Source organism: Albibacterium sp., from assembly GCF_035514885.1.
GTDB lineage: Bacteria > Bacteroidota > Bacteroidia > Sphingobacteriales > Sphingobacteriaceae > Albibacterium.
In genome coordinates, this window is record NZ_DATJCH010000005.1 from 114,033 (window position 1) to 171,703 (window position 57,671).

Genomic DNA, 57,671 nt, shown 5'->3' on the forward strand with positions numbered 1-57,671 from the left:
TTAGAGCGTCAATTCGCCAACTTATTTACTAAGGCAGCTTCGAAAGAAGGAATTACTGGTGAAGAGTTACTTAAATTGTTAGAGGCTCGTTTAGATAATACAGTTTACCGTTTAGGAATTGCACCTACACGTTCAGCAGCTCGCCAATTAGTTGGTCACAAGCATGTAACTGTAAACGGTGAAGTAGTGAATATTCCTTCATATAGCCTTCGTCCTGGTGATGTTGTTGCTGTGAGAGAACGTTCAAAATCACTAGAGGCTATCACGAATTCTGTTGCTGGAAAGCAAATCAATAAGTTTTCATGGTTAGAGTGGGAGTCGAAAGAACTTACTGGTAAGTTTTTGAATTTCCCTAGCCGTGATGAGATTCCTGAGAATATCAAGGAAAACTTAATCGTCGAGTTATACTCTAAATAATCTTTTTAGCGAAAAAAGCATATACTTTAGGTATTATGCTTTTTCGTTTGATATAATCATTTCAACAACATTAAATAGAAATAAATGGCAATCTTAGCATTTCAAAAACCGGATAAAGTTATCATGCAGAAATCGACTGATTTTGATGGTCAATTTGAATTTCGTCCGTTAGAACCAGGATTTGGTATAACCATAGGTAATGCTTTACGTCGTATTTTGCTTTCTTCATTAGAAGGGTATGCAATTACTGCCACACGGTTTTCCGGAGTTTCCCACGAGTTTTCTACCATTAAAGGTGTTGTAGAGGATGTAACGGAAATTATTCTTAATTTGAAACAAGTACGTTTCAAGAAAACCGGTGAATTAGGTGATACAGAGAAGATTTTTATCGTTATTAATGGACAAGAACAATTTAAAGCAGGTGATATCACTAAGTTCTCATCTAACTTTACAGTTTTGAATCCAGATTTAGTAATCTGTAATCTTGATAATAATATTCCTTTAGAAGTTGAAATAACAGTGAGTAAAGGAAGAGGATATGTTAATGCTGAAGAAAACAAGGTTGCAGATTCTGCACTTGGTGTAATCGCCATTGACTCAATCTTTACACCTATTATTAATGTAAAGTATACAATTGAAAATTTCCGGGTTGAGCAAAAAACTGACTACGAGAAATTGCTTTTAGATATTTCTACCGATGGATCTATTCATCCTGAAGATGCATTGAAAGAAGCCGCTAAGATTTTGATTCATCACTTTATGCTTTTCTCTGATGAGAACATCTTATTAGAATCTCAAGCTAAGGAAGAGACAAAAGAAGTAGATGAAGAAATTCTGCATATGCGTAAAGTATTAAAAACTGAATTGGTAGATCTTGATCTTTCAGTTCGTGCGTTGAATTGTCTTAAGGCTGCTGATATACGTACATTAGCTGAATTGATTTCTTACGATGTTGCTGACATGTTAAAATTCAGAAACTTCGGTAAAAAATCATTGACTGAAATTCAAGAATTAGTAAAATCAAAAGGCTTGTCTTTCGGGATGAATCTAAATAAATTTAAATTAGACGAAGACTAGTTCTTCAATTAGTAAGCGACCTGCTGCATAATTCCCTCCTAATAATTAGTCGAGACGGTATGCACAAATTATAATAAAAATGAGACACGGAAAAAAAATTAATCACTTAGGCCGCACCAACAGCCACCGCCACGCAATGTTGTCAAACATGGCTACTTCGCTTTTAAAACATAAGCGTATTACCACAACTTTAGCAAAAGCAAAAGCTTTGCGTCAGTATGTTGAACCTCTTATTACTAAATCAAAGACTGACTCAACTCATTCTCGTCGTACTGTTTTTTCTTACTTAAAAGATAAAGACGCTGTTACTATTTTGTTCCGCGAAATATCGGAGAAAGTTGCTAACAGACCAGGAGGATATACTCGTATTATAAAGCTCGCTAATCGTTTGGGTGATAACTCTGAAATGGCAATTATTGAACTTGTTGATTACAATGAGGTTTACAATAAAGGAGAAGCTAAAGTTGAGAAGAAAACCACACGACGTCGTGGTGCTTCTAAGAAGAAATCAGATGCTCCTGAAAAAGCAGAAGCTATTGAAGAAGCTACAATTGTAGAAGATTCTTCAAGTGAAAAAGTAGAAGAAGTTGAGAAAGCAGACGATGCAAACCCAACTGAAGATAAAAAAGAAGATTAAACATTACGTTTAATTCATTAGAAACACCCAAACCTATTAGGTTTGGGTGTTTTCTTTTAAAACAGTTTTTAAGGAATTATTCATAATCCAAGATCGCAATTGGAATTGCCTGCACCGATATTCCGATTGTTTTCATGATATTTAAAATGCAGATTTGATTACACCACCATCGGCACGAAGTGCAGCACCATTGGTGGCTGCTGAAAGTGGACTGGAGATGTAAGTTACCAAACTGGCAATCTCTTCCGGTTTGATAAAGCGCTTCAAGAGTGACGTGCCTCGCATACTGGTAAAGAACATTTCTTCCATCTGCGCATTGCTGATTCCTTGTTGTTCTGCAGTTGCTTTCATAAAACTGGTGATCGCCTCTGTCGATGTCGGTCCTGGTAAAACAGTATTTACAGTTACTGCCGTACCAACAGTCATTTCAGCAAGTCCTCGAGACAAACCAATTTGGGCCGTTTTGGAAACACCGTACTGAATCATCTCAGCGGGTACTTGTACACCTGATTCGCTGGAGATAAAAATAATTCTACCCCAGTTGGCCTTCAGCATTTGATTTATATAAGCACGGGAAAGACGAACACCGCTTAAAACATTTATTTGATAGATATCCAACCATTCTTCATCAGAAATATCATTGAATGCTTTTGACTGGGCAACTCCGGCGTTATTGACAAGAATATTTACTTCCGGGTATTGCTCAATTAGAGCATTCACCTGAGCAATATCTCCAAGATCCGCTATAGCTCCAAAAATATTTTGGTTACCAGTTTTTAACTTGATTTTTTCCACTGCTGTATTCACGCGTTCCGGAGTACGTCCGTTAACAATAACTTTAGCGCCTTCCGTTGCCAGAGAACTTGCTATTGCATAACCTATTCCGGTAGTTGATCCGGTAACAAGGGCGATTTTTTCTTTTAATTGAAGATCCATGATTTTAAATTTAATAGTATAGTATTTTTAATAATTAATAACGACTTACAAAGAAGCCACTGTCAGCATCAACAGGAGTTTCCAACCATTGCTGTCAAAGCCATGATATCAGTATCATTTAATGAGTATATTGTAGATAATTTAGGCTTTGATGGGCAACCAAATTATTTTATTATACATTGTGTTTTTTTATTTTTATCAAAGTTCTTGGAATTTGCTTCAAGTAACGAGGACATTTGACAGAATTTATATGTGATAAATGTCACGTTCAGCTGCTTGTAAGTCCTTACAATTTTACATACAGTAATGCCCTAAGTTTTGTGATCACATTAATCAAATATTTCGATCTACTGGAATCCTTCCTTAATTTTTAATAGTTTTGTTCTAAAGCGTGGCTATGTTTGAAGTCTTTTCATCTTATTTAAAAGAAAATGCAGGTCTCAATGACGAAGAGTTGGATCGGATTCGTGCAGTAACAGTTAACAAGAAACTTCGAAAAAGGCAATATTTGTTACAGGAGGGCGATGTTTGTCATTACAACTGCTTTGTTGTCAAAGGCTGTCTGCGAAATTACCGTGTAAGTGAAGATGGCAATGAGCATATCTTAAGATTTGGAGTCGAAAACTGGTGGGTGAGCGACCCCGAAAGCTATAATAACGGCACACCTTCCAAAAATAATATCGACGCATTAGAAGATAGTGAACTGCTGTTGATTGAAAAGCAAGATTTCAATAACTTACTTAATAATATACCTGATTTTAAGGATTTTATTTATATTTTGAAGGCAAAGAGTTTTGATGCCAGTCAAAATCGTATTATGAGTAATATCAGCGATACAGCCGAAGAAAAATATTCAAATTTTATAAAAGCTTATCCAGACATCTTTAATCGAGTACCACTTCATATGATCGCTTCTTATCTGGGGCTGTCCCGTGAGACCTTGAGCCGCATTAGAAATCAGTATAAAACTCATTAATTTAGGCAATTTTACAACAGTTTTAAGTAATCCGACATCATCTGTTATGTCTCTTTCTTAACACATTTCTGAAATGTCCCTATTGTCGTAAGTTTGGTGTTACACTGTGCGTGCATTAGTCCTGCTTTCTTGTTTACGCGAGATATTTTAGCTGATGACATTTCAAATATTATGGCAAAATTGTGACATCGTGCCATTTTGACACCAGTGTGAATTAAAAAATATGTTTTTATACATTAAATAGATCAAAGTACTTGCTTGGTATAAGGTTTGATAAGTACTAAGTGTTATTCTTATTAAAAATTGAAAAAATAAAACATATGTCAAAAATTATTGGAATCGACTTAGGAACTACAAATTCCTGTGTTGCAGTAATGGAAGGTAATGAGCCTGTTGTTATCTCTAACAATGAGGGTAAAAGAACAACACCGTCTATTGTTGCTTTTGTAGAAAATGGTGAGCGGAAAGTTGGTGATCCTGCTAAGCGTCAAGCTATTACAAATCCAACTAAAACTATATCATCCATTAAGCGTTTTATCGGGCAAACTTTTAATGAAGTTACGTCTGAAATACAACGTGTTCCTTATACAGTCGTTAAAGGTGATAACAATACCCCTCGTATTGCTATCGATGACAGGAAATATACTCCTCAGGAGATATCTGCGATGATTTTGCAGAAAATGAAAAAGACTGCTGAAGATTTCTTAGGTCAAGAAGTAACGGAAGCTGTTATTACTGTTCCAGCGTACTTTAATGATGCACAGCGTCAAGCAACAAAAGAGGCTGGTGAAATTGCTGGCTTAGTTGTTAAGCGTATCATTAACGAACCTACTGCTGCTGCCCTTGCTTACGGTTTAGATAAAGCCCACAAGGACATGAAAATTGCTGTGTTCGACTGTGGTGGTGGTACACATGACGTTTCAATCTTGGATTTAGGTGATGGAGTATTTGAAGTAAAATCTACCGATGGTGATGTACACTTAGGTGGCGATGACTTTGATCAAGTAATCATTGATTGGTTAGTAGAAGAGTTTAAAAATGAAAATAGCGGCTTTGATTTAACAAAGGATGCTATGGCTTTACAACGTTTGAAAGAAGCTTCTGAAAAAGCTAAAGTTGAATTGTCAAGTGCTACAACAACAGAGATTAACTTACCTTATATCACTGCAGATCAAACCGGTCCAAAGCATTTGGTTCGTAATCTTTCTCGTGCAAAGTTTGAGCAATTAGCAGATAGCCTAATTAAACGTACAATCGATCCTTGTCGTTCTGCATTGAAAAATGCTGGTTATGATAAGTCTGATATTGATGAGATTATCTTGGTTGGAGGTTCAACTCGTATTCCTGCTATCCAAGAAGCTGTTAAGAGTTTCTTTGGAAAGGAACCTTCTAAGGGTGTAAATCCAGATGAAGTTGTAGCTTTAGGTGCTGCTATTCAAGGTGGTGTATTAACTGGAGAAGTAAAAGACGTTCTATTACTTGACGTTACTCCTCTTTCTCTTGGTATTGAAACCATGGGTGGTGTTATGACCAAATTAATAGAGTCTAATACTACTATACCAAGTAAGAAATCTGAAATTTTCTCAACGGCTTCTGATAACCAACCTTCGGTAGAAATTCATATTCTGCAAGGAGAGCGACCAATGGCTGCTCAGAACCGTACAATTGGACGTTTCCATTTAGATGGTCTTCCACCTGCACCAAGAGGTATTCCACAAATTGAGGTTACTTTTGATATTGATGCAAACGGTATTCTGCATGTTTCTGCTAAGGATAAAGCAACTGGTAAAGAACAAAAAATCCGTATTGAGGCATCGTCTGGCTTAACTGACGAGGAGATCAAGAAAATGAAAGAAGAAGCGGAAGCAAATGCTGAAGTTGATAAAAAAGCAAAAGAAGAAGTTGATAAAATCAATGCTGCTGATGCACTCATATTCTCTACTGAAAAACAACTAAAAGAATATGGCGATAAGATTTCAGCTGATAAGAAAGCTCCGATCGAAGAAGGCCTTAAGAAGGTGAAAGATGCTCACGCAGCTCGTGATTTCGATGCTTTAGATTCTGCTCAAACGGAATTGCAAGAAGCTTGGAATGCAGCATCTGAAGAGATGTACAAAGCTTCACAAGAAGCTGGCGCTCAACAACCAGAAGGAGGCCCGGCCGCAGATGCTTCTGCAGGTCAAGGGGGAGATGATGTAACTGATGTTGACTTTGAGGAAGTAAAAGAAGACGATCAGAAATAAAACACATTAATAATCAATTAAAAAGAGAAAGGGTTCCAATTATTGGAACCCTTTCTCTTTTTAATTGATTTATGCAATTACTTCCATAAATTCTCAGGATATACTCCTTCTTGAATTAACTTAGAGATACTTTCTTGTACAATAGGTTTATCTTCCTTATACGTAACACCAAACCATTTTTCAGACGTTGGAATAGTTTTAAAGGTAGCTTTATTTTCTTTAATTAGTTCATCGGCTACCAAAGGGATAAAGAATTCTGCCTTCGGATTTGTATGTTTTTCTTCCACAAACCTTTTAAATAGATCCAATGTCTCGTTGAATATTGCTGGGTTGAATCCCCAGAAGTTCATGGATACACGTGCGTCTAAAGGTAATTCAACATCTTGTCCATCTTCTTCAAAAAAGATATGTTTTTCACCATCTACATCTTTAAAGTAAACCTTAGTTCGTTCAACGATTTCAGTCATATTTCCCTGATCGTCTACTTTACATACACCTCTAGATACAGATCCATAGTCTGATAAAGTTTTGTCAGCTCGAAAGCCCATCAGGGCGAAAGAATTGTCGTTTACTTCGTTTGTTAGAAAATCTGCCATCTTTTTAAAGGAATCATAACCATAGTAGTCATCCGCATTAATAACGCAGAAAGGCTCATTGATAACATCTTTTGCTGCTAATACAGCGTGGGCGGTACCCCATGGTTTCTCTCTTACAACCTCTCTCTCTATGCCATATTTTTTAAGATCAAAGTCCTGAAAAACGTAGTCGGTCTCAATCTTACCCTTCAATTTGGGTTCAAATATAGATCTGAAGTTATCCTCGAATTCTTTTTTTATGATAAAAATTACTTTTCCGAAACCGGCACGAATTGCATCATATATTGAATAGTCTATTATTGTTTCTCCATTTGGGCCAAATGCGTCAATCTGTTTCATACTGCCATAACGGCTCGCCATGCCTGCAGCCAGAATTAAAAGGGTTGGTTTTTTCATATTTAATTTAAAGTTTGTTCATTTAATAAATGTTTTAACGCTTTTTTCCTATCAAGAAAGCAGAAATTGCTGTCCAACAATTTTTCGTAAAATAGCCCCAGCAGTACTGCTACTAATCTTACCATTATCGTTCTTGATTTCTTCTGCACCTTTACCTTGTGATAGGTAACTTAAGAGGGTCTTTCACATTCAACAAAAATAGTAACAGTTTCATCTGATAATTGTTCTGCAATAAGTTGAGGAGTTCTCGTTTTGCCAGTATCTGTCGCACTTGCAATTAAATCATGACGGTTCATTCTTTTCAGTGCTAAATTTACCTGCGCCAGAGCAATGATTTCTTTACCTAAGATACCTGATCCTAAATTGATAAATGCTCCTTTCGGGCGATACGAAGAGGTGATTCTTTCGATAAAAAGCTCATTATTCTTCATGTGTCTCAATTTACGAATAAATAAATGATCTCTCTGTTATTCTTTGATTAATAAAGTTAAACTTATTTAGCAAAAGAGCGATAATCTTTATCCGCTTCTAATGAATTTACTACTTCATATAGTAAGCGGATTGCATTTTCAACATCATCGATATGAGCCATTTCAACCGTAGTATGCATATAACGCAGAGGAAGTGAAATTAAAGCTGATGCCACGCCCATATTAGAATAAGCAAAGGCATCTGTATCAGTTCCTGTTGTTCTTGAAGATGCTTGTCGTTGGAATGGAATATTCTTATCCTTTGCAGTTTCCACAATCAGCCTGTTCAGGTTAATTTGAACTGCCGGAGCGTAAGAAACCACCGGACCCAGTCCGCATGCTAAATCACCTTGTACATTCTTCTCAATCATTGGGGTCGATGTGTCATGTGTTACATCTGTAACAATCGCCACATCGGGTTGTATGCGTTCAGCAATCATCTCAGCACCTTTTAATCCAATCTCTTCCTGAACCGAGTTAACAATATATAAGCCGAAGGGCAACTTCTTCTTGTTTTCTTTTAGAAGTCTGGCAACCTCAGCAATCATAAACCCTCCAATGCGGTTATCCAATGCTCTTCCAACATAATAACGATCATTTAAGATCATAAATTCGTCTTCGTAAGTTATTACAGAACCAACATGGATTCCTAAAGCTTCCACCTCTTCTTTAGATGTACAACCACAATCCAAAAAGATATTCTTCAAATTAGGATTTTCTTCCTTTTCTTTTCCTGATCTTGTATGAATTGCCGGCCAGCCAAATACAGCTTTTCGAATTCCATGATCCGTATGAATATTAACTCTCTTTGAAGGTGCAATTTGATGGTCAGAACCACCATTTCTAATTACATAAATCAGTCCTTCATTATTGATATAATTTACAAACCACGAAATCTCATCTGCATGTGCTTCCAATACTACTTTATACTTGGCCTTTGGGTTTATTACCCCTACCGCAGTGCCGTAAGTATCTGTAAAAGATTCGTCTACATATTGATTGATATAATCTAACCAAATTCTTTGTCCGTCCCACTCAAAGCCGGTAGGAGAGGGATTATTAAGATAGTTCTCTAAAAAGTCAATAGATTTTTGATTAGCAATTTTGCCTTGTATTGTTTTGTTCTTACTCATAAAAAATTAAAAATTATAGTGGAATGTTACCATGCTTCTTTTTGGGAAGATTAACTACTTTGTTCTCTAACATTTTGAAAGCATGGATTAATTTTTGACGGGTTTGAGCAGGCTCAATAACCTCATCAACGAAACCTCTTTCAGCAGCCCTATACGGGTTAGCAAATTTATCTGAATACTCTTTTTCTTTTTCTAACCATTTTGTCTGTTTGTCTTCAGCCGTATTGATTTCTTTCTTAAAGATAATCTCTGCTGCACCCTTAGCACCCATAACTGCAATTTCAGCTGTCGGCCAGGCGTAATTCATATCAGCACCAATATGTTTACTATTCATTACACAATAAGCACCTCCGTAGGCCTTTCGTGTAATCACCGTAATTCTTGGAACGGTAGCCTCGCTAAAAGCAAATAATAACTTAGCACCGTGGGTAATAATGCCATTCCATTCCTGATCCGTACCAGGTAAGAAGCCGGGCACATCTTCAAGCACCAATAATGGGATGTTAAAGCAATCGCAGAAACGCACAAATCGTGCACCCTTAATTGAAGCCTTAATATCTAAAACACCGGCTAATGATGCCGGCTGATTGGCAACAATACCAATGCTTCTACCAGCGATTCTTGCAAAGCCAACAACAATGTTTTCTGCAAAATCTTTATGAATCTCTAAAAACGATTCTTCATCAGCCAATTCTTGAATAACCTCCCGGATGTCGTAAGGTTGTGAAGTGTTTTCAGGAATAATGCTGTTTAGTTTTATACGCGACTCGTCCTTAGCCTGATATTCCTTTCTTGCAGGTTCATCTTCACAATTTTGAGGCATATAGCTGAGCAGATCTTTTATTCTATTAATTGCTTCCAGTTCGTTTTCACAAGCAAAATGAGTTACCCCTGATTTGCTGGCGTGCGTATCTGCACCTCCTAACTCCTCTGCTGTCACAGTTTCATGAGTAACCGTCTTTACCACATTCGGACCGGTGACAAACATATAGGACGTGTTTTTTACCATGAGGGTGAAGTCCGTAATGGCAGGAGAATATACTGCACCACCGGCACCAGGGCCCATAATGGCTGAAATTTGAGGAATAACTCCTGAAGCAAGCGTGTTCCTGTAAAAGATATCTGCATAACCACCCAATGACACCACGCCTTCCTGAATCCGGGCACCTCCAGAATCATTTAATCCAATAATAGGCGCTCCGTTCTGGAGAGCAAGGTCCATTATCTTGCAAATTTTTTCTGCGTAAGTTTCCGATAGAGAACCGCCAAACACAGTAAAATCTTGTGAGAATACATATACAGCTCGACCGTTAATAGTTCCATAACCTGTTACTACACCATCACCGAGATATTTTTCTTTCTCCATACCAAAGTCTGTGCTTCGATGGGAGACAAACATCCCGATCTCCTGAAATGATCCTTCATCCAATAGGAAAAGGAGCCTTTCGCGTGCCGTAAGCTTTCCTTTTTTGTGTTGGCTTTCAATGCGTGCAGCGCCTCCACCAAGCATAGCAAGAGCCGTTCTATCTTTTAATAGTTGAAATTTATCTTTCAATTTAATCGATTTTGAGTTACAGGAATGTTTTATTGATAACCTCTGCTAAAGGTAAGAAATTTGTTTGTTTAAGACCGAATGATGAGGGGAAATCAAAATTAGATTATTTTTTTTTGATATTTCTTTTACAAAAGCGATCATAAATTCTTAATATTGCAATAATTTTATATTTCTTCTGAAATTTTAACACCTCCCAACATGTGTACTAAAAAATTTGATAATGAAAAACTCACTCAGAGTTTTGAAAAAATTATGGCTGGAAACAGACAATGGTCGCAAGAAGTACAAAACGATGAGACCGGCTTATTTCACGAACTTGCTAAAGGGCAGCATCCAGATTTATTATGGATCGGTTGTTCAGATAGTCGGGTTCCGGCAAATCAAATAACGGGCACTCGCCCAGGCGACGTATTTGTCCATCGAAATGTTGCCAATGTATGTGTCCATTCAGATATGAACATGTTAAGCGTACTTGATTTCGCAGTTAATATCTTAAAAGTAAAGCACATTATTGTTGCCGGTCATTACGGTTGTGGTGGAATAACGGCTGCCATGAGTAAAAAACAATACGGGTTATTAGATAATTGGCTAATACATTTAAAGGATGTATATGAAATGCATGCTAACGAGTTAAACGCTATCGCGGATACGCATAAAAGAGAAGATCGTTTTGTAGAACTGAATGTAGTTGAGCAAGTTGCCAGTCTATGCAAAACAACCATCGTGCAAAATGCCTGGAAAGAGCGAGATGACCTTGCAGTTCATGGTATGGTTATCCAATTAGAAACTGGCGAGCTGGTTGATTTAAATGTAACTGCTACGAAATCAGATAATCGGTTAAAAGAATTCTACGCCTTCGAATAATATAATTTTGAATTGCCAAAATAAATAAAGGGGTGCCATCATTCAAGACATCCCTTTATTCTTTATTTTTCTTCCATAAATGGATATCGATAATCTGTTGGAGAATCAAAAACCTCTTTAATTGTTCTCGGAGATACCCAGCGCAACAGGTTAATCATTGATCCCGCTTTATCATTAGTTCCCGAGCCTCGGGCACCACCAAAAGGCTGCTGACCAACTACTGCCCCGGTACATTTATCATTAATGTAAAAATTACCGGCCGCATTTTTTAAACCTTCAGTAGCTTGAGCAATAGCATATCGATCTTGTGCAATTACTGCTCCAGTCAAAGCATAAATAGAAGTTTCATCAACCAATTTCAAGGTTTCTTCAAACTTATCATCTTCATAAATGAATAGAGTAAGTACCGGTCCGAAAAGCTCATCACATAAAGTAACGTAAGTTGGCTTTGAAGCTACAAGAACTGTAGGCTCTATAAAATAACCTTTACTCTTATCGTAATTTCCTCCAATTAGAATCGCAACGTCCGGATCATTCTTGGCAGCATCTATATATCCGGTTAATTTATCGAATGATTTTTCATCAATAACCGCATTAATGAAATTGCTGAAATCTTCAACACCTCCCATTTTGAAAGAGGCAATATCCCGAATCATCAATTCTTTAATTTCTGGCCATAAGCTGGCAGGAATATAAACACGTGAGGCGGCAGAACATTTCTGTCCCTGGTATTCAAAAGCTCCACGTACAATTGCAGTATTTGCAACCTCAACATTGGCAGAAGGATGAACTAAAATAAAATCCTTTCCACCGGTTTCTCCTACTATTCGCGGATAGCTCTTATAGAGGTGGATATTCTCACCAATAGTTTTCCAGATATTTTGGAAAACAGCGGTTGATCCTGTAAAATGTATACCTGCAAAATCTGGATGTTTAAAGATAATATCTCCAGCTTCCGGCCCATCTACATAGATCAAATTAATCACTCCCGCTGGTAATCCTGCCTCTTTAAATACCTGCATAATTACATTGGCAGCATAAATCTGTGTGTCAGCCGGCTTCCATACAACCACATTTCCCATCATCGCAACGCTACTCGGTAGATTGCCGGCAATGGCTGTAAAGTTAAAAGGCGTTAATGCAAACACGAATCCTTCTAACGGTCTGTGCTCAACTTTATTCCAAACACCACGCGGAGATACCGGCGGTTGCTGAGCATAAATCTCACTCATATACTCTACATTAAAACGAAGAAAATCAATTAATTCACAAGCAGAATCAATTTCTGCCTGATAAGCATTTTTTGATTGTCCCAGCATCGTAGCAGCATTTATTTTACTTCTATACGGTCCAGCGATTAGATCGGCAGCTTTTAAAAAAATAGCAGCTCTTTCTTGCCATGCTAATTTCTCCCAATCTTTTTTAGCATCCAATGCTGTTTGAATAGCATCATGTATATGGCTTTTATCGCCTTGATGGTAATAGCCTAAGATATGCTGATGATCATGCGGAGGCCGTAAAGCCTTCTTATTATCTGTCCGTACCTCTTTAGCTCCAATATACATTGGAATATCTGCTTCATAAGAACGCGCGACTTCAATAGCTTCTTTTAATAATTTACGCTCTGTACTGCCTGGTGCATAAGAGAGAACCGTTTCATTAATAGGTGTGGGTACCTTGAAAAATCCCTTTGACATAGTAAAAACTTTAGATACAAAGATACTGTTTAAAATAAAAACGCGCCGTTTGTAATTAGTTATATCATTGTAAACTTAAATTATTGTTTATTTTTGATCTGAAATGATCCAAACACTTCGATTACTTTTATGGCCGTTTTCTCTACTTTATGGATTGGTGATTGCCATTCGCAATTTCCTGTATGACAAGAACATTTTTAAATCTCAAAAGTTTGATATCCCTATTATTGTTATTGGAAACCTGGCCGTTGGAGGTACCGGTAAAAGTCCCCTTACTGAATACCTGATTCGTTTATTAAAAGATTCCTTTAAGGTAGCAAGTTTAAGCAGAGGTTATGGAAGAGAAACAAACGGATTTATATATGTCGAAAAAACGGATAGCTTTAAAAAGGTAGGAGATGAACCCTTACAGTTTAAAACAAAATATCCTGAAATCACCGTTGCTGTTTGTGAAGATCGGGTAGAAGGTGTAAGGAGATTAAAAGATTATCACGATGTTATCGTTTTAGATGATGCCTTTCAGCATCGTTCATTAACACCGGGTTTAAGTATCTTATTGTTTGATTATGAAAGTTTATTCAAGCCACGCTTATTTTTACCTGCCGGTAATTTACGAGATTCATTCACTCAGCGTAAAAGAGCAGATCTTATTATCATAACAAAAACACCTTCTTTACTCTCTGAAGAAAAGAAAAAAGTAGCAATTAGTAGATTGGATGTAGATACCAATCAGCAGGTTCTGTTTTCTTATTTAGAGTATGACAGGCCTTATCATATATTTGAAACACCGGAAACTAAAAACAGTATCCTTGATCAAGACAGCGAAATCTTGTTAGTTACGGGCATTGCAAATCCAAGACCTTTGTTGAGCTATTTAGAAAGCAAGTGCCGTAAAATTGAATTACTTTCTTTTTCCGATCATCACAGTTATGCGGAGAAAGATATTGAGTCCATTGTTAAAAAATATACAGCTTTACCCTCTAAGAACAAATTCATTGTTAGCACAGAGAAAGATTTTCAGCGTTTAAAGAGGTTTTTAAGCAACCCTCTTTTAATCGGATTGCCGATCTTGATTATACCGGTCAAAGCGTGTTTCGATGAAAAGGAAACTCGTCAATTTAACTCTCTTGTCTTAAACTATTGCCGCAAAAAGGTAAAGTGAAGAGATAATAGTATTTTCGTAAAAAATAAAGATTATGTATAGAGAGTTAGAAGAAACCTTAAAATATATCAATCAGCACGTAGGTACTTTTAAACCAGAGGTTGGAATCATATTGGGTACCGGCCTTGGTAAGCTTGCCGGTGAAATCGAAATAGAAAAGCAATTGATGTATGCTCATATTCCTAATTTCCCTGTCTCAACAGTTGAGTTTCATTCCGGTAAATTAATATTTGGTACACTCAATGGAAAAAGAGTAGTTGCAATGCAAGGCCGTCTACATTATTACGAAGGCTATTCTATGCAGCAAATAACATTTCCAGTACGTGTATTAAAGATGCTTGGCATTCAAAAACTATTTGTTTCCAATGCGAGTGGCTCATTAAATCCCGATATAAAGAAGGGTGACCTTGTATGTATCGAAGATCATATTAATCTTCTTCCTGATAATCCACTTCGCGGTAGCAATTTAGATAATTTGGGCCCTCGTTTTCCAGATATGAGTAAACCATATTGTAGGAAACTGCAGAAAGAGGCCATACGAATTGCTGCCGAAAAAAACATAAAAATGCATCAGGGTGTTTATGTTTCAATCATGGGACCCAATCTTGAAACGCGTGCAGAATACCGTTATATGCGTATTATTGGCGGTGATATCGTAGGCATGAGTACCGTGCCAGAAGTGATTGTTGCCAACCACATGGATCTAAAAGTATTTGCCATATCAGTTGTTACAGACGAAGGATTCCACGAAGATCTGCAGCCGGTGTCATTTGAAGAAATCGTTGAAGTTGCTTCACAAACAGAACCGTATATGACGGAGATTTTAAAAGAATTAATAGCTTTGTAAAGAATGATGAACTTCCGCTTTTTTATAATTGGAGTCCTTTTATGTCTCAGCACGCAAACTCTTTTTGCACAGGTTCCAGTAGGAAGAGGAGAGCAATGGGGTGCTGATCTTGATTCTATGAGAAATGCTGAGGAATTAAAGGAAGATTCTATTATTTATAATGCCAGTTACATTCGATACACTACATTAGACCGCATGAGGCTGGGCACTTACACAGTACAGATAGATACCGGTCTGCGAGGTTTTCAATACTTTAACCCCCAGAATAACCCATATAATCCAAGTATTAATAACGGAAGCTATGGATTAGCAACACGTGATTTGCTTTTTAGCCCTTCTAAAACTATCGGATTTCAAACCGGTTTCCACAGTCTTGAGCGTTATTTGCTTGATCCCGATTCTATTCGATATTACCGCGCCCGTTCACCCTTTTCAGAGCTGGGTTTTGTAACCGGCGATCAGGTATTTCATGCAACGATAGCTCAGAACGTTACCCCTAACTGGAGTATTGGTGGAGAAATAAACTTCGCTCTTGCAAAGGGTCTCTATCAAAATCAACGATACAATGATTCAAAAGCAGCTGTTTTTTCATGGTATGAATCAGATAATAATCGATATAACCTTTTAACCAATATGGTGTTTAATACCTTGGTCGCATCAGAAAATGGATCGGTATTGAATGATACACTTTTTGATGTTAAAGGAAGGCAGCCCAGTGAAGCTGAAATTGTACGGCTAACCGGACAAAGGGAAGAGCGACCGCGACAAACCTGGAAAGATTATAGTTTTTTTCTCCGGCAAAGCTTCTTTATTGGTAGAATAGACTCCATTAGTCCTGGTACACAAGAACTACAAATTTTACCAACTCAGCGTGTTTCCCATACTTTACGATTAAGCAGTAAAAAGTTCAAGTTCTATAAAAATGAAGACGATGCAAATGGAGCTTTTCCATTTACGCAAGATCCGGCTATTCTAACAAAAGACTCAACTCGGTTAAAATCAATCAGCAATGAATTTGGGTATAGCTTTTATTTGCGTGGTAAATCTACCTCCTTTATAAAGAATGAGGTCAAGCTTGATCTGCGTCTTCAAAATGAAATATCATGGTTTAATGCCAAAGATGACAAGTTTAGCTTTCAGAATACAACTTTAAAAGCAGGGATCGGATATCGATTTAGCGATCGTGTGAACATTGTAGGAGATTTAAATCAGATTGTTGCAGGTAGAAACTTTGGCGACTATCTCTATGAGGCGAATGCAAACTTCTTGCTTAGTAATACGGTAGGCCGTATAATTTTGGGAGGCTATATACAAAATAAATCGCCTGAATATCTTTTCGAGCATGTTAATTATCAATATCATCAATGGCCCGAAAATCCCGACGAAGCAATTAAATTTGATAAAACAAAGATTAATAACCTTTCTTTTACCTATGAAAATACAAAGCTAGGCTTTACCGGAAGGGCAGAATATTTCCTCATGAATAATTATCACTATTATAAGGAAGTTGATAATCCGAGTCAGGCTGAAATATTAATGAGAAAAATAGAGCCCACTCAGATAACTGCTAATATAAATATGTTAAAGATTTCGGTGGGAGAGAAGCTTACATTCGGCAGATTCCACTTTGATAATTATGCTGTATATCAGAAATCTGATTATATGGATGTATTGCAAACCCCGGAATTATATACATGGCATAGTTTCTATTATAATAATATCCTCGTAAAGGTTGTAAACTTTAACATTGGTTTTGATGTTCGCTTCAATACTCCTTTTGTGGCTCCTTCTTATGCCATTAATGTTAGCCAGTTTTACAATGATAACGCCGATATAGAATTCTCAACCTATCCAATTGTAGATCTTTGGTTAACTGCTACTCTTAAGCGCACTAACTTCTTCCTTCGATACAACTATGCCAATCAAGGACTTTTATCGAATGGCTATTATACAGTCAGACGGTACCCAATGGCTGATACAAATCTCCGATTTGGATTAACATGGAAGTTTTATGATTAAGTTATTTGAAATATTATCTTTGTGAATTAAAATTGAAAAATATGAGTAAAGCAATAATAAAAACTGAAAAGGGAGATATGACTGTCGAGTTTTACGATAAGGATGCCCCCAATACTGTAGCGAATTTCCTAAAGTTAGCGAAGTCTGGTTACTACGATGGAGTAACTTTTCACCGTGTGATCTCTGATTTTGTAATTCAAGGAGGAGACCCAACCGGTACTGGAGCAGGTGGCCCAGGTTATTCGATTGATTGCGAACTTGATGGTGAAAATCAGTACCATGATAGAGGTGTTTTATCAATGGCACATGCAGGTAGAAATACAGGTGGGTCTCAATTCTTTATTTGCCATAGCCGTACCAATACTGCCCATCTTGACAGAAATCATACTTGTTTTGGTAAAGTAGTAGAAAATGTAGATGTTGTTGATGCTATCCGTCAGGGAGATAAAATCAATAGCATTGAAGTCATAGAAGAATAAATTTCAGTTCTGAATCGTTAGAACCGAATCCATAAATAACATAGATGAATTTAAGAGGAATTGTTGCAGTATCGGGAAAACCCGGTCTCTTTAAGTTAATAGGGCAGAATAAAGCAGGTTATGTACTTGAAAGTCTGGATGCTCAAAAGATTAAATCAGTAGTAAGCGTATCTACCAGTAAAATGGCTTCTCTTGAAGACATTACTATTTTCGGTGAAGATGACGATATACGTCTGCCTGATGTTTTTGAAGAAATGAAGACATCAGAGAATCTGCCAGATGTTAAAGCTGCATCAGGGAGTGATTTACGTGATTTCTTTCGGGCTGTAGCTCCCAATCATGATGAAGACCGTGTGTACAGTTCCGATATCAAAAAGATTGTATCTTGGTTTAAGATATTAAAAGAGCTGCCTCTTTTTAATGAAGAAGCACCAGAACCATTAGATGCAGGGATAGAGAAGCCTGCAACTGAAGAATAATATACAAGCTATTAATAAAAAAGGTGTCTGAAAAGACACCTTTTTTATTTTAACCAAAATAGATTAACAAGGCAATAATTGCAATGCCTATAATAATGGCGATGGTCATAGACCTGCTTTCGCTTACCTGGTTTCCACCCTTATAGCGATAGTTTCTTTTCCCAAAGTTATTCATAGTTCAATATCCTTTCCTTCTTTTAATGCTTCTTACTCATTAGATGAATCTGAGCGTGCTTTTCCATAAATAATTGCTTTAACCTATTCATGATGATAAGGCTCTCCTTTTAAAATGCTAAAAGCACGATACAGCTGTTCACTGAAAAACAATCGAACCATCTGGTGCGAAAATGTCATTTTTGAGAGAGAAAGTTTAGCGTCAGAACGAGTTTCGATGCTTGCATCAAAACCATATGGGCCGCCAATAACAAAAATAAGATGCTGAGTACTCGATAGCATTTTCTTACTTAAGAAATTAGCGAACTCCACCGATCGATATTCCTTGCCTCGTTCATCTAATAGCATAACGTAATCTCCATTACTGATATGTTTTAATATTTGTTCAGCTTCTTTCGTCTTTTGCTGTTCCTTACTTAAGTTCTTACTGTTCTTTATATCCGGAATAACAATCATTTTGAAATTAATATAAAACTTTAAGCGCTTTTGGAAGCTCTCAATACCTTCAATTAAGTAGGAATCGTCGGTTTTACCAATACAAATGAGACTTATCTTCATGGAGGCTGCTTTTTATAAGCTAAAATAACTGTAAAGTTAATTTTTCAAAGCCGTTCCTAAAGATTAAATTCGGAATTTATTATAAATATGAGGTTTCAGAAAGAAGATTATTACCAGAATAATATTACGGATACAGCTGCACAGATCAAGCAATTGAATAGTAAAATCAATCGTTTTTCATTTTTACGCCTTGCCCTGATCCTGATAGGTGGTTTTACCCTGTTTCAGGTAATACAATCGGAGCAAATTGCACTCACCTTAATTACCTTCATTGGAATTCTAATCTTGTTTTTCTGGTTGGTTTTCATTCAAAGTAAATTGGTAAAAAGTAAAGAAGCATTTGAACGCTTTTTGAAAATTAATGAGAATGAGTTGGCAGTCTATAACAATCGCAGTAACAACTTTTACAGCGATGGCGAGAATTATGTGGACGATAAGCATTTATATAGCTCCGATTTGGACATATACGGCGATTCTTCGTTGTTTCAATTAGTTAACCGATGTTCTACTGTCGGAGGCATTAAGACGCTGGTAGAGTGGCTGAATAAGCCTTCTGAGAAGCAAGATATTGAAGCAAGGCAAGAGTTTGTTAGAGAGTTATCTACCAGTTTTGATTTTTGGCAACATATTCAGGCTCAATTAATTTTTACACTTAATAAACCTGTCGATTATAAAAAGAAACTAGAAACCTATCTCTCAAAGACTATTCCCATTACGTCAAGCAGGTTTCTCAGAAACTATGTAAAGATTACGCCATTTTTAATGCTTGCTTTATTAGCCGGAAGTTTCTTTTCCTCCAAATTACTGGCACTTTTCATAATTGTTGGTATTGTTCATTTATTATTGAGTGTTTTCTTTGGCGGAAAAGTAAATCAAATCATTGTCGATGTAAACATCGCCGGGAGTGCATTGTTATCTTTTTCCTCTGTGTTTCAGTCTATTGAACAAAGACAATGGAAAAGCGAATTAGCCAATTCGCTGCTTAATAATATTCAGGCTAAAACGAATCATCCGGTTTCGCAATCCATTAAAAATCTATCCAAAATCTGTGAACGCCTGGATGTACGCCTAAATGCTTTTGTAGGAACTCTATTGAACATCTTTTTATTGTGGGATTTGAAACAAGTTTTTGCTCTGGAAGAATGGCGTAAAACACAGTCATTGGGTATTCCGGAAGCATTTGATTTACTATCAGAATTTGAAGCGATTGGCAGCATTGCAACCCTTCACTTTAATCGCCCTGACTGGAGTTTTCCTCTGATCAATAGCAGTCAAACTCATGTATTGGAGACAACTAGAATTGCACATCCTTTTATTAGCGATCAGGAGGTTGTAGCCAATAATTATTCATTAAAAGATCATCGGCTTGCACTTATAACAGGTTCGAATATGGCTGGTAAAAGCACCTTTCTGCGAACAGTGGGTATCAATGCTGTACTTGCCTATGCCGGAGCTCCTGTCAATGCTTCCTTTATGGAAATATCTGTTATGCAAATGGTTACCTATATGCGCATTCGCGATTCTATTAATGAAAGTACTTCTACTTTTAAGGCAGAGCTGAACCGTATTAAACAAGTGTTAGAAGAAGTAGAAATCAATAAAAACACCTTCTTTTTATTGGATGAAATGTTGCGTGGAACCAATTCTGTAGATAAGTATCTGGGATCAAAAGCCATTATCGAAAAACTGATCGCTAATAAGGGGGTAGGAATGGTAGCAACTCATGATTTAAAGCTTGCCGACCTGTCAGATGTTTATCCAGACTATGTGCGAAATTTCCATTTTGATATTCAAGTGAAGGGGGAAGATATGTTGTTTGATTATTTACTGAAAGATGGTGCCTGCACAATCTTTAATGCATCGTTACTTTTGAAAAAAATAGGTATCCACATTTAAATTAGCTTTCATTTTGTATGCAGCATTATGCAATGGTAACCTTGCGGGGTGTCGGACAAGTTATGTTCCAGAACAATGCATTGTCAGGATTTTTACTCCTCGCCGGTATCTTTTATAATTCATGGCTATTGAGTTTGGCTGTCATTCTGGGTACGGTTATCAGCTCAGCTACAGCGCAGGTTTTAAAATACCCAAAAAGTGATATCGAAAATGGTATTTACGGTTTTAACGGTGCTTTAGTTGGTGTTGTCATTGGGTTTTTCTTTGGTTTTAGTGTAGTTACCACGGCTGTTATGCTAGTTGGTGCCGCGCTTTCTACTATTCTGATGTACGAAATGAAGAAATTAGTCCCTCCATTTACAGCTCCTTTTGTTCTTATTACCTGGCTGTTGATTCTTGTTCTTCTTTTTGTTTTGCAAGTTCCGATTGTTGCTCCGCCAATCTTAGAGAGTAATTCACTGGACTTATTTTTTGTACTTAGTAAAGGCTTCTCTCAAGTCTGGTTTCAGGATAATGCAATAACAGGAATATTTTTCTTGATAGCTTTGGCAGTTAATTCACCAGCTTCAGCATTTTACGCGCTGTATGGATCAGCACTGGGCGCATTGATCGCTATTCTTCTTTCTCAACCTTCCTCTATGATTAATGCCGGACTTTTTGGCTACAATGCAGTTCTTTGCGGCATCGCTTTAGGCAATTGGAAGCTACAATCCTTTTTATGGGCAACATTGGCGATTTCCTTATCCGTTGTTCTTAACATGGCTATAGGTAGTCTTGGCTTGATTACTTTAACCTCAGCCTTTGTTCTGGCTACTTGGATCGTGTTGTATATGCAACGTTTGATTTTGAAGGCTTAGTAACAACTATTCTTTTCCATTTCATTTTTTAATAATAAATCCTCGAACCAAGGTTAAAACTTCATCTATTTAACGAAGCTTTAGAACCGCTTTAAACAGGGATCAAACAGGGACTAAGCAGGGCTAATATCCCTGTTCTGCCCCTGTTTGGTCCCTGTTTGATCCCTGTTTGGTCCCTGTTTGAATAAATCGAGTTAAAAGCAAGATGGATTGATGATTAATTGTTATTTTTAGAAATTATTAAATTGACGAAAAACGAATATTGATACTATGAAATTACTTGAAGGAAAAACTGCTTTAATAACGGGTGCATCTAAAGGAATCGGACGTAGAATAGCAGAAATGTTTGCTGAACAAGGTGCGAATGTAGCATTTACATATCTTTCATCTGTTGAAAAGGGCGAGGCGTTGGAGCAAGAGCTTCAGGTTTTTGGAACGAAAGTAAAAGGTTACCGCTCGGATGCTTCTAAGTTTGATGAAGCTGAAAAATTGATTCAATCCATTGTAAGTGATTTTGGAACCTTGGATGTTGTGGTAAATAATGCAGGTATCACAAAAGATGGTTTGCTGATGCGGATGAGTGAAGAGAATTGGGATGATGTTATTGATATCAATTTGAAATCTGTATTTAACGTTACGAAAGCTGCTTCGCGCATTATGATGAAGAATCGTAAAGGTGTTTTTATAAATATGAGTTCGGTGGTAGGAGTGCAGGGAAATGCCGGACAGGCGAACTATGCAGCTTCGAAGGCCGGGATAATCGGATTTTCTAAGTCGGTAGCAAAAGAACTGGGATCGCGGAATATTCGTACCAATGTGGTTGCTCCAGGATTTATCCGGACAGAGATGACTGATGTATTGGATCCGAAAGTAGTAGAAGGATGGGAGCAGGCTATTCCATTAAAACGTGCAGGTGAACCAGAAGATGTTGCTAATCTTTGTGTATTCTTAGCCTCAGATATGAGTGCTTATATTACCGGACAGGTGATACCGGTTGATGGAGGAATGCTTTAATAGGATTGTTTACGTTGTTATTCATGAATGATAACGTAAACATCTTCATTCTCTTTTTTCATAAAATATTTCTCGCGGGCGAACTTCTGAAGTTTTTTAGGATCAGAGGTTAGGTCATTTAAATCGTTTTCAACTTTTTCGATTTCTTTGGTATAGAATTCTTTTTCCTGTTGAAGTTCTTTTAACTGACTTTGATAATGATATTGAGAAGAGAGATCGTTGCGATCAAAGAAAAGCATCCAAACTATAAAAGCTAAACTTGCAATTACGTATTTGTTTTTGACGATATTCAGTATCCGATGCATAAAACAAATATAAACTTTGGAATTGAGAATGCACGAAAAAACATTTAAAAAAGAAGATGATTGTTTTTCTGAATGATAAAATCTCTCTTTTGATTAGAATGGAAGGCTTTTAACTGTTCGATTAATGTTTTTTGGTGAGCTTAGTGGATACTCAGATAAACAAAGTGAAATATCGATTATGTAAAAGTCGCAATCGATGTAATTGACATTAAAACATCCCAGAAAAATGCGAAGAACTCCGATTGCGACATATCAAGAGAAGCTATCAAGAAAATGTATTTAATTCCGTTCTTAATCATTGCTCTAGGAGAAATACCAAAGTGAACTTTAAATGCATTCGTGAAATTCGAAATATTTGAATATCCTACGAGTAAAGAAACTTCACTGATGCTTTTTCTCTCCTCTAATAATAAGCATTGAGCTTTTTCCATTCGGATCTTTTGCACATATTTAAATATGGTTATACCAAATGTTTGTTTGAAAACAACCTTTAATTTATGGTCGTTTGTTCCTAAATACCTTGCAAGTTGAATAATTGTAAGAGGAGTTTTGAAATTTCTTTCAATATGTTCTTTTGCCATATTTGAGATTATTTCGTCGTTTGGGTTTATTCTTGAAAATATGCGTGAACTGTTTTCACTATTTGGTAATTTCAAATCTTCATGTAATCTTAAATTCAGGCTTATTTCTTCAACTTCTAATGCAAATGAAGATGTATATCCATCTTCATTTGAAAGAGATTGCGAACCAGAAAATTCATAAATCATAGTAGATTTTATTGGCTTAAGAATAACATTTTATCTAAGATATCTACTTATTACATTGGACCTGTTTTTTTTCGACCAAACGACGAACGAATAGTACCAAATTCCCTATAGCGAAGACCAATCGCATTGTTTGTCTATTAAATAACGTTTTATTTTTGTTGACTCATGTCTGACTTCTTTAATGGATTGATTGTATATTTTGGATATTCGTAGTACAAAGAAGGATTCAATACAAACCGATGAAGAAGTGAATTAAACATGATGAAAAAGAGTGAAGTTGTTTTGGAGATTAAATGTATCGTGATTGAGAATGATGAAAATGATAAAGAAATATTAGAAGGATATATTTCCAAGATTCCTTATTTAAAATTAACAGGGTCTTTCCTGAATCCGTTGGACGCCTTAGTGACTCTACAGAGTCAACGAATCGATGTGATTTTCAGCGAAACAACATTGCCAGAATTAAATGGAATTGATTTTGTAAAAAGTCTTAAAGATCCCTACTATTTTATTTTCTTAAGTTTTGAAAGAAAATATGCCATCGAAGGATATGACTTAGATGTAGTTGACTATATAATAAAGCCATATTCATTTGCTCGATTTTTAAGGGCTGCTAACAGAGTAAGAAAAATGATTAATACTGGTATTAACGGAAGCTATTCTAGGCTAACTTTAAAAATAAAGCATGAAAATAGAACTATAATTTTAAAAATGAAAGAGATTCATTATATAGAGGGTATGAAGGATTATGTTAAAATTTACACCCCTCATGGTTTTTCTATATCACATGTAACATTAAAAGAATTGGAATTGATCCTACCAAAAGAGAATTTTTTAAGAGTCCAGAAGTCTTACATTGTAAACCTTGATAAGGTTTTTAGTATTAGTGTTAACCAAATTGTTTTAAAGCCCGGAGATGCAAAAATTCCCATTGGAGGTCTTCATTATAAAAAACAATTATTTGATATATTCGATATCGATTATTAATGTTTGTAACAATATTATTACTCCCGAATTCACAAGTTTTACTCCCGAATTCACAATTCGGCGTTAATAGTTTATAGTTAATTTTAATGAGATATTAAAAAGCTATATGGAGACTGAATTTAAAAGCACAGTGTGTAAAAACTTGATCCGACTTCGAATACATAATAGATATTCTCAAAAAGAAATTTCAGAAGTTTTGGAAATTACCCAAACATCATATAACAGAATAGAATCTGGAAAAATTCGTATAAATGCATTGTTTCTTTTTCGTTTAGCACAGTTTTACAACATCTTGGTAGATGATTTCTTCTCTAACAATGTAATTATAAGGAGCGATGAGCAGAAATTGAAAAAGGACTTTGTTCAGCTACAGGAAAGACTTGAATCTTTATATCTGTTAAAAAAGGATAATTAAATGTTTAAATCCTTCTTTAAACGTAGATTATCAGCTTCGGCATTACAAGCTGTTTTAACTATTTCAATTATTATCATCCTTGTTATTACTTTTTTACTTGGTCTTTCTCTTTCTCTTAAATCTTTATTCTTGAAGGATCAACGTTTTCAACAATTAAATTTTAATAGCTTATCCGGTCTGAATCTTCTTTTAAGTAGTGAAACAATAAACTTTTCAGAGGAATTAAGAGTTGATCTTTATGGGATGGGAACTGATTCAGTGTTATTAAAAAAGATAGAATGGGGCTTATATGAAGTGCATATAGCTTCTGCTTTTAAAGATGATGATATCATAAGAAAAATGGGAATTACTGGAAAGCGACTATCTTCGAAAGAGCGATTTGCTTTGTATCTTTCCGATCAACATCTGCCTTTATCTTTTTCCGGCAGAAGTTATGTTAAGGGTGATGTGTATATTTCAGCAGCGGGCGTTCGCAAAAGCAATATTGAAGGTCAAGAATTTGAAGGGACAAGGGTTATTTTTGGGAAAACTAAAATCAGTAACGCAGAGCTTCCCAAAATAGATTCGGCATTATTGCTTAGGCTTTCTGAAATGTTTAACCAACCTTACGATGGTATACAATTTCATACATCATACGCTGATAGTTTGAACTGTTCATTTAACGAACCTACTTTTTATATTTTGAAAGAGGATTCCCTCGAGTTAAACCATGTGTTTCTAAAAGGGAATATTATTTTAATATCTAATAATCCTGTAGTAATAGATTCAAGTTCAAACATCGAAGACGTATTGCTTTTTGCTCCTTCCATAATTATAAAGAATGGATTTCGTGGAAGTATTCAGGCGTTTGCTCAAGATTCTATTCGATTAAAGAATGATGTATATTTAGAATACCCATCGGTTTTAGGTTTATTGCCAAAAAGTATTAAAAATGCCGATTATATAAATCATCCATCAATAATTATAGATTCTGCAAGTCGTGTAACAGGGATAGTATTTACAACTGTAGCTTTTCACAATCAACCAATACCTTTAATTCAATTAGATAATCATTCAACAGTAAATGGTCAAGTGTATTCTTCAGGTTTGTTGCAGCTGCAGGGGATAATTGAAGGTTCAGCAATTACAAAAGGTTTTATTTTAAAAACTTCTTCCACGGTGTACGATAATTTTATTTTAAATGGATCTATCAATTTAAACAACCTTTCTGAATATTACATAGGAAGCAAGATTTTCAATAAGGACGAAGCTTCTAGCATTATCAAATGGGTAGAATAGGTGTATATAAAGCAGGAAATTGGACCTGGTCGAGAGTGAAAGCCTCCTCAATTATTGAGGTAGTGGTTGCCTTAGTAATTATTTTATTTGTTTTTGGCTGCTCTACCATTATTTACTTAGATCTCATTAACCACCGACCAGATAAATTGTATCGCTTGCAAAAAGACCTACTCGTGATGTCATCAAAAATTAAAAACGAAGATTCCATAATGAACTATGACCAACGTGAAACAGAAAATGGAATTTTAATAATTCAATATTGTGAACCTTATCAAGGGGATACATTATTAATGTATTTAAAGCTTGAGGCAATAGAAAATGAGAAGGTTGTGGTTACTCATAAAGAATTATTTATATATAATAATAATGAATATTAAAAAAGTACCTGCTTTCACAATAATTGAGGTATTGATTGCTCTGATTCTTACAGCGGTTGTTTTCACAATTTCTTTTTTATCTTATAAGATAGTGCAAGATCAGTTTAAAGACTATTCAAACTCTGCCGATCGTTTAGTAAGATATTTAGAACTTCAGAAAATCATAAATTTGGATGTTGATAACTCCTTATACATAGAAGTCACTGACGAAGGTTTTGACAGCGTTTTTTCAGATAAGTCTATACATTATTTCATTTCCGATAGTTTAGTCGTTAGAAGAAACGAAAACGCAGTTATTGACAGCTTTAAATTTCAAATCGTTAATAAGCAGTTCCTATTTAAAAAAAACATAGTAACTGAACCAGGAAAATGTTTTGATAACTTGACACTTACTCTTAATATTAATGATCAACAAAGCTTTATAATAGCAAAAAAGGAGTATGATGCTCAAACATTAATGGATATAAGCCTATTTTAAATGAATGGAATTGATATAAAGAAAATTGCAAAGACTCCCAACCTTGTTGATTCGAAAACAAAAGGTTCAGTTTGGATTTTACTAAATAAAGATATACGTTTTTTTAATGCAGTCAGTGCTGCTACAAAGGAATCGTTTTACCATGAATTGTCTATTTTAATAAATGCAGGTGTTGATTTAAAGGGATCCCTTGACCTTTTGATTGAGGAACAGAAGAAGCCAAGAAATAAAATGATGATGGAAAATATACGATCTTCTATTCTTGAGGGTGGTTCATTATCTGATGCCCTAAAAAAAGAGAATGGATTTTCACCTTATGAATATTTTAGTATACAAATTGGGGAAGAAACTGGGAGACTGATAGGCGTTCTTGAAAGTTTGGATGAATATTTTAAAAAACAGATAAAACAAAAGAGACAAATACTTGGAGCAATGATGTATCCCATTATCGTAACCTTTACTTCACTTATTGCAGTTTTTTTTATGTTGAATTTTATAGTCCCCATGTTTGCAGATATTTTTAGCAGAACAGGGAGTGAATTGCCGGCAATTACTCGATTCATTGTTGATTCTTCTTCATTGCTTAAGAAAATTAGTATTCCCTCTTTGATTATATTTATCTTGATAGGAGCTTTTATGTACTCCCAACACAAAAAGAATGATTCAAGAAGGATTTTATCTGCTGTAGTTCTTAAATTGCCACTTTTTGGGAACATGGTCAGAAAGATATATCTAGGTCGGTTTTGTAACTCCATGGCTTTGTTAATGGCAGCAAAGATTCCTCTAATTCGTGCCATTCAACTTAGTAAGCAAATGGTTGGTTTTTATCCAATAGAGGTATCTTTACAAAAAATTGAAGAGGGAATATTGTTAGGAAAATCTTTAAATAGTACGCTTACACAATTTAAAATATATGATTCCAAAATGATTGCATTGATAAAAGTAGGAGAAGAAGTGAATGAGTTATCAGCTTTCTTCGAGAAGATTTCCAAGCAGTATAATGATGATGTTGAATATCAATCTGCTATGTTATCATCAATTATGGAACCTTTCATTATAATATTTTTAGGCTTATTTGTGGGAGTTATTTTAATAGCGATGTACCTTCCTCTTTTTCAAATTGGCAACGGTTTTGAGTAATTATAAATTACTGGTTATTTTATCATACATTTTTTTAAACAGACCTTTGTTTTTAGATAAAGAAACTCCATTTCTAAATTTCTTATGAGTAGTTGTTAGACTGTCAGCTTGTGAGTAAGTCGTGATTTTTCCATGCAATCTTCCATCTTTCATTTTTCCTTTTTGTAAGATTTCTCCTTCTTCATTAAATAAAATAAATAATCCAGTTTCTTTACTTTTTACCCAGTTTGAAACTTTCCTTAACCGTCCTGTATGATCCCACTGTTTCCAAACTCCAGTTTTCATCCCATGTTCAAAATTTCCCAAAGTTTTCGGAGACCAGTTTTCAAAATATTCTTCATAGGGACCATTCAGCAACTTTCCTGAATAGGTTCCTTGACTTCTATTAATGGTGTCTTTATGATACCAATAGTACCAGATTAGAGGATCCAAATGCTGCTTATTATAATTTTTTTTTAAAGTATTGACCCGGATATGGTTGAAGTTTGTGGTTGTGAAGGTAACCTTACTGTGGAAGGGTACTGTGTTTTCCATTGTAGGTTGAGCTTTTGTACCTCCGATATTAAAAATAAGGGAACAAAGTACAAGAAACAGAATGTAATATTTTTTCATTTATATATAGATTGGGTAATTCCTTCAAGCTGAATAACAATATAATTACCATGATTTTTTATAAGAATGAGCCCATCCTTAGATTCTCCTTCTTCCATCATTATATCTTTTTCGTTAAAGTTGATCAGGGTTATTATTTTTTTATTTGATTGATTTTTTATTAAACCGATATATCTGCAAATAGGGGATTCTGCTGATTCATTAATGGGTATTTTAATTTCTCTCTGTGCAATAGATACAGAAATATTAGGAGTTAAATTGCGGGGTTTATCAAAAAAAGGATCCCTGTAGTTTGCGGTAAGTTCATATACTATTTGGTCTTTAACTTTAATTGGGTTTTGTTTTCTATTCTCAACTACCACCGATGTTACTTCCTTTTTTATAAATAATAGCCGATAAATAATAAAACTCCAGATCGTCAATACCGCTAATAAAAGTCCAAAAGTGAATTTCTTTTTCATCATTACGACTATTTAAGTAATATAAATTATTTATTAATCGTTTCTATTCTTGCTGTTTCTAATTTCATAATTAATTCAAAATCTCTCGTTATATTGTTCTTTTGTTTATAGAAAGAAGCATTTAAAATATTTATTTTTTGATTTTTTTCGATTTGGTTCAGGAGAAATAACAACTTGGTGAAAGAGGCCGAAAAATAATAAGCATTATAATTGACAAAATTGTTCTCCTCTTCTACAGTCGTTGTTTCTGATAGATTCTTCGCTTCTATTTCAAATTTATGGGCCAGTTCAACCATATATTCCTTCTCGAAAAACACATTATTTGTCCCCGTTAAGTCATTTATTGAGTAGGTTTCTATATTTTTTCTTAATACATTAATCTTTCTAAAAGTTTGTTGTTGAACTTCTATATTGTTTTGTTGTTCATAATATGCTTTTCTTAGGTTTACGGTTTTTTTAATCGCCAATTGATAAAACAAAAAGAAAAGTATGAGACTTCCTGTACTTAAAATCCAGTTTTTGATTTTCCATGAATATTTTTGCAGGTTTAACATGTTATTCTACTTTCAGATTTAAGGTGAACCTTGAGCTATTATTCTCTTCTGTATATTCGCTGATTTCAACTTTTTTACAAAAATTAAACTGCCGAATTATATTTATCCATGTATTTAATTCAATTCCATTTTCACAATTTCCAGATATCCGGACTAAAGTGAAATCATAACTAGATTTTCTTGTCCTTCGGCTCTCTTTCTTATCTCTCGGAAAAATTGTCATCTCTTCAAGAGTAATAGACGATGGTTGACTTGCTGCTAATAAATCGGAAAGCCTTACCAAAGAACCATACTTACTATCTAAAGGTCTTGTTATATTATTGATTAAATTTTGATCGTTTTCAAGTTCATTTATTAGTCTGTTTTCTTCAGCTTTTAATAATCCTAAACTATCGGTGTTAACTTCATTCATTTTCAAAGAATAATAACTGTAAAAGTAGGTATTGGCTAAAAGTGCTAACAGGAAAATTCCAAGAACTGTAGGGAGAACTTTCTTAAATATTGAACGTTGGTCAATGTTTTCTTTTGATATGCCAAAAGAGTTTAACTCTATAGTTGGAAATGAAATACCCGCTATTAGGCACAATCCAGTCGCGTAAGCTGTAACCATACACTCGCTCATTTCTTCATTAGCAAACCGTATATTATCAGACCGTTCTGTTAATGGAGACTTCAAAATATAACCAGTGGGTTTGTCTTCAGTCATTTCAAAGAGGTGTGCATCCAATTGAAAAGTATCACTCTTGTTCAAATGCAAATAACTCCATACGGGTATTAAAGCAAAAGGCCCTAAGGTTAAAGTATGAATTTCCAGACCTGCATTTTCAAAATCGGAAATAATCATTTTAATTGTGTCTCTCCTAGCCATTGAAACAAATGTGATTTCTCTTATTGTAGTGAGTTGAATAAAGAAATCATCTGTCGTAGCAGTAGGTATTATCTTTTGGCCATAATCTATTGCGGAAAAATTTTTTACGCTTGGGAAAGAGCGGTGTATGATTCCTTTTCCGCTTAAACATAAGGCGATAGGTAAAGAGCCGTTGATGCGGTTTAAAAGATCAGCGATACATTGGAAGTTGTATTCTCCTTCTTCAAAGGTTACAATATTTCTTTTACGTTTTATTTTTGCGTAACGGATAACAATCTTATCATTCTCAAGGAGATAAATCTCAACCCCAGCAGTAGAACGCATCCGCGTTAAATAAGATATAAATTGATTCATCATTATTGATAAATAATTGTAGGTTTAATAAATACCACCGAAACAACCTTATTTCTGGATTTCGATCTTGAACTGAATAGCCATTTTAACCCAGGGATACGTGCTAATAGTGGAACACCACTACCACTCGAAGACGATTCAAAACGTTCAATGCCTCCTAGTACAACTGTTTCTTCATTTCTAATTCTGATTATTGATTCAAATTTACTTGTAGTTGAAGGTGGGGGTTGATTTAGAGGAGTATCTTTAGTAAAATCCGAGATATCAATTTTTATATTCAATGTAACTTGTTCATCTCCCGAAACAATGGGTTTAATATCAATAATCATGGCCGCATCAACTTTGTTAAAAGTTTCAGTGACAACCGTCTGAGGATTGAGAGATCCCAAAACATTTTGGGTTGACACACTGTAGTATCTGGAATTTCCTATACTTAATGAAGCAGTATGTCCGTTCAAAGTTGATAGTTTTGGTACTGAACGCATTTCCACATTATTATTTTGCTCTAGAGCACTTAATCGCACATAAAAATTAGGAGTTACGCGACCCAAATTGAAAGTACCTCCTGCGCCTACTTTTGATAAGAAATTATTAATAGAAGCCGCTCCAAATGTATAATCAATGCCTGGAAGAATGCTTCCCCCTGTTTGTATCGAATCTGAAATACCCGCTTGGATTCCTGTTTTTACCTCATGCCCTTTCCGAATATCAAGCATATTTACCTCTATTAAAATCATAGGAACTAGTTTGTCCAATTCTTTTATCAAATTTCCTATTTCATTTACCTGAGGTCCTGAACCTGTAATAAGTAAAGTATTTTGCTCTCTGAATTCCTTTATTTCTATACCCTTTTTCCATTCAGATGGAATCATGGACTGAATAGTGTCTATAGCTCGGTGTTGAAGCTGTATTACTTTAATCTCCCGCAAACCCTCTAGATTTCTACTACCAATGGTATAAATATCATTGATATTTTTATGGGTATAATTTGTTCCTTTTAATAATGCAATTAATAGGTCTTCAAAACTCACATTCTGTAAATGTGTGGTTACAGTTCCTATAATGCCATCATACAGAAAATAATTAGCATTGATTTGTTCCGCGGCCGTTTTTATGATCTGTTCTATGGGTATGTTTTGAGCATCAACCGAAATTAGTTGTTGCAAGCCTGTTTTATCAACGTTTGCTTCTATTTGCAGCCCTGAGGGTGTCCCAGCTTGACCATCGGCAACCTTGCTGACTCTTCGTATTCCAATTAAATCATTACTTCCGATATAATTCTCTTCATTTAGTGCAAGAGGCATAAAAACAAATGCTCCATCGGATGTTTCTTTCAGTTTTATCTTGTTATTAAAGGCTAATTGCTTTAAAGCATCATCTAAATGCATATCCTTTACAAACAATTCTATTAATTGACCTTTCAAATCACTCGTAACAATAACATTTGTGCCGGTAAGCTTAGTGATCGTTTTTGATACAACACTTAAACTATCATTCTTTAAATCCAAAGTTATCGTGTTAGCGTTAGTGTTAAACGAAGCCTTTATGATTGAGGCCTTATGGGGTTGTTTCGAGCTGTCAAATGGTTTAACGGAAATAATATTTCCAATAAATGAGTAGTCGAGATCATACTCTTTAGCAAGGAAAAGCAATATATTCAATGCCGTTTCAGCTTGAAAGTTATTAAAAATGGTTCTATCTAGGTTTTGATCTACATTAATATTTAAATCTGCAGCTTCTGCCAATGCTCTAAGAAATTCTTGAATTGAGACTCCAGAAACCGATAAATTTATTATTTCATTAATTCCAGGTGAACTGGATGCTATGGTATTAAGGTGTTGTTCGATACGATCAAGCCTTTCATCAGTCTGTGCAGACGAAGGTATTGGTAGAATCAGACATCCTATTAAAATATATATAAATGTCAGTATGGAATTTAAAGTCTTCAATTCTTAGTAATTAAATAATAGGGGGTATATTTCCTTTAGGGTCGTTTCTCCAGATGCGAATAGGGAAAAAGCATTCTCAGCTAGAGTTTTAATTTTTCTTTTTTTTAGTTCTGGACTTATGTCAAAGCAATTGTCTTTAATTTTCATCCCCAATTCCGTGTCAATTGGAATTATTTCATAAACTGCTTTGCGACCGCTATACCCAGTGTGAAAGCATGAATCACAACCTTTTTTAATATAATGTTCGTTTACTGTAAAGTAAGGTTTAAACTTGGGCGGATACAGTTCGGGGTTAAATGCTTCTTTTTCTTTACATTTCTGACATAAAACCCGCAATAAACGTTGCGCAATAGTAGCGTTAAGAGTATTGGCTAAAAGAAACGCAGGTATACCCATATCAATTAATCGGGAAACAGTTCCCCATGCTGAATTTGTATGAATGGTTGACAGTACCAAGTGGCCAGTTAATGAAGCCCTGATGGCCATGGCAGCTGTATCTACATCACGGATTTCACCTACCATAATGATATCAGGATCCTGACGCAAAAACGTCCTCAATGCAACAGGAAATGTTAAACCAATGCTCTCTTTAAGTTGAACTTGATTTATTCCTTCCAGCGTGTATTCAATAGGATCTTCAATGGTCAGAATGTTCCTTGATTCTTTATTAAGTACTTTTAAAGTAGAATATAATGTAGTTGTTTTTCCTGATCCGGTTGGTCCACTTATAAGAACCATTCCATTTGGACGATTAACACTCTCTAGATAGTGTTTCAAATCATCTTCATTAAACCCTACATTATTTATATCGATATTAGTTGCATCATTATTAAGCAGTCGCATAACAATCTTCTCCCCATGCAGAGTAGGTAAAATGGAAACACGGATATCAAAGCGGGAATGGTTATCACTGTAATTTATCCTTCCATCTTGAGGCAATCTCTTTTCCGCAATATCCAGACCTGAAAATATTTTTATTTTATTAATTATAGCGGGGTATTCATTTTTTTTTAACTGGTAGCGTTCTGCCATCTGACCGTCTATGCGTATCCTTATCCTGCAACTCTGCTCGTAGCTTTCAATATGGATATCGCTACTTTTCAATCGGTTGGCTTCTAAAATCAAGTCATTAAGAAAGTTCTCAGAATTGCCGGTATATATTCTGGGGTTATCCCCCTTTTTTATGTTAATCCTGGGATGATACTTCTGTAATTGTTTCGTAAGCTCTTCTCTGTCGGTTAATATTACTTTTACAGCTTCGCCCACCATAAACTCCAATTCTTCCTTTATTAAACTATCCTGATTATCAGTATGGATTTCAATACCATATTCTCCTCGATGGGCAATTGCTCTATAATGCCAGGCCTGATCATCATTAAGTATTTGTAAGTTAGCAGCAATAATGGTATTGTTTTTACTATTCATAAATACGGGTTAAATAATGAATTAGAATTTCATCCGAATTAAAAAGTGTTTCCTGTGTGAAGGGATTTATCAGAATTATAATAATCAGTATGATTGACTGACAGCCAGCTAATGGAATATTTCTATTATTTTTTAAGAACAATAAATACAATAAGATTAGTAAAAGCGAGCTAAGTTGAAAGACTAGGAAGGTTATCGGTGAGAAGAGAAACCCAAGAAAAATGAAGAATAAAACATCTCCTAATCCTAAATAGCTTTCCATTTTTACTAATCTTCTCTTTTTTATATAATAGTAATTATGCAAAACAGATACTTGAAGGCCTATAAAACTAAGATTGACAAAGTATTCCTCAAAAGGAAGGTTTCCAACATATGAGTCTTTTATGATGACAAGAATTATTAAAACAGGAAAGAAGAACCAATAGACTGCTCTTTCCTTAAAATCCTGCCAGATTATTGCCAGCAAAATAATAATAACAATAATATAGAATGCAACCATATCAGTCCTTAATAACTTCCCTCAGGTTCTTAGTTTCATCAATTTCCCAAACATTGTAGATTCCATTCCCGTTAAAATCTGCAACGGCAGTTGCTTTTGCAGTAAAGCCTATTGGTCCAGCTTCTACAATTTCAATACGGTAGTTTGCCTGTCCTCCTTCGGAAGAAAGTGTTTCTTGTTCATATTCAAGACTCTGTAATTCAGAGCTATAAATAGACCTTTCATAAAAGTAGTTTTTCTGCAAGGTATAAATATGCTGTAGCTGCATTTTAGCTTCCGTGCTTTTAGCTTTGGTTATTAATGGCATCAAGTTGGGTAAAGCCAAGAGAACCAATATTCCAATAATCACTAATACTACCAGTACTTCTGTTAAGGAGAATGCTTGAAGCTTTATAAAGTCCTTTTTTTCTTCTCTTTTCATTCTTGTTTCATTATTAATTTCAGATAATAAAAGTATCTATCTATCATGCTTAATAAGTGCATATAAGCTTTAAAAATTATGCGGTTTATGCATAATTTTTAAAGCTTATAAAATTCAACGAACCAGAAGGAGGCATTACTTTAGCGACAAACAATCATACAACCATATGAAAATGAAATTAAACTTATATCCTCCTGAAAAATTCATATTCTTAGTACTGATATTATTGAATTTACTTCTTGTCTCTTTTGGACTTTCAGCCCAGACTATTAATGTTCCTAATTTTATTCCCCAAACTCCTGAAGGAAAATGGAACGATCGATTCGGAGAAGTGCCTGTTAGTGAATATACCGGCATTCCATCTATTACCATTCCATTACATTCTGTTAAGTTAAAGGATAAAGATTTTTCTATCTCACTGGATTACCATGCTGGAGGAATAAAAGTAACTGATGAAGCAAGTTGGGTTGGATTAGGTTGGAACATAAGTAATCTAGGGACCATTTCAGTAGAAGCAGTAGGTGGCCCTGACAATGTAATATCCTTTTCCACTAAAGCAGAAAAGCAGGTAGCTATTGATCATTCAATTTCTGCGGGAGGCCATCCAAGGCGGTTTATGGGAACTTATCATGTCATGAACGCTGATGGATGTCTTTATGATGAAACCCTTCCTGTGCCAAATAGAAATGTTATTAACGATGTTCTAAACGGAAACGGAGAGAGGGATATATACCATGTAAATGTCTTAGGCAACGCGTTTAAATTTTCCATTGATGCCAATACAAATGAAATAATACCTGTAGGAGAGAAAACAAAATTTAAGATCGAAAAGATTGGCAATGGTTGGAAGATGGTTGATGATGTTGGATATGAATATTTTTTCAATGCGAACGAGTATTTTAGGTACAACTCCAATTTTAATCAGCTTGTCAACACTTGGCATCTGACTAACATTGTTTTTCAAGGAAAAGAGTTATTAAAAACTGTTCATGTATCAACGTCCCTACAACTTTTACCTCAGATCTCGGATGTTCTTACCAAAAAAGAAGGTTCTATCGAAAGTATTGTTCGGCAAACTACCTATGTGGAAGAATTTAATGCCAAATATCCCAAATATATTGTAACTCCATTGGATAGTATTGTATTCATTACAGAATCGCGGATCGATTTAAGAAATGGATTGGCTTTAAAGTATCTTCGTGTATATAATCGGTTAAATAAAGTCCTTATTAAAGAGGTTGATTTTCAAAAAAGTTATTTTAACGGAAGCGCAGATGGAACAGACCTGTCTACTTTAGATTATGTGATTAAACGTCTAAAATTAGATAAGATAGTTGTAAAAGGCGTTGGTACCGAAAAGAAAGTACATACATTTAGCTATTATGATAATTTGCCATATAAAAATTCTTTTTCACAGGATTTTTGGGGATATTATAATGGAGAGAATAATACATTTAGCGGCACAATTTCGGGAATAGCGACCAACGCTATCCATTCAAGTAATAGAACACTGCTTCCCACCCCAGCATCATTACTTTTTGAAGAAGACGTACCTAATACATTAGTTAATTATAGGGCAGCAAATAGGGGTGTCAATAGTAATTATGTAAAAGGAGGGTCTTTAAAGAACATAATATATCCCACTGGCGGCAGTACTGAGTTTGATTATGAACCAAATCAGGTCAATAACGTGACTTATGTCAAGTCTAGTCAGCCTGTTTTACAAAATGTTTTGACTACAGTTAGAAATAATGGAAACAGTACATTTAGCACGCCCTCAACCACTTTCACATTAACGAAAGAAGTGAAAGGAAGGATCAAAGTGACCCTTATTGCTCAGACCCTACCTATTACCAATTTCGAGAACTTCGCAGTTATTCTTGTTACAAAAGCTAATACATCTTCTCCTATTATCAAAAAGTATTATATAATGACTGATGCTCAAAAACAGCAATTTAACAACACAAAATCTGTAACTATTGAAGAGGATGTAGTCTTGCCTCCAGGATTAGTTGTATTAAGTGCAACTAATCCTGGATTTCCTGATCAAGGTTATTCAATGCCAAACGGAACAGTTGGTGAACTCACATATTTTAATATAATTGATACTGATCAGGAATATGACTCATACGTAGGCGGTTTGAGGATTAAAACTTTAAAAAATTATGGACATGATGCAACTATATTGAATACAAAGTCTTTTGAATATCTTAATGAAGATCAAAGTAGTTCTGGAAAATTGATTAATCCTATCCGTTTTTCGTACAGACAAAACACAAGATTTCAAATATTAACAGCTGGAAGTAATCCTCCAATTATTTATTTCAAATACAGAGTCGATGATTTTCTTTATTCTGACAATCTTTTTAATTATTCAAGTTCACATGCTCCATCTTCAGTTGGATATTCAAGAGTGGTGATTAAGGAAACGGACAATAGCGTTAATAATGGTTCAACTATTAAACATTTTTATAATACCGCTTCTCCGAGTTATTTTTCGGACTCTAAAAAATTTATCCCTCAGAGCTTGTACAACTCGGCCCTTAATGGAAAGCTCCTCAAATTAAGTATCTTAAACAATGCCTTAGATACTCTATATAGCGAACACAACTTCTACCAAATTCGTAATATTGAACATCGGTATTTAAACATCTCTGTTTCTGACTTGTATGATGGGCCTCTCCAGTGCAGCTTCGCCACCCCTCAATTAAAAGATAATCGATTCGATGTTATTATATCGGCCATCAGCAGTTTTTCAGTTCAACTGGATTCGTTACAAAAGACCAATTTTTTCGGTGGTTTAAAGAATATTCTTTTGAAACGATATGAATATGATCCATTGAATTATAAAATTTCAAAGATGTCCCAGGTGCACTCAAATAATCAGAAAATAATAGAGGAATACAAATATCTGTTGAATTATACTCCTAGTACTTTAACCTCTTACTCTGAATATTTATCTCGTAATATGGTTGGAATACCTATTGAACAGACTGTATATCAAAATAGCAAGATAATTGATTATAATAAAGTCGCTTATAGTACATGGGGAAATGTATTCGCCCCTCAATATATTTACAGGAAAGACAGAAATTCAAATATTTATAACTACTTAAACTTCCTACAATACGATAGTTATGGAAACGTATTAGAAATGAAAAAACAAAACGGACCTAGTACTACATATCTTTGGGGATATAATGGTCAATATCTTATTTCAAAAATAGAAAACGCAACATATTCTGACGTTTTGACGAAAATTGGGGGTGTTAGCGTAATTACACAATTTAATTCGTCTTCGATAACAGATAGTTATATAAACCAAAAGATGAACCTTTTGCGTACAGGCCTACCAAAGTCTCTGGTTTTTACTTACACATATAAACCATTGGTTGGAGTTGCAAGTATGACGGATGCTTCCGGACGTATAGTATCTTATGAATATGATGAGATGCAACGTCTAAAAGAAGTCCGAGATGAAAATAACCACATTGTTACCGATTATAAATATCATTATAAACCTTAACAGAAACTCTACATATAATGAATAAGAATCAGATAAAGAAACTAGCAGCAGTTTTGTTGCTGTTGCTTGGTATTGTGCCTGTATGGGGTCAAGGGCCAGTTAGTGATAATCAGAACTACATTATGAGTCGTACTTACCTTGCACCTTTGACTACTGCGCCGTCATCCTTGAGTCTTGATCAGGCCATGATTGATATTAGTTATCTTGATGGTTTAGGAAGACCGCTTCAGGAGGTTCTGGTAAAGGCTTCTCCGGATGGAGGGAAAGACATTGTTGTCCCGATTAGTTATGATGCTTTCGGTAGACAGGATAAGGGCTACCTTCCTTATGCCACAGTTACGGGGACAGGTGGTGCCTTTAAAACTGGTGCTATAGCTGCGCAGGGAAGCTATTATTCTTCAACTCCTCCGATTGGACAGGTAGCTAACTCCAAGCCGTTTTCTGTTATGGTTTTCGAAGCATCGCCTCTCAACCGTGTGCAGGAACAGGGTTTTCCCGGCCAAGTGTGGCAGCCGGCGACTTCTCGTACGGCAACTTCGGGCCATACAGTTGTAACAGCTTGGACAGTTAACAATATTACTGCTTTTTCAGACTTAGCTAACACTAGACGGGTGGCGCTTTATGGGGTTAGCTTGGCATCAAACGGCACGGCCACGTTGACTCTTAACGGTGCCTATGCTGCAGGACAGCTTCAGGTTACGGTAACTAAAGACGAGAATTGGGTATCTGCTTCAGGTTTTGCTGCCAGACTAGGTACCACTGAAGAGTATATGGATAAGCAGGGACGTGTGGTGCTCAAGCGAAGCTTCAATAAAAACGGTACCGCTGATGAGATATTGAGCACCTATTATGTTTATGATGATTTTGGGAGCTTGAGTTTTGTGCTTCCTCCAGGTATCGGTCCTGACCGAACCACAGTTCCCACAGTCGCAGAACTAAATAACTTCGCCTATCGTTACCGCTACGACCAGCAGAACCGGCTTGTAGAGAAGCAACTTCCTGGAAAAGATATAGAATATTTGGTCTACAACAATCTTGATCAGCTGGTTGCCAGCCAAGATGCCAATCAAAGGGTTGTTAAAGAATGGTTTGTTAACAAATATGATGGACTAGGTAGAATGGTGCTGAACGGCATTTGGACCAACGGTGGCACAAGCATTAGTCGTGATGCGGTACAAGCCCTTGTAAACTCACAAGTGGCCGGAAATGTTTGGGAAGAGTATACCGGTACTGGTACAGGCTACACAAATAGATCATGGCCGACGAGTGGTATAATTACCACTCTTGCCCTAAACTATTATGATACCTATTCCATTCCTTCTTTACCAGCTACATATAAGCCAGCTACGGGGCAAAGTACAATGATTCGAGGTATGTTGACTGCTTCACTAACTAAGGTGTTGGGAAGTACAGGATCCTCAAATATGCTTTGGAATGTAATGCATTATGATAACAAGGGGTTGGTAGTAAAGCAGTTCAACCAACATTACAAAGGAGGTACAGTGAGCGCTGGCAATTATGATGAAATTAGTAACGAGTATACTTTCTCGGGTCAGCCTGCACGTAGCACCAAAAAACACTTTACAGGGAGTACAGCGGGCACCCTTGCTGTTACTGTGCTTACTGAGTACGAGTATGACCATCGCAACCGACTTACTGATACACGCAAGAAGATCGATGCGGGCACCATGATAACCATTTCTCGTAATGTGTACAATGAAATCGGGCAGCTGCGTAGTAAAAATCTACACAGTAGCAATGGGTTAACTTTTGCACAGTCGATAAACTATGCCTATAACCCTCGAGGGTGGCTCAAAGAGAGCAGTTCAGCTCTTTTCAAGCAGTACCTGAAATATGAGGATGTGATTAGCGGAGTTGTATCTCAGTATAATGGAAATATTAGTTATCAGCAGTGGCAGCATGGTACTACGACCCAGCAGAGTTATACCTACACTTATGATAAACTGAATCGGCTGCTGCAAGGCACTATGCCCAACAGTATTGGCAAGGAATTGCTGACTTATGATAAGATGGGTAACATTGTCTCTCTTTCTCGCACAGGAACCAGCTCAACTGTGCTGGATGCTCTGAACTACAGCTACAGTGGCAATCGGCTGACCAAGGTGGTTGATGGTAGTAGCAATGCCACGTTGGAATACTACCTTACTGGGACTACCAATTATACCTATGATGCCAACGGAAATATCAAGAGTCGATTGAACAGCGCCCAGCCTGGCAATAACATTACTGCTGTTACCTATAACCACCTGAACCTGCCCAGCGCTGTTACGGCAACAAAAGGCAACGCTGCCTATAGCTATGACGCAGGTGGAAGAAAACTCCGCAGTACGCAGGGGACCATTGTAACCGATTATATTGATGGTATCGAGTGGCAGGATGGGGTCTTGAACCTGGTGCATATGGAAGAAGGTCGCATCGTTAAAAGTGGAACGACCTATACGTATGAGTACTTCTTGCAGGATCATCTGGGTAATAACCGATCAGGTTTTAAGCAGGCCAGCCCAAGTACTGCCAGCTTTAGAAGTGATTATTATCCATACGGCCTGCAGTATCAGCAAAATATTATTGTAGGATCACCGAAAAATAAATATCTTTATAATGGCAAGGAGCTTCAGGATGGAACCAGAATGCTTGATTACGGCGCGAGGCTGTATGACCCGACGATTGGAAGGTGGAATATGATTGATCCTATGGCAGAGATGTATGATGATATATCACCATATAATTATGCTTTGAGTGACCCCGTTGGAAAGTTCGATCCTAACGGTATGTTCACGGAGACAGTTAATTATCATGTTGCTCCTCATGCAGATGATGGAAATGAATATATCGTCAGTGTAATGGATGATATAGATAAAGATAAAAGGAAAAAGAAGAAAGAGAATAAAGAGCCTAGCCTGGGAAAACAATTTGTTGATAATACTCCGATTATTGGACCTTCATTGGCAAGCGGAGAAAAACTAATGCAGGGTGATTATACGGGCGCGGCGATTGACTTTACCTACGCAGTTTTTGATGCGTTCACTTTAGGAGCATTCTCTATTCCAGCAAAACTTGCCAGAACTGCGGGTCTAGGCGGATTAGGTTTAATTAAATCGGCTAATGCAAGTACGAACGTAGTAGAGCAGGTTGCAGTACATGGAAACTCATTAAAGAGCCTTAAACCTACGTGGGGTTACAAGTTGTATTCTACCGATGGTACGTTTTTAAAGAATGGTATCACATCCAAGTTAATCCCAGAAACTAGATATACTAAAACGTTTATGCAAGGTAAGTATATGGAAGCTATACCATTTCCAAATAGAGCAGCAGCCTACCAATGGGAGTTTCAGCAAAATCAAATTTTACGGGGACCGTTAAACTTAAATATGCACTAAAATGAGTGATGATAAAAATATATTAGGTTGTTATGTTTCAGCAACACAAGCATCTCCTGACGCTGACCAAGTAGTAAAAGATTTGGCAATGGAACAAGGACGATTATTTAGAAATTATATTTGGGGAGATAATGGTATTTGCGATATACTGAAGAAGCTAAACCACGAGGATTATGGAAGTGATTTGAAATTAGTATTGTTTCAGTTTTATGTAAACCCAATACCGATGATGGAGCAAGCTTTAAAAGAAATAGAAGCTTATCGTAAGAATGAAAAATCTATTGGCATACCAATAGTTGTAAACCAAAATAATTTTTTTAGTAAATCCGAGGAAGGGCGATATAGCTTTTTGAAACAGTCCATTTTACAGAAGCTGGATTTGTTGATGGAAGTAGTGAAGAAGAAAAAACTAGATACTAAAGTGGATTTGCTCAAAGTGGATTTGCAGAAACTTTTAAGTTGAAAAGGAAACAATGAAGATAAAAACCCTTCTTATTGAAATTCACTTGGACAAAAGTAATATCAAATCAGATTTAGATTTAAGACATCTTTTAGTCGATACTATAGAAGGTAGAAATTTAGGAGAAGTGATAGAAGAAACATCGTCTCCCGAGGTATTGGAAGTTGTTTTAGAAGTTTCAGGTAATAAAATAATAGAAGATGAATTAAAAGGATTATTAACCTCACTAGGATTTAATCAATATAAGATACAAGATATATCAAACGAAGATGCATAAGTAAAAATGAAGCTACTTCTGAAATGTTTAAAGGATTGCAAATTCATGAAATACATCCGGTGAAAAGTCCTACACACCTTTCTAATAGGATTTTCTTGACACCATCATAACACAGCCAATACATTATTTGAATTTGGGGAACTCATTAATAGGAAGGGCTCAGATCCTTTTTCTTTTGTTTACACAGATTAACTTTAAAACTGTGCTTTTTTTCTTTATCATAAAAAATACCCCAAGAAAGTGTTAACTTTCTTGGGGTATTTTTTATGATAGCCTTCTCTTTTTGGAGAGAAGCAATTACTTTGCAAATTTGAAGTTCTTTCCTAAGAATCTTGCATTGCTTCCTAATTCTTCTTCGATGCGAAGAAGTTGGTTGTATTTAGCGATTCTGTCTGAACGAGATGCAGAACCGGTTTTAATTTGTCCACAGTTTAAAGCTACTGCAAGATCTGCGATTGTATAATCTTCAGTCTCACCAGATCTGTGACTCATTACAGATGTATAGCCATTGTTTTGAGCCAATGATACTGTATTGATAGTTTCTGTTAAGCTACCTATTTGGTTAACCTTAACTAAGATTGAATTGGCGATATGCTCAGTAATTCCTCTTTGTAAACGAGTTACATTGGTTACGAATAAATCGTCACCTACTAATTGTGTTTTATCACCAATGGCATCTGTTAATGCTTTCCATCCAGCCCAGTCGTCTTCATCCAAACCATCTTCAATAGAGATGATAGGGTATTTTTTAGTCCACTCAACCCAATAGTTAACCAACTCTTCAGTGGTCATTTTCTTGTTGTCTGATTTGTGGAAAGTATATAGTCCGGTTTTCTTATCGTAGAACTCAGATGATGCAGCATCCATTGCGATGAAAACATCTTCACCTGGTTTAAAACCTGCGGTTTCAATAGCTTTCAACACTGTTTCAACAGCTTCTTCGTTTGAGCCGATGTTAGGTGCAAAACCACCTTCGTCTCCAACATTTGTTGAATAGCCTTTTTTCTTTAATACATCTTTAAGATGGTGGAAAATCTCTACTCCCCAACGAAGCGATTCAGAGAAAGATTCTGCCCCAACAGGCATTACCATGAATTCTTGAAAATCTATTTTGTTATCAGCATGTGAACCACCGTTTAAGATGTTCATCATTGGAACTGGCAATGTGTTTGCATTTACACCACCAATGTAACGGTATAATGGTTGTCCGCTTTCTTGTGCTGCTGCTTTTGCAACGGCTAAAGAGACACCTAATATTGCATTTGCTCCTAATTTTGCTTTGTTTTCAGTGCCATCTAACTCATTCATTAATTTGTCAATAGCATTTTGTTCAAAAACGTCAGTTCCATTTAATTCAAGAGCAATGGTTTCATTTACATTCTTTACTGCTTGTAAAACTCCTTTACCTAGGTATGTTGATTTATCGTTGTCACGAAGTTCAACCGCTTCGTAACTTCCGGTTGAAGCACCAGAGGGAACTGCTGCACGTCCTACAAATCCATTTTGGGTTGTAACATCAACTTCGATTGTTGGGTTACCGCGCGAATCCAAAATTTGTCGCGCATGTACATCAATAATTAAACTCATTTTTATTATTCTTTATTAAAAAATTTCTTAGTGTTAAAAGTACCCTTGTAATAGGAATGTCAAATATAGGATAATTTAATTAAATATTATTTCGGTAAAATAGCACTATTTAGCTGATCTGATTGAATCTATAAAATTATCAAACAGGTATGTTGAATCTTGAGGACCAGGTGAAGCTTCGGGGTGATATTGAACCGAAAATGCGTTCTTTCCTTTAACACGGATACCTTCAATGGTATGATCGTTTAGGTTTTTATGTGTGATTTCTACTTTATCTGATTTTTCAACATCGGCCGCTACAATACCAAAGCCGTGGTTCTGGCTTGTTATTTCACATTGACCGGTGATGATATTTTTAACCGGGTGGTTTATTCCACGGTGACCGTTAAACATTTTCTCTGTTCCAATTCCGTTTGCCAATGCAAGTAGTTGATGTCCCAGACAGATACCGAACATTGGTTTCTCTGCTGTTAGGATATCCTTAACGGTTTCCAGAGCATAAGGCATTGCTGCAGGGTCGCCAGGGCCATTTGAAACAAAATAGCCGGCAGGTTTCCATTCTTCCATTTCTGTGAATGTAGTTTTAGCAGGGAAGACTTTTAAATAAACATCGCGATTGCCGAAGTTTCTCAGGATGTTTTTCTTTATTCCTAAATCTAATACCGCTATTCTGTATTCAGAATTTTCATCACCGTAATAGTAAGGTTCTTCGGTTGATACTTGTGAAGACAGTTCCAGTCCTTCCATGGATGGAACCTCCTTCAATCGGTTTTTTAATTCTTCTATATCTAAGATTTCTGAGGATATGATTGCGTTCATTGCTCCTTTGTCGCGGATATGACGAACAAGGGAACGAGTGTCAATGTCTGAAATACCCACTAAGTTCTCTTCTTCAAAGTAGGTCTGAATTGACTTGCTCGACATTTTCCTGCTTGGTGTAATGTTGTAGTTTTTGCATACCAGACCTGCTATTTGAATTTTTGCTGATTCCTCTTCATAGTCGCTTATCCCATAGTTTCCGATATGAGCATTGGTGCTAACCATAATTTGCCCGAAGTAGGACGGGTCTGTAAAAATCTCCTGGTACCCAGTCATTCCAGTATTGAAGCAAATTTCACCTGTTGTGGTTCCAATTTTTCCGGCTGCTTTGCCATAATAAACAGTGCCGTCTTCTAATAATAAAATCGCTGGTAGATTTGTGTAAGTAGTCATTCTTTTTAATTATTTCTTTTTCTAAATGGTGAGGCGTGAAAATTTTCAGAAATCAGCGGATAAAAAAAATGGCCATTGAAGGCCTCAAATAAATGGAAAATAGGATCTGTACCGTTGTTTTTGACAGTATCTTGGCATTTGGGAATGAAGTAAAAGACTTCAATTTTCACAAAGGACAAAGGTAAGAAATTTTCGATATATGTTTGAGCTTTTTTTTAATTAAAGTTCTTTGCGCAATCTGGCAACCGGAATATTCATGGCTTCCCGATATTTTGCTACGGTTCTTCTGGCAATGGGGTAACCTTTTTCTTTCAATATCTCCGTTAGTTTTTCATCGGCAAGAGGTTTTCTCTTGTCTTCATTAGCGATGCATTCTTCTAAAATCTTCTTAACTTCTTTGTTAGACACTTCTTCTCCGCTTTCAGTTTGAATGGCTTCTGAGAAAAAGGATTTTAATAGAAATGTGCCAAACTCGGTTTGAACATATTTGGAGTTTGCTACGCGAGAAACAGTGGATATATCCATATCAACCCTATCTGCGATATCTTTCAGAATCATGGGGCGTAAATTTCGATCATCTCCTGTAAGAAAATACTCGTATTGATAGTTCATGATGGCACTCATGGTTTTTAAAAGTGTTTGCTGTCTTTGTTTGATGGCATCAATAAACCATTTTGCAGAATCTAGCTTCTGCTTTACAAACTGTACAGCTTCTTTCATCTTTTTGTCCTTCTGGTCTGATTTCTCATAATGCTGAAACATTTCCTGATAAGATTTGCTTACCCGAAGTTCAGGGGCATTGCGAGAATTTAAGGTCAGCGTTAGTGTACCATCATTGTTTTGTATGTGGAAATCGGGGATAACGTGAAGTTGTTTTCCTGCAACGGCTCCAGAGTCGCCTGGTTTGGGATTTAGTTTTAAGATTTCATCAATAATGGCTTTCAGCTCTTCTGAATTGATGTTAAGAGTCCTTTCTAATTTATCGTAGTGTTTTCTTGTGAATTCCTCCAGATGGTTTTCTATCAGCTGTATTGCCTTTTGTATCGTTACGTTTTGGTTGTCTTTTTTTCTTAATTGAATTAATAAGCATTCTTGCAGATCCCGGGCCCCAACACCAGAAGGGTCGAAGCGTTGGACTTTCTCCAGTACATTGAGGATTTCGTCTTCACTTGCAATTACATTTTGAGAGAAAGCTAAATCGTCAGTTAGGGATTCAATGGGACGGCGTAGGTAGCCATCGTCGTCTAAACTTCCTATAATCTGTTGGCCAATTAACAAATCCTTTTCTGATAAAGACAATAGATCCAATTGTTGTTTCAGGTTCTCAAAAAATGAATGCTGAATGGCTATTGGTATTTCTTTTCGGTCATCTTCATCATCGTTATTATGATTGCTTGAACCGCTGTAATCGTTTATATTGTCGTCTTGCAAGTATTCTTCGACGTTAAACTCTTCGTTATCAGAGTTTTGTTCTTCCTGAGTAGCCTGGTCTCCAGGGTCTTTGTCGGGATAGTCCTCTTGTGGTTCGTTCATGTTGGCAAGGCTAAGATCTTCCAGAGCAGGGTTTTCTTCTAGCTCTTCCTTGATCCTGGCATCTAATGAAACGGTAGGCACCTGCAGTAGTTTGATAAACTGTATCTGCTGAGGTGATAGTTTTTGTAATAGTTTTTGTTGTAGACTTTGTTTAAGCATATTCTTTATACAGGGCAAACTTACATTAAAAAGTGTAAAAATTTGTTGCTTGACAAAAATGCAGTTTTTGCTATATATGTTCTAGGTGTTAATATAAAAAATCTTGACGGTATCTTTGTATTAATTTTTCTTTCTGGTAAGAATCAGCTATAATTTTTCTATTATTGTAATGCAAATTTTTTGTTATCTATTCATTTAAACGACAAATAATGGGAATGATTAAAGAATTTAAAGAGTTTGCCATGCGTGGAAGCGTGGTGGATCTCGCTGTCGGTGTGATTATCGGTGCTGCTTTCGGAAAGATCGTAACTTCATTGGTTGATGATATGATTATGCCGATTGTTGGTTTTATTACAGGTGGCATTGATTTTTCTTACATGAAATATGTGATTAAAGAAGGCGATCCGGCAAATGATGTTCCTGATGTTGCCATTATGTATGGTAATTTCATTAATGTGGTTGTTCAGTTTCTAATTGTGGCTTTCGTTATATTCTTAGTAATAAAAGGGATTAATTCATTGCAAAGAAAGAATAAGGCAGAAGAGCCGGCACCTGCACCTGCTGGTCCGACACAAGAAGAGTTGCTTGCAGAGATCAGGGATTTATTGAAAAGACAGGCATAAAATATTATCGAATCTTATTTGATAATATAATGATTAAGCTTTACATTTGCATTCTCAATTTTTTAGAATTTAATATACAAGAGTTTTAATATAACGTCATGAAAAGAACATTTCAGCCTTCGCAGCGTAAAAGAAGAAATAAGCACGGGTTCAGAGAGCGTATGAGCACTGCAAACGGTAGAAGAGTTTTAGCTGCCAGAAGAGCTAAAGGAAGAAAAAGATTATCCGTATCTGACGAAGGTCGTCATAAATCTTAATTCATTAGCTGGTGCTTTTCTGCCTTATTATCCGTTTGGGGATTTGAGTGTATTTGAGAAGTACTTGTTAAATGGAAAGAAATAAATTTAAAAAAGAAGAACGGCTTTGTAATAAAAGACTTATTAATGTCCTTTATGAAAGCGGTTCTTCTTTTATTTTATACCCCTATAAGGTAGTATTCCATCCGACTGAAGAACTTGCCGTACCTGTGCAAGTTTTAATATCCGTACCTAAACGTAGATTTAAACGCGCTGTTGATCGTAATTTATTAAAGCGCCGGATCCGGGAGGCTTATCGTTTACAAAAGAATAGTTTAATTTACCCTTCGCTGGCAGATAATCACATCTTGCTTTCTATTCAATATATTGGAAATAAGATTGAGCCTTATGATTTTATTTTCAGCAAGATGAACGCACTTATGCTTAAATTGCACGATGAATATAGTAAAGTTCATATGGAATGAGGTTGTAAAGAAGTTCTTTGGATGGCTGTTTTTGTTGGTCATTCGGGTTTATCAGATCTTTATTTCTCCTCTTTTTGGTGCTTCATGTCGTTATACACCCACTTGTTCTCAATACGGCCTTCTTGCTATCAAGAAATACGGACCTTTTAAAGGTGGATGGCTGACTTTAAAAAGAATCGGTCGTTGCCACCCGTGGGGAGGTCATGGACATGATCCTGTTCCTTGATACACTAAATAATAAATATCTTTGTACATGATTATCCTTCAAATTGAAACCGCAACTTCTGTTTGTTCCGTTGCTTTATCGGAGTCTGGTAAGACAATCCATTTGGCTGAATTGAATGAGCCCAATGCACACGCTGCTAAGCTTACACGTTTAATAGAGCAAGTAATACGAGAAGCGTCGCTGACTTTGTCTGATCTAGACGCAGTAGCAGTGAGCAAGGGGCCGGGTTCTTATACGGGCTTGCGCATTGGCGTATCTACTGCAAAGGGCTTATGTTATGGACTTGATGTTCCTGTAATAGCCATTGATTCGTTGCATTCTCTTGCGGCTGGATATGTGCAAGAGAATCCAGCTTTACCGGAAAATGCATTGATCTGCCCAATGATTGATGCTCGTCGGCTAGAAGTATATACAGCAGTTTTTAATAGAGACTTGGTGCTTGAGCAGCCTACGAAAGCTCAGATTATTAATGTGGATTATTTTGACTCACTGCCTTTAAATGCTCCCTTGTTTTTGTTTGGCGACGGGGCAGATAAATTTACAGATATGTTTGCTGAGAGGGAGAATATTCAGGTAATTTCAGGGTTCAGGCAATCTGCGGATTTTCTTAGTAAGCCGGCTTATGAAGCGTTTCTTAAGTCAGATTTTGAAGATGTAGCTTATTTTGAACCTTTTTATCTAAAGGATTTTGTCCCTATGAAACCTAAGAAAAAACAAGAGGGAGTATAAATATACTCCCTCTTATCGTTATTATAGTTTAGTGTTATCCGCATTTGGATGAACCACAGTCTTTACAAGTTAGGCATCCTTCCTGATAATGTAAATTAGTAGAATTACAATTCTGACATTTTTGCTTGGTTGCTTCTGTGCCATCTGGAACGTAACGTTTTAGGGCACGGGCAACACCATTCTTCCATGTATTGATAGATTCATCTAATTGTAAACTGCTGATCAGGTCAACCACTTTTTCAATAGGCATTCCATGGCGTAATGTACTTGAAATTAATTTTGCATAATTCCAGTATTCCGGGTTAAACTTATAAGAGAGCCCTTCAATGGTTGTTTTGTATCCGCGTTTGTTTTCATATTGAAAGTCATAACGGGAAGTGCCATCTTCGTTGTAGTTCTTTATGATGAGTCCTCTATTTAACCATCTTGGAATAATTATTCCATCTTCATCGTCAACAAGACCGGTAAATATTTCATAAGGACGGTCGTCGATTAATCCGATAAAGGCTATCCATTTATCTTTATTGTTTTGGAAACGAACGATATCGGCGTCCAAAACGGTTGGGCGGATGGTTGGAAATATCGAAAGGCTACTGATGGTTTCTTCTTCTTTCTTTTCTTCGTTTGAGATAAGCACTCCGGCACGAGATCCATCACGGTAAACTGTTACTCCTTTACATCCTGCTTTCCAGGCTTCCATGTAAAGTTCACCTACTAAATCCTCGGATACATCATTCGGCATATTGATCGTTACGCTAATCGAATGATCTACCCATTTTTGAATGGCGCCTTGCATTTTAACCTTTTTAAGGTAGTCAACATCGTTGGATGTCGCTTTATAGTAAGGAGATATTTCAATAAACTTATCAAGTTCTGCCTGAGAGTAATTTTTTGTAATATCGTGTCCGTTGATTTCCATCCATTCTTTAAAACGGTGATGGAATACAACATATTCTTCCCAAGAATCGCCTACTTCATCAACAAAATCTACCCGTACATTTTTGTCATTAGGATTAACTTTTCTTCTTCTCTTATACACAGGAAGAAATACCGGTTCTATTCCCGAAGAGGTTTGTGACATCAAACTGGTAGTGCCGGTTGGGGCAATGGTAAGTAGTGCGATGTTTCTTCTGCCGTACTCGGTCATTTGATAATAAAGCTCCGGATCTGCTTCTTTTAAACGCAATACAAAAGGATTGTCTTTTTCTCTATCATTGTTGTATATAGCGAAAGCGCCACGGTCTTTTGCGGTTAAAACAGATCCGCGATAAGCTTCGATAGCCAGAGTTTTGTGAATCTTAACTGAGAATTCTACTCCTTCGTCGCTTCCATATCTTAAACCTAAAGCAGCTAGCATATCGCCTTCAGCAGTTATACCAATACCAGTTCTGCGACCTTCTTTTGCTTTTTTACGAATTTCTAACCATAAATTGTGTTCTACTCCTTTGATGATAATGTCTTCCGGATCATTCTCGATTTTTTGTAGAATGGCATCAATCTTTTCTAATTCAAGATCAATAATATCATCCATAATTTTCTGTGCGTAGTGCACATGCTTTTTAAATAGATCCCAGTTAAAACTTGCCTTTTCTGTAAAAGGATTGTCAACATACGAGAACAGGTTGATAGCTAATAGACGACATGAGTCGTATGGGCAAAGTGGTATTTCTCCGCAAGGGTTTGTGGATACAGTTTTATAGCCCAGGTCTGCATAGCAGTCGGGTAAAGATTCGCGAATGATTGTATCCCAGAATAAAATTCCCGGTTCAGCAGATTTCCATGCATTATGAACGATCTTTTTCCAGATTCTGGTAGCGTCTGTTTCATTTTGATGACTAGGGTTATTGCCTTCAATCGGGTATTGTTGGATATAAGGTGTATTGCTTTCTACAGCGTGCATGAAGGCATCGTCTATTCGAACAGATACATTGGCTCCGGTAACCTTTCCTTGGGTCATTTTGGCATCTATGAAGCTTTCTGCATCTGGGTGTTTTATGGCAACTGATAGCATTAGAGCGCCTCTACGACCATCTTGCGCGACCTCACGGGTAGAATTCGAATAACGCTCCATGAAAGGAACCAAGCCGGTAGATGTTAGTGCAGAGTTTTTTACGGGCGAGCTTTTCGGGCGGATATGAGAAAGATCATGACCAACGCCACCTCTTCTTTTCATTAATTGAACCTGTTCTTGATCGATCTTCATAATTCCTCCATAGGAATCAGAGGGTCCATCTGAGCCGATTACAAAGCAGTTGGAAAGTGAAGCAATTTGATAAGGATTTCCAATTCCGGTCATCGGACTTCCTTGAGGTATGATGTATTTGAAGTCCTTTACGAGGTCGAATATTTCATCTTCTGTTAGCGGGTTCGGATAGTTTTTTTCAATCCTTGCTATTTCACTAGCAATTCTCCGATGCATATCATTGGGAGTTTGCTCAAAGAGAGTTCCGTATGAATCTTTTAATGCGTATTTGTTTACCCAAACGCGAGCAGCAAGTTCGTCGCCTTTGAAATACTTTAAAGAAGCTTCGAATGCTTCGTCCAGAGTAAATGTTTTCGTTTTTTCGGTGGGCTTCGTTATTTCCATTCGATTTGGGTTTTAATAATGAACTGTTAATGAAATGATTTGTTAATCTACCAGTGAATAATCTGATGTAAACAAATATAACTTTTTAAAATATATTTTAAATTTAAAAATAAACCTTTTGAAAAAAGTTTACAAACACTCGGTGTTAATTAGTTGATTATGAATAGTTTGATTTTTGAAAACTGTGGAGAAGTTTTCAAATTTTAAAATTGTTAGGTAACTTTTGTAAAAAAACTAAAAAATGTGTATATAGATAAAATGATTATTTATCTAAAAAACTGCCGTATAGATTGGTAATGAACTGGTCGCCATTGCCTGATAACTGTAATGAAAAAGCATAGAAGTTTTTGAATCCGAAGTTGTCGGTATTCTGATAGTTTTTCAGAAAAGGAGTATTCAAATTTCTTTCTATTGCAGCATCGGCATTCTCACGGTGTATAAAAAGTGAAAAATTAGACGAGGGAGATTGCAGTTCATTATAGCGGATGTAACTTTCATCTTTCGTTAAAAGATCATCATTCTTAATGTTTTCGAGGTAGGTAGCTAAAGTTGTTTCTGTATTTGCTATTACCAAGTATCCGTTCGCATAGGTGAAGAAGGGTCTTTTGAACTCCTTGAATGGATCTCCTAAAGAATAGTAGAGGAGGTTTGAATTGTCGAATTGCCGACTAGTACTATCGCTATTCACTGTACTTATTTTATTTGCTATCTGAGAATATTCCAATGAATCTCGGATAGCAATTAGCCCGATTTCTTCTCCTGATTTTAAGGTAAGTGTGGCAAATTCATTTCCCCATATAGACAATAGTTCGTCATCGACAACTACATCGTTTTGATTTTCGATGTATCTGATTTGTTCTTTTAATTGTTTTAATTCCTTACGTTTTTCTAAAAGCTTTTCCAGATTATTATGAAAATCTGTATAGTTTGAAATTCCGTAGGTTGCAACTTCTGCAACATTTCCTGGTAACCAGTTTTTCAATTGATGAGAAACTGGTTCTTGCGAGAGAAACAAATTTAAATAAGATGAATCGGAGGACGAGATGGAACTTGTGCCGCTAAACATTAACACATCTGATTTGTAATTCAAATCGAGCATCGATACACCATCTAATGATTCAAATAAAGGAAGAGTTCCTGTTTGCCGTTTAGTGAATAATGAAAGTAAGTCTTTTAATTGACTATGATTGATGTAAAGTTGTAAAGGAGAATTGTTTTTAAGATTGTTTTCTTGAAACTTTTCCAGAAAAAGTTCTGAAAGGTGTTCAGACTTTTGGTTTAATGATTGTTCAATAAGTGAACTTGAAAAGCTGAACATCGCTTTTTCAGGTTGAATAGATGCATAGACCTTTTTAGAGATAGAAGGTAGCGATAGTTCATAATAACTTATTTCGCCATTCTCAATAAATTTGGAACTTACCGTTGAGCTAAAGTTGGATTTAAAAAGATCAAAATTGTCTATTGCTTTAAGTGGGATGTTTAATAGCCAAAACAGGCTGTCTTTTTCATTATGAAAAGAGAGGTATATGGGTTGCTGATTCGTAGCTGCTATGAAATTATCATTTTCGAGAAAGGTTGTTTTAAGCGTCTTTAATTCATTAAATTCTTCTTTTCCAAGTATAAATTCAAAGCTTTTATAGTCTTTAAAAAGGTCGTAAAAGATTGAATCGTTATTGAATGATAACAGTAGAGAAGCATTTGCAGGAATGTCGGCCAGGTATTGTGTTGTAGCCTTTTGTTTTTGATTTAATCGCGAAAAATATAAACCTGAAACAACGATTATTGCAATTAATAGGAAAACTATAAGAATGATTGTTTTTTTCATGTTTGCTCACAAAGTTAAATATTTAAGAACGAAGGGGACGAAAATCTAAAAGGTTTATTAAATTTAACCGAAATTAGCATTATGAACAAACGTATTATTCTTGTCGGAGCTTTATTTGGTATTATCGGCGTAATTCTCGGAGCTTTTGGAGCTCATGGACTTGAAGGCAAAGTGAGTGCTACGAGCTTAGATAATTGGAAAACTGCTGTTAGTTATCAATTCTATCATACTTTTGCGATCTTATATTTATCTACTTTCTCCAGAGCGAAGAATGGTTTGATAAACTTCTCTTTTATCACTTTCACATTAGGTATTATTCTTTTTTCAGGATCTCTTTATTTGTTAGCAACCCGAGAAATAACCCAGCTTTCTGCTTCGTTTCTTGGCCCAATAACCCCATTAGGTGGTTTGTGTTTTATTTTGGGTTGGATAGGTTTGTTTATAGCAACTATAAGGCATAAATAATTGAAGACTTATTTTGTAGATGTAATATTACCCCTGGCAATCGGGAAAACCTATACATATCGTGTACCCAAGCAGTTGGATGGTTCTGTAGAGGTTGGTAAACGGGTGGTAGTTCAGTTTGGAAAAACAAAAATCTATTCGGCTATCATTCATGCCATTCATGAGAAGGCACCAGAACGCTACGAGGCAAAGTATATATTAGATGTACTAGATGAAAAGATTGTTGTAAAAGCAGAGCAATTGGCTTTATGGGAATGGATATCTGACTATTACCTCTGCCAATTAGGGGAAGTGATGCAGGCTGCTTTACCATCAGCTTTGAAACTAGCAAGTGAAACAAAAATTATCGCTTCTGATTTGGATACAATAGATCGTAATGAATTGAGCGATAAGGAGTATTTGATATTGGATGCTTTGGAGATATCTCCCGAAATAAAAGTCAGTGATATTATTAAGCTATTGGGTCAGAAAACTGTTTTGCCAATTTTAAAGGGTTTGCTGGATAAAGGTGTAATTCGAATCTCTGAGGAAATTTCTGAACGTTATAAGCCGAAAAAGAAAGCTTTTGTTAGCTTAAATCCTATTTATGGAGACCAGGATGCAAAACGTGAGTTGTTTGAAAGCTTAAATCGAGCACCCAAACAACTGGATGCAGTAATGACTTATATCCATTTAAAAAGGAGTCAGGAAAAAGTTTCAAAGGCCGAGTTATTGGAATTTTCAGGTTGTGGAAATTCTGCATTCACGGCATTAGTTAATAAAGAGGTTCTTTATGTCCGAGAGGAAGTCGTTAGCAGGATTTCAAATAGTGGTGATGAATTGCTGAAGGAGGTAATATTAAGCGAAGCGCAACAGAATGCTTTTGATAGAATTAAGGAAGGGTTTATAAATAAAGAGATTTCTCTATTATATGGAGTAACGGCATCCGGGAAAACTGAGATCTATATTAAGCTTATTCATGAGGTCGTTAATGAAGGTAAATGTGCTTTATATCTACTTCCAGAAATTGCTTTAACTACACAAATAATAGAAAGGCTTCGATTTCATTTTGGATCTAAAATAGGTGTATATCACTCTCGTTTAAGTGAGAATGAGAGGGCGGAGGTTTGGAAGAAAGTGCTAGATGGAGAAATTCAAATCATTTTAGGGGCCCGGTCTTCGGTGTTTCTTCCATTTTGTGATTTAGGATTGGTAATCGTAGATGAAGAGCATGAGGTTTCATATAAGCAGTTTGATCCGGCACCTCGATATCAAGCAAGAGATACGGCTATTTTTCTTGGGTATTTGCATCAAGCCAAGGTATTATTGGGTTCTGCCACCCCCTCTATCGAGAGCTATTATAATGCTAAGGCGGGAAAATATACTTTGGTAACACTGAATGAAAGGTATGGAACTGCTCAATTACCCTCCATTGAAATTGTTAATCTAAAATCAGATACAAAGCAAAAGGCCACTAATCCTTATTTTACACCGGTATTAATTAAGAATATTGAAGAAACCCTGGCAAAGAAGGAACAGGTTATCCTGTTTCAAAATAGGAGAGGACATACTCCGATCCTGCTTTGCGCAACTTGTGGTTATTCTCCAAAATGCGTTCATTGTGATGTGAGTTTAACTTATCATAAAAGCAGCGGACAAATGCATTGTCATTATTGTGGTTTCCGTGAAGAGCTTATTCGTGTTTGTCCGGCTTGTGGTTCTACACATCTTCAGAATAAGGGCTTTGGAACTCAGCGTATTGAAGAAGAGCTTAGCTATTTATTGCCAGATGCAAGTATAGCGAGGCTAGATTTGGATTCAACACGATCTAAGTTTAGTTTTGAGAAAATATTAACAGATTTTGATGAGCATCGTTATGATATCCTAATTGGTACTCAGATGGTTGCTAAGGGACTTGATTTTGGAAAGGTTAGTTTGATCGGTGTAATCAATGCGGATAGTTTGATTAATTATCCTGATTTTCGTGCTTTTGAAAGGAGCTTTGCGATGTTGTCTCAGGTGAGTGGCAGAGCTGGGCGACGGGATATTCGAGGAAAGGTTATTATTCAAGCTTATGCTACGGGGCACCGTATATTGGAGCAGGTGGTAAACCACGATTATGAGACAATGTTTCTGACCGAAGTGACAGAGCGAAAGAGTTATGGCTACCCTCCATTTTACAGGTTGATTAAGATTGAAGTCAAGCATAAGGATAATCTCCGTGTTGTGGATTGTGCAAACCGATTAGCAATACAGTTGCGCCAGCAGTTTGGTGACCGTGTTTTGGGGCCGGAAGAACCTTTAATTGGACGCATACGAAATTACTATATTAATACTATCTTATTGAAAATGGAACGTGCGACGGTTAGTATTTCTAAAGTAAAAGAAGTGCTTAGGGATATTATTGTAAACTATAATACGGATAAACTAAACAAGGGATCTTTTTTGCATGTAGATGTAGATCCGTATTAATTCCTTCTTATTCAAGTAAGTGTATTTTGTTTCTATGCAAAGGCTTTTTTTGTGTAATTTTGGGTAGTTATGGCCTATAAGTTTATTGATAATTATCGAGAAAAGGGAGCTAGAAAGCTATTGGTGAAACTGCTTGAAAAGCGTGGTATTGAAGATAAAAATGTTTTACGAGCGATAGGAAAGGTTCCGAGGCATTTCTTTTTTGATGAAACTTTCTGGATTAAAGCATATCAAGATATTGCTTTCCCTATTGGAGATGGACAAACCATATCTCAACCCTATACGGTAGCTTATCAAACGGAGTTGTTGCATGTTAAAAAAGGTGATAAGGTTCTTGAGATTGGAACCGGATCGGGTTATCAGACCTGCATACTTCTTGAATTAGGAGCTGAGGTTTATACTATTGAAAGACAAAAGAGTTTGTATGATCGGGTTATTCAAGTTTTACCCCATATGGGCTACCGTCCTTTCTTTTTTTATGGGGATGGTTCAAAAGGAATTGAAGAACATGCTCCTTATG

55 protein-coding genes (2 of these 55 cut by a window edge) are annotated in these 57,671 nt (G+C 36.1%); 32 read left to right on the plus strand and 23 right to left on the minus strand.

Annotated elements, in window-relative coordinates:
• The 3 genes from rpsD to rplQ all read left to right on the plus strand — a co-directional run.
• Positions 1–417, plus strand: partial view of a 30S ribosomal protein S4 gene (gene rpsD / locus VL047_RS01260; RefSeq protein WP_325357703.1) — the 3' portion only. 192 nt of this gene lie to the left of the window's left edge; 417 of the gene's 609 nt are visible here — the last part of the coding sequence; its start codon lies off the left edge, out of view; it ends in the stop codon at positions 415–417.
• An 84-nt stretch (positions 418–501) separates the two neighbouring features.
• The gene (locus VL047_RS01265; protein WP_132224480.1) at positions 502–1,494 is read left to right on the plus strand and encodes a DNA-directed RNA polymerase subunit alpha; all 993 of its coding nucleotides are present in this window, start codon (positions 502–504) and stop codon (positions 1,492–1,494) included.
• Between the two features lie 79 nt (positions 1,495–1,573).
• Positions 1,574–2,131, plus strand: a complete 558-nt coding sequence (rplQ, locus tag VL047_RS01270; protein WP_325357706.1) for a 50S ribosomal protein L17 — start codon at positions 1,574–1,576, stop codon at positions 2,129–2,131.
• 141 nt (positions 2,132–2,272) lie between these two features.
• On the opposite strand, the gene VL047_RS01275 is transcribed toward rplQ, so the two are convergent.
• A complete protein-coding gene (locus tag VL047_RS01275) occupies positions 2,273–3,067 on the minus strand; it encodes an SDR family oxidoreductase (RefSeq protein WP_325357708.1) in 795 nt (264 codons plus the stop codon).
• A gap of 397 nt (positions 3,068–3,464) precedes the next feature.
• Between VL047_RS01275 and VL047_RS01280 the strand changes: the two genes are divergently transcribed.
• Positions 3,465–4,043, plus strand: a complete 579-nt coding sequence (locus VL047_RS01280; RefSeq protein ID WP_325357710.1) for a Crp/Fnr family transcriptional regulator — start codon at positions 3,465–3,467, stop codon at positions 4,041–4,043.
• Positions 4,044–4,363: 320 nt separating this feature from the next.
• A complete protein-coding gene (dnaK, locus tag VL047_RS01285) occupies positions 4,364–6,286 on the plus strand; it encodes a molecular chaperone DnaK (RefSeq protein WP_325357712.1) in 1,923 nt (640 codons plus the stop codon).
• A gap of 77 nt (positions 6,287–6,363) precedes the next feature.
• On the opposite strand, the gene VL047_RS01290 is transcribed toward dnaK, so the two are convergent.
• The 4 genes from VL047_RS01290 to VL047_RS01305 all read right to left on the minus strand — a co-directional run bounded on the left by VL047_RS01290 (position 6,364) and on the right by VL047_RS01305 (position 10,391).
• Positions 6,364–7,278 (minus strand): nucleotidyltransferase family protein, encoded by a 915-nt coding sequence (locus VL047_RS01290; RefSeq protein WP_325357714.1) that lies wholly within the window; start codon positions 7,276–7,278, stop codon positions 6,364–6,366.
• A 170-nt stretch (positions 7,279–7,448) separates the two neighbouring features.
• On the minus strand, positions 7,449–7,709 hold the full coding sequence (locus VL047_RS01295; protein WP_325357716.1) for a helicase HerA-like domain-containing protein: 261 nt from the start codon (positions 7,707–7,709) through the stop codon (positions 7,449–7,451).
• A gap of 62 nt (positions 7,710–7,771) precedes the next feature.
• Positions 7,772–8,881 (minus strand): M42 family metallopeptidase, encoded by a 1,110-nt coding sequence (locus tag VL047_RS01300; RefSeq protein WP_325357718.1) that lies wholly within the window; start codon positions 8,879–8,881, stop codon positions 7,772–7,774.
• Between the two features lie 13 nt (positions 8,882–8,894).
• Positions 8,895–10,391, minus strand: a complete 1,497-nt coding sequence (locus tag VL047_RS01305) for an acyl-CoA carboxylase subunit beta (protein ID WP_325358004.1) — start codon at positions 10,389–10,391, stop codon at positions 8,895–8,897.
• A gap of 243 nt (positions 10,392–10,634) precedes the next feature.
• On the opposite strand from VL047_RS01305, the gene VL047_RS01310 reads away from it, so the two are divergent.
• On the plus strand, positions 10,635–11,300 hold the full coding sequence (locus VL047_RS01310) for a carbonic anhydrase (protein ID WP_325357720.1): 666 nt from the start codon (positions 10,635–10,637) through the stop codon (positions 11,298–11,300).
• A 62-nt stretch (positions 11,301–11,362) separates the two neighbouring features.
• Here the strand turns inward: VL047_RS01310 and pruA are convergent, their stop codons facing one another.
• Complete coding sequence (gene pruA, locus VL047_RS01315) at positions 11,363–12,997, minus strand: L-glutamate gamma-semialdehyde dehydrogenase (RefSeq protein WP_325357722.1); 1,635 nt, start codon at positions 12,995–12,997, stop codon at positions 11,363–11,365.
• A 103-nt stretch (positions 12,998–13,100) separates the two neighbouring features.
• On the opposite strand from pruA, the gene lpxK reads away from it, so the two are divergent.
• Genes lpxK through VL047_RS01340 form a run of 5 tightly spaced genes read left to right on the plus strand, consistent with a single transcriptional unit; the run spans position 13,101 to position 17,983 of the window.
• Complete coding sequence (lpxK, locus tag VL047_RS01320; RefSeq protein WP_325357724.1) at positions 13,101–14,159, plus strand: tetraacyldisaccharide 4'-kinase; 1,059 nt, start codon at positions 13,101–13,103, stop codon at positions 14,157–14,159.
• 34 nt (positions 14,160–14,193) lie between these two features.
• Entirely contained in the window at positions 14,194–15,006 is an 813-nt protein-coding gene (locus VL047_RS01325; protein ID WP_325357726.1) for a purine-nucleoside phosphorylase, read from the plus strand.
• 3 nt (positions 15,007–15,009) lie between these two features.
• Positions 15,010–17,025: a putative porin gene (locus VL047_RS01330; protein ID WP_325357728.1), complete on the plus strand. Its 2,016-nt coding sequence runs from the start codon at positions 15,010–15,012 to the stop codon at positions 17,023–17,025.
• Positions 17,026–17,066: 41 nt separating this feature from the next.
• On the plus strand, positions 17,067–17,504 hold the full coding sequence (locus VL047_RS01335; RefSeq protein ID WP_325357730.1) for a peptidylprolyl isomerase: 438 nt from the start codon (positions 17,067–17,069) through the stop codon (positions 17,502–17,504).
• 44 nt (positions 17,505–17,548) lie between these two features.
• Entirely contained in the window at positions 17,549–17,983 is a 435-nt protein-coding gene (locus VL047_RS01340) for a DUF5606 domain-containing protein (RefSeq protein WP_325357731.1), read from the plus strand.
• A 49-nt stretch (positions 17,984–18,032) separates the two neighbouring features.
• Here VL047_RS01340 and VL047_RS01345 read toward each other — a convergent pair whose 3' ends face one another.
• Positions 18,033–18,158: a hypothetical protein gene (locus tag VL047_RS01345; protein WP_325357733.1), complete on the minus strand. Its 126-nt coding sequence runs from the start codon at positions 18,156–18,158 to the stop codon at positions 18,033–18,035.
• An 83-nt stretch (positions 18,159–18,241) separates the two neighbouring features.
• On the minus strand, positions 18,242–18,715 hold the full coding sequence (rlmH, locus tag VL047_RS01350; protein WP_325357735.1) for a 23S rRNA (pseudouridine(1915)-N(3))-methyltransferase RlmH: 474 nt from the start codon (positions 18,713–18,715) through the stop codon (positions 18,242–18,244).
• 87 nt (positions 18,716–18,802) lie between these two features.
• Between rlmH and VL047_RS01355 the strand changes: the two genes are divergently transcribed.
• The 3 genes from VL047_RS01355 to fabG all read left to right on the plus strand — a co-directional run bounded on the left by VL047_RS01355 (position 18,803) and on the right by fabG (position 22,482).
• Positions 18,803–20,611 (plus strand): MutS-related protein, encoded by a 1,809-nt coding sequence (locus tag VL047_RS01355; protein ID WP_325357737.1) that lies wholly within the window; start codon positions 18,803–18,805, stop codon positions 20,609–20,611.
• 32 nt (positions 20,612–20,643) lie between these two features.
• Positions 20,644–21,468, plus strand: a complete 825-nt coding sequence (locus VL047_RS01360; RefSeq protein WP_325357739.1) for an urea transporter — start codon at positions 20,644–20,646, stop codon at positions 21,466–21,468.
• 270 nt (positions 21,469–21,738) lie between these two features.
• The gene (gene fabG / locus VL047_RS01365; protein ID WP_325357741.1) at positions 21,739–22,482 is read left to right on the plus strand and encodes a 3-oxoacyl-[acyl-carrier-protein] reductase; all 744 of its coding nucleotides are present in this window, start codon (positions 21,739–21,741) and stop codon (positions 22,480–22,482) included.
• Between the two features lie 17 nt (positions 22,483–22,499).
• Here fabG and VL047_RS01370 read toward each other — a convergent pair whose 3' ends face one another.
• Both VL047_RS01370 and VL047_RS01375 read right to left on the minus strand, forming a co-directional pair.
• Positions 22,500–22,787 (minus strand): FtsB family cell division protein, encoded by a 288-nt coding sequence (locus VL047_RS01370; RefSeq protein WP_325357743.1) that lies wholly within the window; start codon positions 22,785–22,787, stop codon positions 22,500–22,502.
• A gap of 176 nt (positions 22,788–22,963) precedes the next feature.
• The gene (locus VL047_RS01375) at positions 22,964–23,554 is read right to left on the minus strand and encodes an AraC family transcriptional regulator (protein ID WP_325357745.1); all 591 of its coding nucleotides are present in this window, start codon (positions 23,552–23,554) and stop codon (positions 22,964–22,966) included.
• A 258-nt stretch (positions 23,555–23,812) separates the two neighbouring features.
• Here VL047_RS01375 and VL047_RS01380 point away from each other — a divergent pair, with 258 nt between their 5' ends.
• From VL047_RS01380 to VL047_RS01405, 6 genes are all read left to right on the plus strand, one after another.
• A complete protein-coding gene (locus VL047_RS01380) occupies positions 23,813–24,541 on the plus strand; it encodes a LytTR family DNA-binding domain-containing protein (protein WP_325357747.1) in 729 nt (242 codons plus the stop codon).
• 106 nt (positions 24,542–24,647) lie between these two features.
• Positions 24,648–24,956, plus strand: coding sequence for a helix-turn-helix transcriptional regulator (locus tag VL047_RS01385; protein ID WP_325357749.1), 309 nt, complete (start codon positions 24,648–24,650; stop codon positions 24,954–24,956).
• Complete coding sequence (locus tag VL047_RS01390; protein ID WP_325357751.1) at positions 24,957–26,234, plus strand: hypothetical protein; 1,278 nt, start codon at positions 24,957–24,959, stop codon at positions 26,232–26,234.
• Positions 26,222–26,611: a hypothetical protein gene (locus VL047_RS01395; RefSeq protein WP_325357753.1), complete on the plus strand. Its 390-nt coding sequence runs from the start codon at positions 26,222–26,224 to the stop codon at positions 26,609–26,611. The genes VL047_RS01390 and VL047_RS01395 overlap by 13 nt, the downstream gene beginning before the upstream one ends.
• Positions 26,601–27,089, plus strand: coding sequence for a hypothetical protein (locus VL047_RS01400; RefSeq protein ID WP_325357755.1), 489 nt, complete (start codon positions 26,601–26,603; stop codon positions 27,087–27,089). Before VL047_RS01395 ends, VL047_RS01400 begins: the two co-directional genes overlap by 11 nt.
• Positions 27,090–28,229, plus strand: a complete 1,140-nt coding sequence (locus VL047_RS01405; protein ID WP_325357757.1) for a type II secretion system F family protein — start codon at positions 27,090–27,092, stop codon at positions 28,227–28,229.
• On the opposite strand, the gene VL047_RS01410 is transcribed toward VL047_RS01405, so the two are convergent.
• The 8 genes from VL047_RS01410 to VL047_RS01445 are packed head-to-tail and all read right to left on the minus strand — an operon-like array spanning position 28,230 to position 35,372.
• The gene (locus tag VL047_RS01410) at positions 28,230–28,841 is read right to left on the minus strand and encodes a hypothetical protein (RefSeq protein ID WP_325357759.1); all 612 of its coding nucleotides are present in this window, start codon (positions 28,839–28,841) and stop codon (positions 28,230–28,232) included.
• The gene (locus VL047_RS01415; protein ID WP_325357761.1) at positions 28,838–29,305 is read right to left on the minus strand and encodes a hypothetical protein; all 468 of its coding nucleotides are present in this window, start codon (positions 29,303–29,305) and stop codon (positions 28,838–28,840) included. The genes VL047_RS01410 and VL047_RS01415 overlap by 4 nt, the downstream gene beginning before the upstream one ends.
• A gap of 23 nt (positions 29,306–29,328) precedes the next feature.
• Positions 29,329–29,856, minus strand: coding sequence for a hypothetical protein (locus VL047_RS01420; protein ID WP_325357763.1), 528 nt, complete (start codon positions 29,854–29,856; stop codon positions 29,329–29,331).
• Between the two features lies 1 nt (position 29,857).
• Positions 29,858–31,081, minus strand: a complete 1,224-nt coding sequence (locus VL047_RS01425; protein ID WP_325357765.1) for a hypothetical protein — start codon at positions 31,079–31,081, stop codon at positions 29,858–29,860.
• Complete coding sequence (locus tag VL047_RS01430; RefSeq protein ID WP_325357767.1) at positions 31,081–33,027, minus strand: hypothetical protein; 1,947 nt, start codon at positions 33,025–33,027, stop codon at positions 31,081–31,083. The genes VL047_RS01425 and VL047_RS01430 overlap by 1 nt, the downstream gene beginning before the upstream one ends.
• 3 nt (positions 33,028–33,030) lie before the next feature.
• Entirely contained in the window at positions 33,031–34,452 is a 1,422-nt protein-coding gene (locus VL047_RS01435; RefSeq protein ID WP_325357769.1) for a GspE/PulE family protein, read from the minus strand.
• Positions 34,445–34,951 carry a prepilin peptidase gene (locus VL047_RS01440; protein ID WP_325357771.1) on the minus strand — a complete coding sequence of 169 codons (507 nt, stop codon included), beginning with the start codon at positions 34,949–34,951 and terminating at the stop codon, positions 34,445–34,447. The genes VL047_RS01435 and VL047_RS01440 overlap by 8 nt, the downstream gene beginning before the upstream one ends.
• Position 34,952: 1 nt before the next feature.
• Entirely contained in the window at positions 34,953–35,372 is a 420-nt protein-coding gene (locus VL047_RS01445) for a type II secretion system protein (protein ID WP_325357773.1), read from the minus strand.
• Positions 35,373–35,544: 172 nt separating this feature from the next.
• Between VL047_RS01445 and VL047_RS01450 the strand changes: the two genes are divergently transcribed.
• The 4 genes from VL047_RS01450 (at position 35,545) to VL047_RS01465 (ending at position 43,033) form a co-directional block, all read left to right on the plus strand.
• Positions 35,545–38,898 (plus strand): RHS repeat domain-containing protein, encoded by a 3,354-nt coding sequence (locus VL047_RS01450; RefSeq protein WP_325357775.1) that lies wholly within the window; start codon positions 35,545–35,547, stop codon positions 38,896–38,898.
• Positions 38,899–39,020: 122 nt separating this feature from the next.
• Complete coding sequence (locus VL047_RS01455; protein ID WP_325357777.1) at positions 39,021–42,296, plus strand: DUF6443 domain-containing protein; 3,276 nt, start codon at positions 39,021–39,023, stop codon at positions 42,294–42,296.
• 1 nt (position 42,297) lies between these two features.
• A complete protein-coding gene (locus VL047_RS01460; protein WP_325357779.1) occupies positions 42,298–42,759 on the plus strand; it encodes a hypothetical protein in 462 nt (153 codons plus the stop codon).
• A 10-nt stretch (positions 42,760–42,769) separates the two neighbouring features.
• Positions 42,770–43,033 (plus strand): hypothetical protein, encoded by a 264-nt coding sequence (locus tag VL047_RS01465; RefSeq protein WP_325357781.1) that lies wholly within the window; start codon positions 42,770–42,772, stop codon positions 43,031–43,033.
• A 297-nt stretch (positions 43,034–43,330) separates the two neighbouring features.
• Here the strand turns inward: VL047_RS01465 and eno are convergent, their stop codons facing one another.
• From eno to rpoN, 3 genes are all read right to left on the minus strand, one after another.
• On the minus strand, positions 43,331–44,620 hold the full coding sequence (gene eno, locus VL047_RS01470) for a phosphopyruvate hydratase (RefSeq protein ID WP_325357782.1): 1,290 nt from the start codon (positions 44,618–44,620) through the stop codon (positions 43,331–43,333).
• A gap of 105 nt (positions 44,621–44,725) precedes the next feature.
• A complete protein-coding gene (gene carA, locus VL047_RS01475) occupies positions 44,726–45,832 on the minus strand; it encodes a glutamine-hydrolyzing carbamoyl-phosphate synthase small subunit (RefSeq protein WP_325357784.1) in 1,107 nt (368 codons plus the stop codon).
• 219 nt (positions 45,833–46,051) lie between these two features.
• Complete coding sequence (gene rpoN, locus VL047_RS01480) at positions 46,052–47,524, minus strand: RNA polymerase factor sigma-54 (RefSeq protein WP_325357787.1); 1,473 nt, start codon at positions 47,522–47,524, stop codon at positions 46,052–46,054.
• 209 nt (positions 47,525–47,733) lie between these two features.
• On the opposite strand from rpoN, the gene mscL reads away from it, so the two are divergent.
• The 5 genes from mscL (at position 47,734) to tsaB (ending at position 49,823) form a co-directional block, all read left to right on the plus strand.
• Positions 47,734–48,147, plus strand: coding sequence for a large-conductance mechanosensitive channel protein MscL (mscL, locus tag VL047_RS01485; RefSeq protein WP_325357789.1), 414 nt, complete (start codon positions 47,734–47,736; stop codon positions 48,145–48,147).
• A 98-nt stretch (positions 48,148–48,245) separates the two neighbouring features.
• Entirely contained in the window at positions 48,246–48,404 is a 159-nt protein-coding gene (gene rpmH / locus VL047_RS01490) for a 50S ribosomal protein L34 (RefSeq protein WP_132224529.1), read from the plus strand.
• Between the two features lie 71 nt (positions 48,405–48,475).
• Positions 48,476–48,868 carry a ribonuclease P protein component gene (locus VL047_RS01495; protein WP_325357792.1) on the plus strand — a complete coding sequence of 131 codons (393 nt, stop codon included), beginning with the start codon at positions 48,476–48,478 and terminating at the stop codon, positions 48,866–48,868.
• Positions 48,840–49,094: a membrane protein insertion efficiency factor YidD gene (yidD, locus tag VL047_RS01500; protein WP_325357794.1), complete on the plus strand. Its 255-nt coding sequence runs from the start codon at positions 48,840–48,842 to the stop codon at positions 49,092–49,094. Before VL047_RS01495 ends, yidD begins: the two co-directional genes overlap by 29 nt.
• A gap of 27 nt (positions 49,095–49,121) precedes the next feature.
• Positions 49,122–49,823 carry a tRNA (adenosine(37)-N6)-threonylcarbamoyltransferase complex dimerization subunit type 1 TsaB gene (gene tsaB / locus VL047_RS01505; RefSeq protein ID WP_325357796.1) on the plus strand — a complete coding sequence of 234 codons (702 nt, stop codon included), beginning with the start codon at positions 49,122–49,124 and terminating at the stop codon, positions 49,821–49,823.
• A 34-nt stretch (positions 49,824–49,857) separates the two neighbouring features.
• Here tsaB and VL047_RS01510 read toward each other — a convergent pair whose 3' ends face one another.
• Together VL047_RS01510 and VL047_RS01515 are read right to left on the minus strand one after the other, a co-directional pair.
• Positions 49,858–52,410, minus strand: a complete 2,553-nt coding sequence (locus VL047_RS01510) for an adenosylcobalamin-dependent ribonucleoside-diphosphate reductase (RefSeq protein ID WP_325357798.1) — start codon at positions 52,408–52,410, stop codon at positions 49,858–49,860.
• 262 nt (positions 52,411–52,672) lie between these two features.
• Positions 52,673–54,235 (minus strand): hypothetical protein, encoded by a 1,563-nt coding sequence (locus VL047_RS01515; protein WP_325357800.1) that lies wholly within the window; start codon positions 54,233–54,235, stop codon positions 52,673–52,675.
• Positions 54,236–54,316: 81 nt separating this feature from the next.
• Between VL047_RS01515 and VL047_RS01520 the strand changes: the two genes are divergently transcribed.
• The 3 genes from VL047_RS01520 to VL047_RS01530 all read left to right on the plus strand — a co-directional run.
• On the plus strand, positions 54,317–54,700 hold the full coding sequence (locus tag VL047_RS01520) for a DUF423 domain-containing protein (RefSeq protein ID WP_325357802.1): 384 nt from the start codon (positions 54,317–54,319) through the stop codon (positions 54,698–54,700).
• Positions 54,701–57,151 (plus strand): replication restart helicase PriA, encoded by a 2,451-nt coding sequence (gene priA / locus VL047_RS01525; protein WP_325357804.1) that lies wholly within the window; start codon positions 54,701–54,703, stop codon positions 57,149–57,151.
• A 69-nt stretch (positions 57,152–57,220) separates the two neighbouring features.
• On the plus strand, positions 57,221–57,671 hold the 5' portion of the coding sequence (locus VL047_RS01530; RefSeq protein ID WP_325357806.1) for a protein-L-isoaspartate(D-aspartate) O-methyltransferase. It continues 206 nt past the right edge of the window; only the first 451 of its 657 coding nucleotides appear in the window; it begins with the start codon at positions 57,221–57,223; its stop codon lies off the right edge, out of view.

Bases quoted from the DNA above. Each gene is read 5' to 3' on its own strand.
- VL047_RS01290 (WP_325357714.1), bottom strand. From the start codon at position 7,278: ATGAAAAAACCAACCCTTTTAATTCTGGCTGCAGGCATGGCGAGCCGT.
- VL047_RS01510 (WP_325357798.1), bottom strand. From the start codon at position 52,410: ATGGAAATAACGAAGCCCACCGAAAAAACGAAAACATTTACTCTGGAC.
- VL047_RS01310 (WP_325357720.1), top strand. From the start codon at position 10,635: ATGTGTACTAAAAAATTTGATAATGAAAAACTCACTCAGAGTTTTGAA.
- VL047_RS01390 (WP_325357751.1), top strand. From the start codon at position 24,957: ATGTTTAAATCCTTCTTTAAACGTAGATTATCAGCTTCGGCATTACAA.
- VL047_RS01395 (WP_325357753.1), top strand. From the start codon at position 26,222: ATGGGTAGAATAGGTGTATATAAAGCAGGAAATTGGACCTGGTCGAGA.
- VL047_RS01420 (WP_325357763.1), bottom strand. From the start codon at position 29,856: ATGTTAAACCTGCAAAAATATTCATGGAAAATCAAAAACTGGATTTTA.
- VL047_RS01515 (WP_325357800.1), bottom strand. From the start codon at position 54,235: ATGAAAAAAACAATCATTCTTATAGTTTTCCTATTAATTGCAATAATC.
- rpoN (WP_325357787.1), bottom strand. From the start codon at position 47,524: ATGCTTAAACAAAGTCTACAACAAAAACTATTACAAAAACTATCACCT.
- VL047_RS01410 (WP_325357759.1), bottom strand. From the start codon at position 28,841: ATGAAAAAATATTACATTCTGTTTCTTGTACTTTGTTCCCTTATTTTT.
- VL047_RS01385 (WP_325357749.1), top strand. From the start codon at position 24,648: ATGGAGACTGAATTTAAAAGCACAGTGTGTAAAAACTTGATCCGACTT.
- VL047_RS01380 (WP_325357747.1), top strand. From the start codon at position 23,813: ATGATGAAAAAGAGTGAAGTTGTTTTGGAGATTAAATGTATCGTGATT.
- rlmH (WP_325357735.1), bottom strand. From the start codon at position 18,715: ATGAAGATAAGTCTCATTTGTATTGGTAAAACCGACGATTCCTACTTA.
- VL047_RS01325 (WP_325357726.1), top strand. From the start codon at position 14,194: ATGTATAGAGAGTTAGAAGAAACCTTAAAATATATCAATCAGCACGTA.
- VL047_RS01370 (WP_325357743.1), bottom strand. From the start codon at position 22,787: ATGCATCGGATACTGAATATCGTCAAAAACAAATACGTAATTGCAAGT.
- dnaK (WP_325357712.1), top strand. From the start codon at position 4,364: ATGTCAAAAATTATTGGAATCGACTTAGGAACTACAAATTCCTGTGTT.
- VL047_RS01265 (WP_132224480.1), top strand. From the start codon at position 502: ATGGCAATCTTAGCATTTCAAAAACCGGATAAAGTTATCATGCAGAAA.
- VL047_RS01340 (WP_325357731.1), top strand. From the start codon at position 17,549: ATGAATTTAAGAGGAATTGTTGCAGTATCGGGAAAACCCGGTCTCTTT.
- yidD (WP_325357794.1), top strand. From the start codon at position 48,840: ATGAATATAGTAAAGTTCATATGGAATGAGGTTGTAAAGAAGTTCTTT.
- VL047_RS01405 (WP_325357757.1), top strand. From the start codon at position 27,090: ATGAATGGAATTGATATAAAGAAAATTGCAAAGACTCCCAACCTTGTT.
- tsaB (WP_325357796.1), top strand. From the start codon at position 49,122: ATGATTATCCTTCAAATTGAAACCGCAACTTCTGTTTGTTCCGTTGCT.
- VL047_RS01465 (WP_325357781.1), top strand. From the start codon at position 42,770: ATGAAGATAAAAACCCTTCTTATTGAAATTCACTTGGACAAAAGTAAT.
- rplQ (WP_325357706.1), top strand. From the start codon at position 1,574: ATGAGACACGGAAAAAAAATTAATCACTTAGGCCGCACCAACAGCCAC.
- VL047_RS01280 (WP_325357710.1), top strand. From the start codon at position 3,465: ATGTTTGAAGTCTTTTCATCTTATTTAAAAGAAAATGCAGGTCTCAAT.
- mscL (WP_325357789.1), top strand. From the start codon at position 47,734: ATGGGAATGATTAAAGAATTTAAAGAGTTTGCCATGCGTGGAAGCGTG.
- fabG (WP_325357741.1), top strand. From the start codon at position 21,739: ATGAAATTACTTGAAGGAAAAACTGCTTTAATAACGGGTGCATCTAAA.
- VL047_RS01360 (WP_325357739.1), top strand. From the start codon at position 20,644: ATGGTAACCTTGCGGGGTGTCGGACAAGTTATGTTCCAGAACAATGCA.
- VL047_RS01445 (WP_325357773.1), bottom strand. From the start codon at position 35,372: ATGAAAAGAGAAGAAAAAAAGGACTTTATAAAGCTTCAAGCATTCTCC.
- VL047_RS01435 (WP_325357769.1), bottom strand. From the start codon at position 34,452: ATGAATAGTAAAAACAATACCATTATTGCTGCTAACTTACAAATACTT.
- VL047_RS01355 (WP_325357737.1), top strand. From the start codon at position 18,803: ATGAGGTTTCAGAAAGAAGATTATTACCAGAATAATATTACGGATACA.
- VL047_RS01495 (WP_325357792.1), top strand. From the start codon at position 48,476: ATGGAAAGAAATAAATTTAAAAAAGAAGAACGGCTTTGTAATAAAAGA.
- VL047_RS01400 (WP_325357755.1), top strand. From the start codon at position 26,601: ATGAATATTAAAAAAGTACCTGCTTTCACAATAATTGAGGTATTGATT.
- VL047_RS01455 (WP_325357777.1), top strand. From the start codon at position 39,021: ATGAGTCGTACTTACCTTGCACCTTTGACTACTGCGCCGTCATCCTTG.
- rpmH (WP_132224529.1), top strand. From the start codon at position 48,246: ATGAAAAGAACATTTCAGCCTTCGCAGCGTAAAAGAAGAAATAAGCAC.
- carA (WP_325357784.1), bottom strand. From the start codon at position 45,832: ATGACTACTTACACAAATCTACCAGCGATTTTATTATTAGAAGACGGC.
- lpxK (WP_325357724.1), top strand. From the start codon at position 13,101: ATGATCCAAACACTTCGATTACTTTTATGGCCGTTTTCTCTACTTTAT.
- VL047_RS01460 (WP_325357779.1), top strand. From the start codon at position 42,298: ATGAGTGATGATAAAAATATATTAGGTTGTTATGTTTCAGCAACACAA.
- pruA (WP_325357722.1), bottom strand. From the start codon at position 12,997: ATGTCAAAGGGATTTTTCAAGGTACCCACACCTATTAATGAAACGGTT.
- VL047_RS01305 (WP_325358004.1), bottom strand. From the start codon at position 10,391: ATGCTTGGTGGAGGCGCTGCACGCATTGAAAGCCAACACAAAAAAGGA.
- VL047_RS01335 (WP_325357730.1), top strand. From the start codon at position 17,067: ATGAGTAAAGCAATAATAAAAACTGAAAAGGGAGATATGACTGTCGAG.
- VL047_RS01275 (WP_325357708.1), bottom strand. From the start codon at position 3,067: ATGGATCTTCAATTAAAAGAAAAAATCGCCCTTGTTACCGGATCAACT.
- eno (WP_325357782.1), bottom strand. From the start codon at position 44,620: ATGAGTTTAATTATTGATGTACATGCGCGACAAATTTTGGATTCGCGC.
- VL047_RS01345 (WP_325357733.1), bottom strand. From the start codon at position 18,158: ATGAATAACTTTGGGAAAAGAAACTATCGCTATAAGGGTGGAAACCAG.
- VL047_RS01425 (WP_325357765.1), bottom strand. From the start codon at position 31,081: ATGATGAATCAATTTATATCTTATTTAACGCGGATGCGTTCTACTGCT.
- VL047_RS01375 (WP_325357745.1), bottom strand. From the start codon at position 23,554: ATGATTTATGAATTTTCTGGTTCGCAATCTCTTTCAAATGAAGATGGA.
- VL047_RS01450 (WP_325357775.1), top strand. From the start codon at position 35,545: ATGAAATTAAACTTATATCCTCCTGAAAAATTCATATTCTTAGTACTG.
- VL047_RS01440 (WP_325357771.1), bottom strand. From the start codon at position 34,951: ATGGTTGCATTCTATATTATTGTTATTATTATTTTGCTGGCAATAATC.
- VL047_RS01415 (WP_325357761.1), bottom strand. From the start codon at position 29,305: ATGATGAAAAAGAAATTCACTTTTGGACTTTTATTAGCGGTATTGACG.
- VL047_RS01295 (WP_325357716.1), bottom strand. From the start codon at position 7,709: ATGAAGAATAATGAGCTTTTTATCGAAAGAATCACCTCTTCGTATCGC.
- VL047_RS01520 (WP_325357802.1), top strand. From the start codon at position 54,317: ATGAACAAACGTATTATTCTTGTCGGAGCTTTATTTGGTATTATCGGC.
- VL047_RS01300 (WP_325357718.1), bottom strand. From the start codon at position 8,881: ATGAGTAAGAACAAAACAATACAAGGCAAAATTGCTAATCAAAAATCT.
- VL047_RS01330 (WP_325357728.1), top strand. From the start codon at position 15,010: ATGATGAACTTCCGCTTTTTTATAATTGGAGTCCTTTTATGTCTCAGC.